The sequence below is a fragment of the Pseudomonas umsongensis genome, assembly GCF_002236105.1.
Lineage (GTDB): Bacteria > Pseudomonadota > Gammaproteobacteria > Pseudomonadales > Pseudomonadaceae > Aquipseudomonas > Aquipseudomonas umsongensis.
On the sequence record NZ_NIWU01000011.1, the window covers coordinates 1 to 55,895 of the forward strand.

The window sequence follows — 55,895 nt, forward strand, 5'->3', positions numbered from 1 at the left end:
TGACCTGATCCTGGTCGTCCGGCGCCACCAGTTGCGGCGGGCTCCAGAAGGCGGTTTCGCGCAGGCCGCCGCTTTCACCTTCCGGCAGCAGGCCCGGCGACCAGTGGGTCGCACCGGCAATCCGATGAAATGGCGCTACCGCCCCGCCATTGACGACAAAAATCTTGCCGCCGGCGAAACGAATATCTTCGGGACTGGCCTGCAATTGTTCGGCGGCAATCGCGGCGAGGCGATCGCGGATCTTCAGCGCGGCCTTGTAGACGGCACCGGCCACGGCGCCGGCGAAGCGGCTGGAATAGTTGCCCGAGGCAATCGACCAGGCGTCCTTCTGGGTATCGAGCTCGACGTTGACCACGATGGACTCCAGCGCAACCCCAAGCACTTCGGCGACGACCTGAGCGACGGTGGTTTGATGGCCCTGCCCTTGCGGTGCCGAGGACACGTGCACACTGACGTCACCCAATGGTCCGACGTTGATGGTGGCGGTGGCGACAGCGCCGTTTTTCGGACCGGCCTTGCGCCGCTCTTCGGGTGTCATCGCGGTGGTGATGTAGCCCATGTTGGAAATCGACGGTTCGATGACCGCGGCATAACCAATGCCATAGATCCGGCCTTCGGCACGCGCCTGATCACGACGTTTGAGCAACTCGTCGAGACCGCCATCAGCCGCCGCCAAGGCAATGCCTGCCTGGTAATTGCCGGAATCGAGCAACGCACCGGCCGCCGCACGATAAGGGAAGGCATCGGCCGGCACCAGGTTGCGGCGGATCACGTCCAACGGATCAAGCTTCAACTGCACGGCGATGTGTTGCAGCAGCCGTTCAAGGGCGAAATACACCTGCGGGCCACCGAAACCACGGTTCAGGCCGGACGGGTTTTGTTGGTCAGCACCACCCGGTTGCGCACTTGCAAATTGCGGATCGCGTAGGCACCCGTCAGGTTGCCGTGCATGCGGTAGAAAGTCGCCGGTTCCGGCGCTCTCAGGTAGGCACCACAATCGTCGATCTGGTCATAACGCAACGCGGTGATGCGGCCATCGGCTTCTACCGCCGCTTCAATTTCGGTGACCCGATTGGTCGCCGAAGAAGCCCCCTGAAGATGTTCCAGACGGTCCTCGACCCACTTCACCGGTGCACCGACCTTGCGTGACGCCAGGCCCATCATCACCACGTAAGGGAAAACCCCTTGCTTGATGCCAAAGCTGCCGCCGGAATCTTTCGGTGTGCGCAAACGCAAGCGGTTGCCGGGCACATTCAGTGCCCGGGCCATGACCGTGTGCAACGCATAGGGTCCCTGGAAATTGGCCAGCACGTCATAAATGCCGGTGGCGCGCTCGTACTGAGCCAGCACCACATAGCATTCAATGGGTGTGCAGGAACTGCGCGGAAACTTCACTTTGAGCGAGACCTTGTGCGGCGCCTGCTCGAAGGCCTGCTCCGGCTCGCCATATCGAAAGTGCCGTTCGTTGACCACGTTGCTGCCAACGGCTTCGTGCAGGATCGGCGCCTGTTCGGCGGTGGCCAGTTCGGGATCGATGATCGGGGGTAGCGGTTCGTATTCAACGCGCACACCTTCGATGGCGTCCTCGGCCAGATAGCGGCTCTCAGCGATCACCACGGCCACCGGCTCTCCAACGTAGCGCACCTTGTCGACGGCGACGCACCAGTGCTCCATCGGCTGACGCACACCCACCGGGAACGGCAGCGCCCAGCGTTTGACGTCTTCGCCGACCAGCACGCCGTGCACGCCTTTCATCAGTAGCGCTCTGGAAAAGTCCACCGAGGTGATCTGCGCATGAGCGTGGGGTGAACGGATGATCGCCGCATGCAACGTACCCGGCGGGATCGCAGCGTCATCGGCATAGCAGCCGAGGCCGCGCAACAATGCGGCGTCCTCGACACGGGTATGACGGGCGCCGATGTGGCCGGTCTGGCTTTCGGTAGCAGGTTGGAAACTAGTCATTTTTTTCGCGGCTCTTGTTGTTATGCAGCGCGATAGCGTTAGAGCCGAGTGTGTGAGAAAGGCGCAGGGAGCGCCTTGCCTGGGGAGAGGGAGTTCTGCGCTGGGGTCTGAAAATTTGCCTTAGCGTCTGATTTTCAGGACTGGGACCAGACAGCGTTGCCGATCAGGGATGAGACGCGGGATTGCCCTAGGCCCGTTCGCCGACGTTAGCTGCATACAACGCTTGCTCAATTAATGACCAGCTGTTGCAAGCCATGTATTCCGCATTGCCTGTGACATTATCCACAGATATACCCCCGCCTTTTGTGGATAGCTTTGACGCGTATACGCGCACCTAAGAAGAGCAGAGGCACTATGCGGCCTGCGCGGCTCCCAATGGTTATTCGATCCCGATATCGCCAAGAAGAACTACTGACCCGCGGGAAGGCTCCGTCAGCCTGACGAGTACAAATTGATGGGCAACCTGTCGATGGCTCTTAAGCGAAGAGCTCCTTAGATACCAAAAGCGCCAAGAAAGGGCGACAACGTCGCCCTAAAGACCGTGCTAGAGAGCACCAAATCTGGCTTCAGCCCAAAACGGAAGCGGTGAGGAATCCACCGAAAGCCAGCCGATTAGTGGGGGTAAAATCGACCGAAAATAAAAAGGGGTCGCAAGATAAAATCTCGCAACCCCTTGAATTATATGGTCGGGACGGAGTGATTCGAACACTCGACCCCTAGCACCCCATGCTAGTGCGCTACCGGACTGCGCTACGCCCCGACTAGGCGTGTAACCTGTTCCTCACCTCGAGGAACGCTCAAGAATATATCGCAAGCTTTTGAAAACTGGAAGTATTTAAAAGCAGAAATTTATTTCTTGAGGACAACCAGCACATCTTCGAGCTCGGCAATCATCTGCCGGATCATCTGTTTGTACTGGGTGGTGTCGTCTTTGGCTTCATCGCCGGACAGGCGCAGGCGTGCGCCGCCGATGGTGAAACCCTGATCGTACAACAGCGCGCGGATCTGCCGGATCATCAGCACGTCCTGGCGCTGATAATACCGGCGGTTTCCGCGGCGTTTGACGGGGTTGAGTTGAGGAAACTCCTGCTCCCAGTAGCGCAGCACGTGTGGTTTTACCGCACACAGCTCGCTGACTTCACCAATGGTGAAGTAGCGTTTGCCTGGGATGACGGGAAGTTCGTCGTTATGACTTGGTTCCAGCATAAGCCTCAACTCGGGCCTTCAACTTCTGCCCTGGACGAAAGGTGACCACACGGCGAGCCGTGATCGGGATTTCTTCCCCCGTTTTCGGGTTGCGGCCAGGCCGCTGGCGTTTGTCCCGAAGGTCGAAATTGCCGAAACCGGACAATTTGACCTGCTCGTTGTCTTCAAGAGCGTGCCTGATTTCCTCGAAAAACAGCTCTACCAATTCCTTGGCTTCCCGCTTGTTCAGGCCCAGCTCTTCATACAGACGTTCCGCCATCTCAGCTTTCGTCAAAGCCCCCATACGTCACTTCCTTAACGTGGCGTCCAACCTTTGTTCGAGCGAGGTGAGGATGTTTTGCGTCGTAGAATTCACCTCATCGTCATTAAGAGTGCGCGATGGATGCTGCCAGGTCAAGCCAACTGCGAGGCTTTTTCTATCAGGATCAATGCCTTTACCCTGATACACGTCAAATAGCCTGAGGTCTGTCAGCCATTCGCCTGCATTTTCACGGATTACGTCGAGTACTGCCGCGGCAGCGACGTCTTTGTGCGCAATCAGTGCAAGGTCACGACGCACTTCAGGAAAGCGCGACAACTCTTGGAATTTAGGCATTTTGCCCGAGGCCACTTCCGCCAGGACCAGCTCGAAAACGAAGACTGGACGATCCAGGCCCAAGGTTTTCGACAACTCTGGGTGGATGGCGCCAACGAAACCGACCAGACGACCTTCGCGCTCGATGCGCGCGGTTTGACCCGGGTGCAACGCAGGGTGTTTACCCGGCACGAAACTGAAGGCATCCAGAGCACCGGCAAAGCCCAACACCGCTTCCACGTCAGCCTTGACGTCGAAGAAGTCGACCGTATCGCGACCCTGCGCCCAGCCTTCCGGCAGACGGCTGCCGCACACGACACCGGCGAGCATCGGCTCTTGCTTGAGCCCTTCGAGCTGGCCGACGAAACGCAGGCCGCTCTCGAACAGACGAACGCGATCCTGCTGGCGGTTCAGGTTGTGCGACAGCGCCTTGACCAGGCCTGGCCACAAGGACGAGCGCATGGCGGCCATGTCGTTCGAGATCGGGTTGGCCAGTAGCAGCGGCTCGACACCTGGATTGAACAGCTCGAACTGTTTCGGATCGATGAAGCTGTAGGTGATCGCTTCCTGGTAACCACGGGCGACCAGCAGACGGCGCAGCTCAGGCAGGTCACTACGGGCTTCGGCCTTGGCTTGCGGTGCCAGGCGCGCCTGCGGGTAACGAACCGGCAGGCGGTTGTAGCCGTACAGGCGAGCCAGTTCTTCGATCAGGTCGACTTCCAGGCTGATATCGAAACGATGGCTTGGCACTTCTACGCGCCACTGCCCTGCCCCATCGGCAGTAACGGTCAGGCCCAAGGCGTTGAGCAGACGCTCGACTTCGGCCGGATCCATTTCCATGCCCAGCATCTGGGTGATGCGCTGGGCACGCAGGGTGACTGGGGCAATCTTCGGCAGATGCTGTTCGCTGACGGTTTCGATGATCGGGCCGGCTTCGCCACCGGTGATTTCCAGCAGCAGGCCAGTGGCGCGCTCCATGGCTTCACGGGCCAGCTGCCAGTCCACACCGCGTTCGTAGCGGTGCGATGCGTCGGTGTGCAGGCCATAGGAACGGGCCTTGCCAGCGACAGCGATCTGATCGAAGAACGCGCTTTCCAGGAAGATATCGCGAGTGGTCGCGGTGTTCACGCCACTGTGCTCGCCGCCCATGACGCCGGCGATTGCCAGGGCACGGGTGTGGTCGGCGATGACCAGCGTATCGCTACGCAGGCTGACTTCCTGGCCGTCGAGCAGAACCAGTTTCTCGCCTTCCTCGGCCATGCGCACGCGGATGCCGCCATTGATTTCGGCGAGATCGAAGGCGTGCAGCGGTTGACCCAGCTCCAGCATCACGTAGTTGGTGATATCGACGGCGGCGTCGATGCTGCGCACGTCGGCACGGCGCAGGCGCTCGACCATCCACAGCGGAGTTGCCTTGGACAGGTCGACGTTACGGATCACGCGACCCAGGTAACGCGGGCAGGCGTCAGGGGCCAGCACTTCCACCGAACGCACTTCATCGTGCACAGCCGCGACAGTGGCGACTACCGGACGAGTGACCGGCGTGGCATACAGCGCGCCGACTTCGCGGGCCAGGCCGGCCAGGGACAGGCAGTCACCACGGTTCGGCGTCAGGTCGACTTCGATGCTGGCATCGTCCAGGCCCAGGTATTCACGAATGTCCTGGCCTACCGGCGCATCGGCCGGCAGTTCCATCAGGCCGTCGTTGCCCTCGCCCACTTGCAGCTCGGCTTGCGAGCACAGCATGCCGTTGGATTCGACGCCACGCAGCTTGGCTTTCTTGATCTTGAAGTCGCCCGGCAGTTCGGCACCGAGGGTGGCGAACGGGATCTTCAGGCCCGGGCGCACGTTTGGCGCGCCGCAAACCACCTGGAAGGTCTGCGAGCCATTGCTGACCTGGCAAACGCGCAGCTTGTCGGCGTCCGGGTGCTGCTCGGTGCTCAGCACCTCGCCAACGATCACACCGGTGAATTCGCCGGCGGCCGGCGTCACGCTATCGACCTCAAGACCGGCCATCGACAGACGGGCAACCAGCTCGTCGCGACTTACCTGCGGGCTTACCCAGCCACGCAGCCATTGTTCACTGAATTTCATCCTGCTCTCCTAAGAATTCGTTACGACTAGCGAAATTGCGCGAGGAACCGCAAGTCGTTGTCGAAGAACAGACGCAAGTCGTTCACGCCGTAACGCAGCATGGCCAGACGCTCGACGCCCATGCCGAAGGCGAAGCCCGAAAATTCTTCCGGATCGATCCCGGACATGCGCAGCACGTTCGGGTGAACCATGCCGCAGCCCATCACTTCCAGCCAGCCGGTCTGCTTGCAGACGCGGCAGCCTTTACCGCTGCACATCACGCATTCCATGTCGACTTCGGCCGACGGCTCGGTGAACGGGAAGTAGGAAGGACGGAAACGCACGGCCAGTTCTTTCTCGAAGAACACCCGCAGGAATTCTTCGATGGTGCCTTTGAGGTCGGCGAAATTGATGTCGCGATCGACCAGCAGGCCTTCGACCTGGTGGAACATCGGCGAGTGGGTGATATCCGAGTCGCTACGGTACACACGGCCTGGGCAGACGATGCGGATCGGTGGCTGTTTCGACTCCATGGTGCGGACCTGTACCGGCGAGGTATGGGTGCGCAGCAACATGTTGGCATTGAAATAGAAGGTGTCATGCATCGACCGGGCCGGGTGATGGCCAGGGATGTTGAGCGCTTCGAAGTTGTGGTAGTCGTCTTCGACCTCAGGGCCCTCGGCAATGCCGTAGCCAATATGGGTGAAGAACTGTTCGATACGTTCCAGAGTGCGAGTAACCGGATGCAGACCACCCGAGGCCTGGCCACGGCCAGGCAGGGTCACGTCAATGGACTCGGCAGACAGTTTGGCGGCCATGTCGGCCTCTTCAAACAGTGCCTTGCGGGCATTGAGGACCTCTGTGACACGCTCCTTGGCAACGTTGATCAGGGCGCCGACTTGCGGACGCTCTTCTGCCGGCAAATTCCCCAGGGTCTTCATCACCTGAGTCAACTCGCCCTTCTTGCCAAGGTAGTGAACCCGGATTTGCTCCAGGGCATTGATATCTTCAGCGCTTTGCACAGCCTCTAGTGCTTGAGAGACGAGCGCATCCAGGTTTTCCATGTACAGACTCCAGATACAAAATAGGGGAAGAGCTTGAAGGCTCTTCCCCTATTTATGACGTTTAACACCTGGCCCCACAGAGGTGAGGCCCGGTGACTGTCGGGGGTACTTAAGCCAAGGTGGCTTTAGCTTTCTCGACAATCGCAGCAAACGCCGCTTTTTCGTTCACTGCCAGATCAGCCAGAACCTTACGGTCGATCTCGATGGACGCTTTTTTCAGGCCGGCGATGAAACGGCTGTAGGACAGACCGTTGATACGAGCACCAGCGTTGATACGAGCGATCCACAGAGCGCGGAACTGACGTTTTTTCTGACGACGGTCACGGTAGGCGTATTGGCCTGCCTTGATTACCGCTTGCTTGGCAACACGGAATACGCGGGAGCGTGCGCCGTAGTAGCCTTTAGCAAGTTTCAGAATTTTTTTGTGACGCTTACGGGCAATGACGCCACGCTTTACACGAGCCATGAGTTACTTCCTCTATTCTTGACTAAAATTAACGAAGGCGCAGCATGCGCTCGACTTTTGCCACGTCAGACGGATGCAGCAAGCTGCTACCGCGCAGTTGACGCTTACGCTTGGTCGACATTTTGGTCAGGATGTGGCTCTTGAAAGCGTGCTTGTGCTTGATACCGTTAGCAGTTTTCAGAAACCGCTTAGCAGCACCACTTTTGGTCTTCATTTTTGGCATGTTCGGATACTCCGCATTCAGTTGATAAACATAATCAGAAGGCCTGCCGTGCCCTGTTGATTACTTCTTCTTTTTCGGGGCGATGACCATGATCAGCTGGCGTCCTTCCATCTTAGGATGCTGTTCGACCGAACCGTACTCCAGCAAGTCACCTTCAACTCGCTTGAGCAGTTCCATCCCCAGCTCCTGGTGGGCCATCTCACGGCCGCGGAATCGCAAGGATACCTTGGCCCTGTCCCCATCACTCAGGAAACGTACCAGGTTGCGCAGTTTTACCTGGTAATCCCCTTCCTCCGTCCCTGGACGAAACTTGATTTCTTTAACCTGAATCTGCTTCTGGTTTTTCTTGGCCGCAGCAATCTGCTTCTTCTTCTCGAAGATCGATTTGCCGTAGTCCATCAGTTTGCAAACAGGTGGTACTGCATCGGCGGAAATCTCCACCAGATCCAGCTTGGCCTCTTCAGCCTTAAGAAGCGCGTCTTCAATTGACACAATCCCGAGCTGTTCACCTTCAGCCCCAATTAACCGAACCTCGCGTGCCGAGATATTCTCGTTGATCGGGGCTTTCGGTGCAGTTCGTTTATCTTGTCTCATTTCACGCTTAATAATAATTACTCCGAATCTTGGCGACCACGCCGGGAAACCGCTTGCGCGAGGAACTCAGCGAACTGGGCGACGGGCATAGAGCCCAGGTCAGCACCTTCACGAGTACGCACAGCGACAGTCTGCATCTCGACTTCCCGATCTCCGATAACCAAGAGATAGGGAACCTTGAGCAAGGTATGCTCGCGGATTTTAAAGCCGATCTTTTCATTTCTCAAGTCAGACTTGGCACGAAACCCGCTTTCGTTGAGAGTTTTTTCCACTTCAGCGGCAAAATCTGCCTGCTTATCAGTGATATTCATGATCACTGCCTGGGTCGGAGCAAGCCACGCAGGGAATGCTCCCTCGTAGTGCTCGATCAGGATTCCAACGAAACGTTCGAAGGAGCCCAGGATCGCCCGATGCAACATCACCGGATGCTTGCGGCTGTTGTCTTCGGAGACGAATTCGGCACCCAGACGCACAGGCAGGTTAAAATCGAGCTGCAGAGTACCACACTGCCAGACACGGCCAAGGCAATCTTTTAGCGAGAATTCGATCTTCGGACCGTAGAACGCTCCCTCACCCGGCTGCAGATCATACGGCAGGCCAGCACTATCAAGGGCTGCAGCCAAGGCCGCTTCGGCGCGATCCCACAGCTCGTCGGAACCCACGCGTTTTTCCGGACGAGTGGACAGCTTCATCTCGACATCTTTAAAGCCGAAATCGGCGTAGACATCCATGGTCAGCTTGATGAACGCAGCGGATTCAGCCTGCATCTGCTCTTCGGTGCAGAAGATGTGGGCGTCGTCCTGGGTGAATGCGCGCACGCGCATGATGCCGTGCAGCGCACCCGATGGCTCGTTACGGTGGCAGGCACCGAATTCGGCCAGGCGCATCGGCAGCTCGCGGTAGCTTTTCAGGCCCTGATTGAACACTTGCACGTGGCAAGGGCAGTTCATCGGCTTGATGGCGTAGTCGCGGTTTTCCGACTGGGTGGTGAACATGTTGTCGGCGTAGTTGGCCCAGTGCCCGGATTTCTCCCACAGGCTGCGGTCAACGACCTGGGGCGTCTTGATCTCCAGGTAGCCGTTGTCGCGCTGCACCTTGCGCATGTACTGCTCGAGCACCTGGTACAAGGTCCAGCCGTTCGGGTGCCAGAACACCATGCCCGGCGACTCTTCCTGGGTGTGGAACAGGCCCAGGCGCTTGCCGATCTTGCGGTGATCGCGCTTTTCAGCTTCTTCGATGCGCTGGATGTAGGCGGCCAACTGCTTCTTGTCGGCCCACGCGGTGCCGTAGACGCGCTGCAATTGCTCGTTCTTGGCATCGCCACGCCAGTAGGCGCCGGACAACTTGGTCAGTTTGAAGGATTTCAGGAAACGCGTGTTCGGCACGTGCGGACCGCGGCACATGTCGACGTATTCTTCGTGATAGTACAGGCCCATGGCCTGCTCGTTCGGCATGTCCTCGACCAGGCGCAGCTTGTAGTCTTCGCCGCGAGCCTTGAACACTTCGATCACTTCGGCGCGCGGAGTGACTTTCTTGATCACGTCGTAATCTTTTTCGATCAGCTGCTGCATGCGCTGTTCGATGGCGGCCAGGTCGTCCGGGGTGAAAGGACGCTCGAAGGCGATGTCGTAATAGAAGCCTTCGTCGATAACCGGACCAATGACCATCTTGGCCGTCGGGTACAGTTGCTTGACCGCATGACCGACCAGGTGGGCGCAAGAGTGGCGAATGATCTCCAGCCCCTCTTCATCCTTTGGCGTGATGATTTGCAGCGTGGCGTCGCTGCTGATGATGTCGCTGGCGTCGACCAGCTTGCCATCGACCTTGCCCGCTACCGTGGCCTTGGCCAGGCCGGCACCAATGGATGCGGCGACCTCGGCTACGGAAACCGGGTGATCGAATGAACGTTGACTGCCGTCGGGAAGAGTAATAGTTGGCATGGCGCCTCCTCTCCTAGTGGTGACCCCTACCAAAGGTCACGTGGGTTGGGATGAGCCAGTACAAGATCCGATCCAGGCCATTCAATGACGAACGCCTGCCTTACAGCGGCAGGAGCCTTGCGGCCAACCGGAAAATCGAACCAGAGTGACTGGGATTCAAATCAGGGTTATTCGGGCATCTGCCGCGGCCGGGACTGAAGGTCGACCGGCGCCTGCGAACGCCCGAGCGAGGCATGCTAGCACAGATGAACGGTCATGGCGGCGTCGAGGCCTTGCGTCGAGGCGAAACTGCGGTTTTTGTGCCAGAGTGCTGAACTTGAACCGCGTTTTACCCCTCAGATAACAAGACATTCCCCCATAAGGAGCATCCCGGCATGCGTCTGAATCGTTTATTCGCTGTAGTCGCACCCATCGTCCTGCTGCTTCCGCTGGCCGCCCACGCCGACTGGCCGAAGGGTGAGCGCGAGAAGTACATGGCCCAGTGCACCCAGGCCGCCACGCCACAGATCGGCGCCGCAGCGGCAAAATCCCACTGCGCCTGCGGCGCCGACGCTATCAAGTCGTACCCGGCCAAGGACCTGCAGGCACTGATGGACAACCAGGCCAGCGACACACTGAAACAAGAGGCCTTGGGCAAGATAGCCAAGTGCAAGGCCGCCCCTGCGGCGAAAAAATAAGCCTGAAAACGTGCTGTAAAAGCGTTTTCTGCCGGTGAAAACCCTCGGGGAAACGCTTTTTCCTACAAATTGTGCAGGTTTTACAGGTTTTTTTCTCACCTTTACTTTGGGCTAAAAGCCTTTAAATACGGGGCTTTCAGCCCAATCAGCGAACAAAGAATGTGCGACTGTAGGGCAAACAACCGCTGTGGGGGGCTCCCAAAGCGAACATTTCGACTATGATACTCGGGTGTGCCCAGTTGGCCTGAGCAGCACAGTACTACTGAAAATATATGTTTCTTGGAGATACACCATGTCTAATCGCCAAACCGGCACCGTTAAATGGTTCAACGATGAAAAAGGCTTCGGCTTCATCACTCCTCAAGGTGGCGGTGACGACCTGTTCGTACACTTCAAAGCTATCGAAAGCGACGGTTTCAAAAGCCTGAAAGAAGGCCAGACTGTTTCCTTCGTGGCTGAGAAAGGCCAAAAGGGTATGCAAGCTGCTCAAGTTCGCCCAGAGTAATTTCCAGGCGCACTAAAAAAACCCCGTCCATGTGACGGGGTTTTTTGTGGGCGCTATAAAGCGTGTTCGATCAGCCGCAGTTGACGCGGGTGACGACACGATTGGCATCGGTGTTGAGGTTCAGGCGGTCCGAGCGGTACTCCAGCGTCACCATGTCGTTTGGCTGCAGGAATCGCGCATTCTGCGCGCCTGCACGGGTGCGCGCCTGCTCCAGCAACTGGGGCGACGCCTGCTTACCGATGGCGAATTCGGCCGCCTTGGCCTCGCAGCGGCTATGACCAGACTCAGTGGTAGTGGCCGGGTCAGTCGGCTCGGTGGTTCCCGTGCTGCAACCGACCAGCATGGCAGCAGCCAGCACAGTACCCAATGACGCGAGCTTCCAAGGCATGACGCCTCCTTATTCGATGATTTAGCTGAATTCTTGCGACCGTCATTTCGGCGTTTGGTTTCACGGGGAGCCAGGCACCCCGCCCTTCACAACGGACAAACGGCAAGTTTGCCTGAGCAACGCCCTGCCCTTCATCATTCAATCGTGACTGAATATGAACGGCACTCAATAAACGTCAATGTAGTCAAAGGCCGGTTTTGGCCAGTTATCCTTCAACGCATTGTAGATTTGCATGACCCAGACTTCGTCACTGGCCGCCACCCGCCCGACATAGCCAGACCCTTTCGCCCAGGTTTCCAGGCGAAACAGCAAGCCGTCAATCTCGCTGCCACCCACGACACCCGAAGAAATATAGGCGATGCCGCCCTTGGTCACGCGCAATTGCGTGTGCTCATCGTCGCTGGCTGCGGCTAACATCTGGCGCACCGCTTCAAGGGTCAAGCCATCGGGAGTGTTCAAATCGATCTGCACAGCACAATCCTGGATTAGCCATCAAAGACCAAGTGTCGCATAGCCCTGCGCCCATGCCTAAGTCGCAGTGCCAAAAGCATCGCAAAGTGATTAACTCGACACTCACCATTCCCCCTGACTCCCGAGCCTTGTCATGACCACCGTGAGCATCGAAGCCGACATCAAGATCAAATGGCCAGACGGCCATATTTCCTACAGCCCGGGTAGCCCGGAAGAGCTGGCCATTATCGGCATCGACCTGCTGGTCAAGGATCTGGGCACCGAAGCGGCACGCTCTTTCATCGACCAGATCTTCGAAAAACACTCGCGCACCGGGCATTCGCGGTGAGAGAACGCCTTTGGGCGTTTTCGCGGATGCACTCGCTACCCTGTAGGAGCGAGCATGCTCGCGATGGTCGTCAACGATAACGTTGGCTGCCTGGATGAGCGCGTTGTCTGAACGTTCATCGCGAGCATGCTCGCTCCTACAGGCGCGCCAGGCGCTCGGTCAACAGATCGAAGAAGCCTTGGGCGTCACCGCTGTCAACCCAGAAGGCGTTCTTCGGCGCGTTGAGACTGTCATACCAGTCGACGATGGTCTGGCCAAACGTCGGACCTTCGCGGCTGTCGGCCACCACGTTGACCGAACGGCCACTGAACAGCGCCGGCTTAAGCAGGTAAGCGATGACCGTGGCGTCATGCACCGGGCCACCGGGAATGCCATAGCGCGCCATATCACCGCCAATACACGCTTGCAGGATATCGCCCACCAGCTTGCCGGCCTTGTTGTTCAACGCCGCTATCTGCTCGAGGCGCGCTTCACTGGTAAGAATCTTGTGGGTCACGTCCAGCGGCAGGTAGACCAGGTCTGCGCCACTCTTGAGCACCACCTCGGCCGCGTGCGGATCGGCAAACAGGTTGAATTCGGCCACCGGCGAGATGTTACCGCCGTTGAAGTGCGCACCGCCCATGACCACCACCTGCTTGATGCCCTGGACAATCTGCGGCTCGCGCAGCAGCGCCAGGGCAAGGTTGGTCTGCGGCCCCAGCATGGCGATGGTCATGCTATGGGGCCTGGCGGCCAGTAACGTGTCGATCAGGAAGTCGATCGCATTGCCCTCGGCCAGCCCCCTCTTCGGCTCATGGACCGCAACACCCGGCAAACCTTCCTCGCCGTGGACGTGCTCGGCATAGACAGGCTTGCGCACCAGCGGCTTGGATGCCCCGGCATACACCGGCACGTGCTCACACCCGGCCCACTCGAGGGCAAGCCGTGCATTGCGCGAGGTTTTGTCCAGGCGTACGTTGCCGGCGACGGTGGTCAATGCGCGCACGTTCAGTTCTTGCGGCGACGCCAGGGCAAACAGCAAGGCAATCACGTCGTCGGCACCGGGATCGGTATCGATAATCAAGTCGATCGGTTGTGCCGACTGGGAGCCGGTGGTGTTACTCATCAGAACGTTACCCCGGCCACCAGCACGATATTGCAGTAAGGCTGGCATTCTCCGGTGCGCACAATCGCCCGCGCCTGTTGAGTGAGAGCCTTGAATCGCTCATGGCTGAGCAGTTCGCGCCGTCCCAGCGCACCCTCGACCTCCAGTGCGTCCAGGGTCGCCAGTGCCGACGGCCGTTTCTCGAGGATTTCTTGCGCCAGCACATGGCTTTCGACCTGCATTTCGCTGAGCACGACTTTCAGGGTAGTGACGAAATCCGGAATGCCCTGGGTCAAGGCCAGGTCGATCAGTTCGACGCCTGGCGGTACGGGCAGACCCGCATCGCCGATCACCACCTTGTCGCCATGGCCCAGGGAAGCTATCAGCCGCGACAGCGCGACATTGAGTAGAGGGGTCTTTTTCATGGTGTTTTAAACGCCTGCACATCGGCCAGGGTGGGAATCGAGGGTTGCGCGCCAGCCCGGGTGACCGACAATGCGGCGGCGACCTGGCCGAAACGTATCGCTTGCGCTTCGCTCATCCCGGCCACCAACGCCGCGGCGAAGCCACCAACGAAGGTATCGCCGGCCGCCGTGGTGTCGAGCGCCTTCACGCTCGGCGCCGGGAAATGTTCGAAGCCTTTGCCATCGGCAAACAACGACCCCTGGGCGCCGAGGGTGATGATGACCTTGCCGGCGCCCATGTCGATCAGTCGAGTAGCCGCGATCTGCGCCGTTTGCAGAGAGTCCACCGGCAAGCCGCTGAGCGCTGCTGCTTCACTCTCGTTGGGAATCAGGTAGTCGATGGACGCATACCACTCCTGCGGCAGCGGTCGACTGGCCGGCGCAGGGTTGAGGATAACGGTCTTGCCCAGCTCACGACCGCGCTTGAGCGCATGGCCAACCGTTGCGTCCGGTATTTCCAGCTGACAGATGATCACATCCGCCTCCTGCAGCGCCGCATCGAAACAGCCGAGCACCGCTGGCGTCAGCGCGCCGTTGGCCCCGGCGACAATCACGATGGCGTTCTGGCTGTTGTCGTCGACCACGATCAAGGCCACGCCACTGGTACCTTCCACGGCGCTGACCGCCCGACAATCGATGCCCTCGTCCAGCAACGCCTGTCGCAATACCTGGCCGTAGGCATCGGTGCCCACGCAGCCCACCATCGACACCTGCGCACCGAGGCGCGCAGCCGCCACGGCCTGGTTCGCCCCCTTGCCGCCACAGACCGTCGCAAACGACTGGCCGATCAGTGTTTCTCCACCACGGGGCAAGCGCGACGCCCGAGTCACCAGGTCCATGTTCAAGCTGCCGACTACCACTACTTTTGCTGACATACATTACTACTCATCAAGACTGTTCCAGCGCTGCTCGGGATTTAGCGATGCTTTTCATTTAACGATACTGTGCGAACACCCCGGCCAACGGCGCGGTCGATTCGCGCAAGACGATGCTGGGGGTCACGATGCGTTGTTCGGTTGCCAGGTCCGGCTTGGCAATCCGGCGCAGCAGCACCCCGGCCGCCATTTCGCCCAGTTGCAGGATCGACTGGCCCACGGTGGTCAGTGCCGGATAGACATAGCGGCTCATCTGGATGTCGTCGAAGCCGATGACGGAAAGGTCCGTCGGCACGCGGATATTGCGCTCGGCGGCGGCACGCAGCACACCGATACCGATCATGTCGTTGGCGGCAAAGATCGCGCTGGGCGGATTGTTTTCCAGAAGCACAGCGGCGGCGCTGTAGCCACCGGTGCTGGTGAAATCGCTTTCGAGCATGCGCCCGCGCGCAACACGGATACCCGCCTCTTCAAGGGCCCGGCAAAAGCCGGCCAAGCGCATCTGCGCCACGCTGGTGGTTGCAGGGCCGCTGATGGTGGCGATATCCCGATGCCCCAACTCCAGCAGATGCCGCGTGGCCAGGTAGGCGCCGTACTCGTGATCGATGCGCACAAGGTCCGCGTCGACGCCTTCGAGCCCTCGGTCGACGATCACCATCGGCGTGCGCACGGCCGCCAGGCCCTGGGCCAACCCGCCGTCACCACCGGCCGAGGCGACGATCAGGCCGTCGATGCGTTTCTCCAGCAATACTCGCAGGTAACTACGCTGCTTGTCCGGGTTATCGTCCGAATTGCACAGGATCACACAGTAGCCATTACGCTCACAGTAGTCCTCGATACCCCTCGCCAGCTCGGCGAAATACGGGTTGAGGCTGTTGGGCACCAGCAGGCCGATGGTTGCCGTGGTCTTGGCCTTGAGGGACCGGGCGACGGCGCTGGGCACATAATCGAGGGTCTTGATTGCGGCCTCGACCTTGACCCGTACTTCTTCACTCACCGGCCGGGTCTTGTTCACCACATGGGAAACCGTGGTGTAGGAAATCCCCGCCAGTGCTGCTACATCCTTGATCGTTGCCATGACTCAGGTCCGCCGGCTTGCGCGCTGACTGCGATAAGTATCCAGCACTACCGCCACCACGATCACGGCGCCAGTGATGATGCGTTTGGTCGGCTCGGTGGCGCCGATCTGCGCCAGGCCGGCCGCCAATACCGAAATGATCAGCACGCCGAAGAAGGTGCTGATGACCGAGCCGCGCCCACCCATCAGACTGGTGCCGCCAATCACCACGGCAGCGATCACTTGCAACTCCAACCCGGAGCCGGCATTGGGGTCCGCCGCTTCCAGGCGAGAAATCTGGAACAGCGCGGCAATACCGGCCAGCAACCCCATCAGGCTGAACACCAGGATCTTGTAGGGCTTGGGGTTGATCCCCGCCAGGCGCACCGCCTCTTCGTTGGTGCCGATGCCGATCAGGTAGCGCCCGAATACGGTACGGGTCAACACGGCCTGGGCGATGAAAATGATCAGCAAGGCGATGATGAACGAGGGCGAAATTCCGAAGGCGATCGGATTGGACAGCCAGGCAAAGGCGTCGCCGATGTAGGCCGTGCGCGAACCGGTCATCTGGTACGCCACGCCGCGGGCCATTTCCAGCACACCCAGGGACACGATGAACGAGGGAATGCGCCAGGCCACGGTGATCGAACCGGTGACGGTCCCCGCCAGCGCGGCAGCCGCCATGCCGAGCAAAGCCGCTGGCAGCACGCTCCAGCCCCAACCGAGAATCGCCACGCTGACCGTCGACGCGGCCAGCGCCAGCACCGAACCCACCGACAGGTCGATACCGCCGATGATCAGCACGAAGGTCATACCGACCGCCAGGACCATCAAGTCCGGAATCTGGTTGGCCAGGGTGCTGAAAGTGTTGTAGGAGAGGAAATGGCTGCTCAGGACCGAGAACAGCACGACCATGGCCAGCAAGGCGCCGGCCAGCCCCAGGTAAGTGCCCAGCCCATAGAAATTGCCGCTGCGTGGGCCGGCCGAAGATACGGTTTTCATTGAAGATCCCTAGGCGCCGCTTCGTTGAGCAGCGCATCACGTTTTTGGTAGCCGGCGAACGCGGCGGCAAGCAAATCATCCTGGGTCCAGCTGTCGCGCTCGAAGGTGTCGATCAGACGCCCCGCCGAGAGCACACCGATGCGGTCGCAGATCAACATCAATTCGCGCAGGTCGCTGGACACCACCACCAAGGCCTTGCCCTGGCGGGTCAACTCGCCGAGCAGCGCGTAAATGTCGAACTTGGCGCCGACATCGATGCCCCGGGTCGGCTCGTCAAACAGCAGCACCGAGCAATCACGCTCCAGCCAGCGACCGATGACTACCTTCTGCTGGTTGCCCCCGGACAACTCGGACACCAACTGCGCCGGTCCGGAACTGCGAATGCGCATGGCGTCGATCTGCCGTTGGGCCAGCCCCGCTTCAGCGCCAGGATTGACCAGGCCACCGCTGGAAATAACCGGCATGTTACCCAGCGCAATGTTCGCGCCGATCGATTGCGTCAGCAGCAGGCCCTCGCCCTTGCGGTCTTCGGTGATCAGGGCAATGCCATGACTAACCGCGTCCACCGGCGAACGGATGCTCACGACTCGGGCGGGTGAGCCCAGCGCCACCGTGCCGCTGTCCGCGGTATCAGCCCCGAAAATCAAGCGCAGCAACTCGGTGCGCCCTGCCCCGATCAATCCGGAAATACCGAAGATCTCGCCAGCCCGCACTTCGAAGGACACGTCACGCACCTTGTCGGCACGACTCAGCCCCTTGACCGTCAATGCCGCAGCACCGATGTCACGTGACCCCATGTCGATGTGTTCGCCCAGTTCGCGCCCGACCATCAGCGTGACCAGTTGCTCACTGTTGTAGTTGGCCATCGGCTCGACACACACCAGGTGGCCGTCACGCAGGACCGCAATGCGCTGGGCCACCCGCGCAAGCTCTTCGAGGCGATGGGAGATATAGATGATCGACACGCCACGGGCCTGCAGGCGCGTGATCTGCTCGAAGAGCATTTCGACTTCACGGGCGGTGAGCATCGCGGTCGGCTCATCGAGGATCAGCACGTGGCAATCACCGATCAGGTTGCGCGCGATCTCGACCATCTGCTGATGACCAATGCCCAGCTCGCCCACCGGGGTGTCCGGGTCGATAGCGTCGAGCCCGACCTGAGCCATGGCCTCGATCGCAGCCAGGCGCAGTTGCTTGCGATTGATCCAGCCAGCAGTGCTGGGCAGCTTGTGCAGAAACAGGTTTTCCGCCACCGACAGGGTCGGCAACAGATTGAGCTCCTGCATGACCATGCGGATCCCCAGCTCTTCGGCCTGGGTGCGGCTGCCCGGGCGGTAATCGCGCCCCTGAAACTGCATCTGGCCAGTAGTCGGCGTGACCAGCCCGCCGATAATCTTCGACAGCGTACTTTTGCCGGCGCCATTCTCGCCGGTCAGTGCCAGCACCTCGCCGCGCATGAGCGTGAGGTTGATGCCGGCCAGGACCGGCTGCGCGTAAGTCTTGCCAATGTCGCTGACCGAGAGGACAGCGTGCGGGGCGCTAACAGACATAAGACTCTCCATGCGCTCGCAGGGATGGCGAGCGCCATTGCGTCGCCGGAAATTTACTGTGTAACCAGCTCTACCGGAGTTTCGATCACGCCGTTGGCGCCGCTGTCGACTTTCTCGCCCTTGATGATCTTCAACGCGGTCTCGATGCCGAACACCGCCTGCTTGGCGGCAAACTGATCGGCGGTGGCCAGGACGCGGCCATCCTTGAGCATCGGCTTGATGGCATTGATGTTGTCGTAACCGACCACCTGGACCTGGCCAGCCTTGCCCGCGGCACGCACGGCAGACACCACGCCCACCGCCATGCTGTCGTTGCCGGCGAGCAGGGCCTTGATGTTCGGGTATTCGCTGAGCATCGAGGACGCCACCTGGTTGCCCTTGTTGATTTCCCAGTCGCCCGATTGCACGGACACGACCTTGATCTGCGCCGCCTCCATCGCATCCTTGAAGCCTGCGGTGCGGGCCTGGGCATTGGTGGTGGTGGACACCCCCTCGATGATGCCTACTTCGTCACCGGCCTTGAGCTTCTTGGCCAGGTACTCACCCACCAGGCGCGCGCCCTTTCGGTTATCCGGGCCTACGAACGGCACACTGATGTTCTTGCTCTTGACCACGGCCGGGTCGAGCTGGTTGTCGATGTTGATCACGGTAATGCCGGCGTCGACGGCTTTTTTGATCACCGGCACCATGGCCTTGGAATCAGCGGGCGCGATCACCAGCGCATTGACCCTCGACACGATCATTTGCTCGACGATGCGGATCTGGTTGGCCGTATCCGTTTCGTCCTTGATGCCGTTGGAGATGAGCTCGAACTCGTCGGAGTGATCTTTCTGATACGCCTTGGCGCCGTCTTCCATGGTCAGGAAGAATTCGTTGGCCAGGGACTTCATCACCAGCGCGACTTTTGGCTTTTCAGGCGTTTGGGCGAACGCCGAAGAAACAGGCAGCGTGGCGGTTGCGCCAGCCAGTATTGCGACAGCAAGAAGACGTCCAGCGAATGGCAGCTTCATGGGTTCACTCCGATCTTATGATTATTGTGAGCAACGTCGGGGCGGCATATAGAGATGTCGCAAACGTTTGCGAACCATGACTATGCGAATCTTGCCGGAATTTGTCAACGGCCGTCATACCCCGTCCGCAGGTTGCGCGTATAGCCACCAGCACACAAGGTCACGCCGTAGTGCTGACAATACTGCCGGAACCAGTCAACTCTTTTGCCAGGCTGGCGGCCACCTGCATCAATGCCGACAACGTATCAGCAATCTGTGACTGGAGCGCCATCACGGCCACGGCCTTGGCCTCTTCAGACTGAAAACACGCGGCCTGGGCAGCCGCCAGTTGTTGCTGTTGCTCACGCAGTTGCTCTTGCAGTTCCTGCATGCGCTTGAGCAGCAATTGCGCCGCAACGCTTTGCTGGCTGCCAGCGCCTTCGGCGTCTTCACTCGCCTGCGCGCCCTGCTCCATTCGGACAGGCTTTTCATCCTGCACGGGCTCACCGGACTGCTGCACCGATGCCGTGTCACTCAAGGTGTCGACGGCAGCCGCTGATTTCCCGCCGATATTAACAACCGCTGAATGTGGCAAACCGACCGTCAACGACATGTGAACTCCCTGTAGATGATTCTTCACTGAAACATCGACCTGCCGACCGGTTTCTTTAACGCCGATATTTAAAGGGGAATCGAAATCCTTTTCGGAAAGCCGAATGAAAAATCCACGCACAGTCGGAAAGCCGGACAACACAGGAAGGTCGCCGCTCAACAACTCGTTTAAATTGACAAACAAATCAATAGGTTAGGATTTTTTTTTGATTCCAGTTGTAACTGGTACGGGACGTGCTCTTTCTTCAGCACCCCACGGGTTCAGATCCGTTTGGGGGCGCATCTAGATGAACCTGCATCAGCACCGTCACTACAAGAGAGAAAAATAATGACATCTGCTTTGAAAAACCTTATTCCGGGCACATTGGCCCTCTTGCTGCTCGTGCCCGCCGCCCTTCAGGCAAAAGAAGTCGAAACCCAACAGAAACTGGCGAATGTCGTGGTCCTGGCGACCGGCGGCACCATCGCCGGTGCAGGCGCCAGCGCCGCCAACAGCGCCACCTATCAAGCAGCGAAAGTCGGCATCGAGCAATTGATTGCCGCGGTACCGCAGCTCAGCGAACTGGCCAATGTCCGCGGCGAACAGGTCATGCAGATCGCCTCCGAAAGCATCACCAACGACAACCTGTTGCAACTGGGCCGTCGTGTTGCCGAATTGGCGGACAGCAAGGACGTCGATGGCATCGTGATCACCCACGGCACCGACACCCTGGAAGAAACCGCCTATTTCCTCAACCTGGTGGAAAAAACCGACAAGCCCATCATTGTCGTGGGCTCCATGCGCCCGGGTACCGCAATGTCCGCCGACGGCATGCTGAACCTGTACAACGCCGTCGCCGTGGCCAGCAGCAAGGACGCGCGTGGCAAGGGCGTGCTGGTGACCATGAACGACGAAATCCAGTCGGGTCGCGATGTCAGCAAAATGATCAACATCAAGACCGAAGCGTTTAAAAGCGCCTGGGGCCCCCTCGGGATGGTGGTCGAAGGCAAATCCTACTGGTTCCGCCTCCCGTCCAAGCGCCACACCATGGACTCGGAATTCGACATCAAGAACATCCAGAGCTTGCCTGACGTCGAAATTGCCTACTCCTACGGTAACGTCGGCGACACCGCCTACAAGGCACTGGCCCAGTCGGGTGCCAAGGCCATCATCCATGCCGGCACCGGCAATGGCTCGGTCTCTTCCCGGGTCGTGCCTGCCTTGCAAGCCCTGCGCAAGGACGGCGTGCAGATCATCCGCTCTTCCCACGTCAATGCCGGTGGGTTTGTCCTGCGTAACGCCGAACAGCCTGACGACAAATATGACTGGGTGGTGGCGCATGACCTGAACCCGCAGAAAGCCCGAATCCTGGCGATGGTCGCGCTGACCAAGACCAATGACAGCAAAGAGCTGCAACGGATGTTCTGGGAATATTGATTCGCCCCTCGCCCGACCGACTCCGGTCGGGCATCTCTCATCACTCCCGCCTGACAAAAAAACTCGTTTACCCCTACACCAATCGGTAAAAACCACTGTCAGAGGATTCTCTTGAATTTTAAGCAGTTGCGAAAATGCCTACAGTTAAATACTGTATGCATGTACAGCTTAATAAGGATAATCCTGTGGACACCACCTCCGCCTCACCAGACACCTATGTACGCATGGGCCTGCGCGTTCAGAAAATCATCAACGGCCCAACCGCTCAAAAAGCCAGGGCAGCCCTGATCTTCCGCCTTCCAGACGAGCCCGTGGATGAATGGGAACGCCTGCTCGAAGAAATCGACGAGAACGACAACGTCACCCTCGCCCACCGCGACGATGGTGGTGTGCAGATTTTCTGGGTAGTGCCGAAGGAAGACTGAGTCGATGAGTGTCCGTTGTTTTGCCCTGCTGCTCCTGTTGTTCGCGATGGGGGCCCAGGCTGATGCGCCACGCACGTTCAGCGAGGCCAAGAAAGTCGCCTGGAAGCTGTATGCACCGCAGTCCACCGAGTTTTATTGCGGCTGTAAATACACCGGTAACAAAGTGAACCTCGCGGCCTGCGGTTATGTGCCACGCAAAAACGCCAAGCGTGCCGCCCGCATCGAGTGGGAACACATTGTTCCGGCGTGGCAAATCGGACATCAGCGCCAGTGCTGGCAGGAGGGCGGGCGTAAAAACTGTACGCGATACGACCCGACCTACCAAAAGGCCGAAGCCGACCTGCACAACCTGGTGCCCAGCATTGGCGAGGTTAATGGTGACCGCAGCAACTTCAGTTTCGGCTGGCTACCGGAGCAATCGGGCCAATACGGTTCGTGCCTGACCCAGATCGACTTCAAGGCGAAGAAAGTCATGCCCCGCCCGTCCATTCGCGGCATGATCGCCCGAACCTATTTCTACATGAGCAAGCAATATGGTTTGCGCCTGTCGAAACAGGACCAGCAGTTGTACCAGGCGTGGGACAAGACCTACCCGGTGCAAGCCTGGGAACGCCAGCGCAACCAGAGCGTGGCGTGTGTCATGGGGCGCGGCAACGAGTTCGTCGGCCCGGTCGACATGAAAGCCTGCGGCTGAACGCTAGCGGTTAAAAAAAGGCCTGGGGGCTGAACACCCCAGGCCTTTTTTTCAGCCACCCGACTGGGCCCTTACTGAGCCGTCGGGCGCTCCAGCACCAGCACTTCGATGTTCTGTTTCTTCGCCTTGATGAGCGCGGCATTTACCTGCGCCTGCTTGGCATCGGCTTCTTCCCTGGAGCTGTAAGGCCCCATCAGGATGCGAGTCTTGCCATTTTCCCTGACCACGTTGGACATGAAGCTGTGCTCGATCAGCCAGCCGCTGAGATCGCTGACGGCCTGGGGCGTTTCGCCCCGTACTTCGAGATCCCACTGTGGCCCCGCCACCTGCGCCGACGTTGCCGCCGCCGCAGGCTGCGGCTTTGGTGCCTCCTCGCGCTTGCCATCACCGCATCCCGCCAGAGCCAATACCGCGATTGCCAAGACCATTTTGCGCACAGCGTTTCCCTCTGAATGCTTAAAGCGGGGGATTTTAGCATTCATGAATACTTCGCGAGCGCCGTAAAAATGGGCGCAAAACAACGAGAATCATGGTGGCGGCCTCTGTATAGTTACACCTTGGGAATTAATGCTGTATCTGCGCGTCAGAAAGAGGCACCCAAACCGTGAGACTTCGCACTAATCTATACATAACACCGACCTCTGCACTGTCCGAATCAGGTGCCCCACGAAGCAATCAAGGAGAAGACCATGCTGATACTCACCCGCAAAGTCGGTGAAAGCATAAACATTGGTGATGACATTACGATCACCATCCTGGGCGTAAGCGGCCAGCAAGTCCGGATTGGCATCAATGCCCCCAAAGACGTCGCAGTGCATCGCGAAGAAATTTACCAGCGCATTCAGGCCGGCCTGACCGCCCCGGAAAAGCCACAAACCTGAATCCTGTCGTAGTCAGTAGCCAGCCCGTTCGCCCCGCAACGACGGCTGGCTAAAGATTCCAGCGCAACACGCCTGCGCTTTCCCTTCACTTTCTGTCAGCCGAATGTGAAACCCCGCGCCATCCCGCTCGCCACCACCATCATCAGCAACACCAGCACCGCCTCGATATGACTGACTCGTGCAAATAGCGTTGCACGCCAGGTATCGATAGCCGCGCCACGCGACCGTGCAACCCGCCATTTGATCAACGTCACCATGGGCGCAATTTCCAGTAGCAGGATAACCACCAACAACGTCATCTTGAGATGGAACAACGGCTGGCTCAGGTAGTAATCCGTGCCTTTCTCGAAACCGCCAAAGGCCCGCATGCCGCCGGTAACCAGCAAGACAAGGGCAGAAATGCCCCACATGTTGTCTGCCATCAATACATCGCGAGCCTCGCCTGCGCCGACAGCCAGGCGCCGAAAAGCCGTGCCACGCGCCAGGACAGCCCAGAATCCAAGCGCAAACGCCAAAAGATGAATCGCTGCAAGCAACCAGTGAGCCAGCATCGGGAAACTCCTGTAGAGACGTAGTCGAATCAGCCTGTCAGTAGTAGTTCATGAAACGACTGTTTGCACCCGACAGACCATTTGCTTTTCGCCGCCAACGACTCGGCTGCCCCCGCTGGAGGCCGCGTAAAATATAACGTTACAGACCTACTAGACTCCAAGACTCCAGTGCCGAAGCTCTTCAGGCACAATCCCCGACAGCAGTCACTCCTCCTAATTGACCTGAGTACACAACATCATGTGCGAATCATGTGATTCAACCTCTGCAGCAAAGATCAATGAGCGTCGTCGCTTCCTTCGCCTTGCTGGATTGGGAGTGGGAGCCTTGCTAATGGCCGGCGCAATGCCGAGTCGAATAATCCAGGCAGCCGAGAAAACCACCGCGCCGCCAAAACCCAAAAACGTCATCAGCCCGGATGAAGCCCTGAAAAGGTTGATGGCGGGCAACGAACGCTATGTCAGCGGTAATTCCGAAACGCACGACTTCAAGGATGAACGAGAAGCATTGGTTTCCGGTCAGAATCCTTTCGTGGCGGTGCTGAGTTGCTCTGACTCGCGCATCGCCCCGGAATACGCATTCGATACCGCACGGGGCGATCTTTTCGCCGTACGCCTGGCCGGCAACTTCGTCACCGACGAAGGCCTTGCAAGCCTCGAATACGGCGTGGCCGTGCTCGGCGCACCGCTGATCCTGGTATTGGGCCATGAGCGCTGCGGCGCCATCGAGGCTGGCGTTAAAGCCGTCAAGGATCACACGGTGTTCCCCGGGAAGATCCCTGCACTGACGGATGCACTCAAATCCTCTGTCGAGCAGGTCAAAGGTCGTCCAGGTGACCTGGTGGAAAACGCGACCGTGCAAAACATCAAGAACTCGATCGAACGCCTCAAGCAAGCCACGCCCCTGCTGACTGATGCGCTCAGCAAGGGCCAGCTGAAAATAGTGGGGGGCATTTATCGCCTGGCGACAGGTAAAGTCGAACTGGTTGCCTGAATCGTCCAGCCATGATTGCCATGTAGCCGATGTGAAGAGCCCAGCGCGAAGGCTGGGCTCAGGTTATTTCCTGCATTCAATCATCTTGTCCGCGAGCGCCTTGGCCCTTTCAATCAACAGATTCTGCCGGTCTTCATGCGTGACCGCGCCGACGACGGGCGCCGTTAGATGGCTTTCGGCAATCAACGCGGCGCAGAAATATTGATCCCACACAGCCTTGTGATCGGACGCCTGTCTGTTCATTTGGTCGGAGATCATATGCGACTCCTTCAGATGAGATAACACTGCCTATATTACGCCTGAATCGCAGTAGCAAGGGACGGCCGTCACTTGCAGATGGGCCACTACAAAATCCACCGCAGCAGCACGTGGCTGGCTATCCAGGAAGACGCTTCGACCATCGTCCATTGCAGCAAGAGGCAAATGGACAGGTAAGCCGCAAAGAACTTGATCATTGCCCGCCTCCCCATCATTACCCTCCCGCCTCAGTGAACCCACGAATAGTCCGGTTGCCTGTCCTGCTTTGATGCAATTGGTTGCAGGCAGTTCAATGCGAGACGAATTGGTTTTCATTTGGGCTTGGCGGGGCTGAAGCAGTTCAGTAATGCCTGGCGCTTTGGCGCTTTGGCGCTTTGGGTGCGAGTTTTGAAACCACAGCTCAAATCCCGGACAACAAAAAAGGGCCCACCTTTCGGTGAGCCCTTCTAGACCGCCCAGCAGAGCGGATTTTGTTTGGTAGGCGCGATTGGACTCGAACCAACGACCCCCACCATGTCAATGTCTGCTTGAGCAAGCTGCAAGCCCTGCTGCTCTTGGTTTTCACAGAACGCCCATTCACATCATGAGGCGTCAACAATGGCCAATATTCGCTCCCTTCCGTCCGGCAACTGGAACGCTCAGGTACGGGTAAAAGGTAAATCTCCACAGTCGAAAACCTTCAGCACCAAGGCTGAAGCACAGTCATGGGCGAAGCAGATCGAAGCCGTGACGATGGATCGCAAGCATCACACCATTTATACGTTGGGCATGACCTACTGTGAAACGATGCTCAAGGGAAAAGGCAGCTACGACCACGCACTGAAAATCGTGGAGCATCTGGGCAGGCACTTCACTCAGCCCATTCATGAAATCACGCCGCAGATGATCAATGACTTCAAGATCATGCGATTGAAGAAGGTCAAGCCGTCTACGTGCAGAACGCAACTCGCATTCATGTCGCGGTTCTACCGGTTCGCCAAACGTGGGTTGTTGATCGACATTCATAACCCTGTCAGTGACATTGCACTTCCCAAACCTGATCGCTCTTCAGACAAGGTAATCCGTGCACGTGAGCTTGAGCGACTGCTAGCGAAACTGTCTCCCACCATGCAACTCATTGTGGAACTGGCATACGAAACTGCGATGCGGCGATCCGAAATCCTGAAGCTGACCAAAGACTGCCTGCACCTTAATGACCGCATTGCCGATGTGATCGACGGGAAGAACGGCACACGGTCCGTCCCCCTCACCCACCGTGCTGTTGAAATTCTCCAACTTGCCCAACTGTGGGCCACTGTGGGACGCCACCCGAACGGCCAAGTGTTTACGGTTACACCGCACGCCGTAACTCAGGCTGTGCGTTTGGCACGCGTGAAGGCTGGCTTAGACAGCAGCGTTCGACTTCACCAACTCAGGCACACACTTTTCTTTATGCCCGCGTCTCGACTTCAGATCAGTCCGCTGAGAAACAAGTACAAGAGGTAAGGACCGCTGGCTTTGATGTGCACGCAAGTCGAGTGGTTGAAGAGGTCATCTCAGGTAGCGTGACAGCGATCGAACGCCCCGGTTTCCAGAAGCTGCTTGAGTGTATGGAAACTGGGGACATGCTGATAGTCACCAAGCTGGATAGGTTGGGTCGCAACGTCATGGATGTCCGCCAGACCGTTGAGCATCTTTGTGCTGAAGGCATCGGAGTTCACTGCTTAGTTTTGGGTGATGTAGACCTCACCTCTGCCGCTGGCAAGATGACTATGAAAGTGTTGGATGCGGTGGCTGAGTTTGAGCGGGACCTGTTGATTGAGCGTACGCAGCAAGGACTTAACCGTGCCAAGAAAGAGGGGAAAAGGTTGGGAAGGCCCGAAGCGCTAGACACGACTCGCTCGGTTCTCACACTGAAAGGCCAGGGCTGCACACAATCTGAAGCAGCAGAGAAACTCGGTATTGGCATCGCTACAGTGAAACGGCATTGGAACAAGGTAATGGTTGTGAGTGTGCCCGGAGGAAAGGCTTACACACTTGGTCAACCAAAGGCTTAGGGGGCCAGTACTCATAGTTAAGAGAGCGACCCAGCCTGACCATCCTCATAGACACCGGGCGCACAATAAATAATGAAACACAGATATTCAGACCAGATTAACGCAAGGTTTTTCCCTGCATGGAAATTGGGTATACCGCTCTTTAACAACTTAACGTTTTTAGGAATACAGCAGTCGCAGCGGCGCCTTCCGTCATCACCATGCGTTCAATTCGAACGTAACACTGGTGCGTAATGTGTTGCCGCATGAACATTGGCTGACCACCACTGACGGTCGAACCAGCATTGTGAGATTAACTATGAATCAATCACATCTGAACAAACTCATAAACGAGACCATGCACCGACGATAGCAGAGTTCATTACTTCCTTGAAGGTAGAACACTGCCGTCGATGCCGACCTGAAGTCGGTTTTAATCGGCAATAACTACTAGGAGGAACTTATGAAACAAAGCGCTGAACAGTTCAACATCAGAACAATTTACGTATACCCGGAATTTTTCGGTTTCCATCTTGACTATGTGCTGGGCCAGGAGGCGCCACTCTTCGCTCCGCCGCGAGACAGCAAGTTACTCTGTGGAGTTGGCTATGACTCATCGGAGAGACGCAAAGCCTTGGGTATGCCGCATCACGAGAAGACATGCCGTTCGTATCGCAAATGGCTCGACATGATTAATCGATGCTACAACTCCAAAGCTACTGCATATGCGAACTGTACGGTTTGCCCTATGTGGCAAGACTTCCAAGAGTTTGCAGATTGGTTTGTGAGTCAGCCTTATAAATCTGAGGCAGACATGGAGCTGGATAAGGATATTCTTGATCCGCTCAACACCATGTACTCACCGGAATTCTGCTCACTGGTTCCGAGGGTGATCAATCAGATGTTTCGAGACACCCGGAGTCAGCGAGGAGGATTGCCGATCGGAGTAACCATTGGGCCGAGAGGAAAAGACTTTGTTTCTCGTATTTCGAAACACGGCAAGCAATTTTATCTGGGAAAGTTTCGTGACATCATTGCAGCATTCGACGCGTACAAGACAGCTCATCGGGATTACTGTTACGAGCTTGCAGAGAAGTATGAAGACTTGATTGACGCTCGAGTTATTGAGCGCCTTCGTGCCTACTCTCGTCACGTTCGAGATTAAGCTGCCGTACCAAACACCGCCGCAGGCACCTGCCTGCGGTTAACACCACTCAATGAGGCTCGTGCCTATGAACTGAAACTTGAACAAGGAGAACCAACAATGCAGCACTCACTCGCTTTGAATTTGAATACGAGCACAACCAGCAGCACTGCACCTATTCACTCTTCGGGGCTGCTATCTCCGGCAGAGCTCGAAGAGCTGGATGCACGAATAGCCTCTAATGCTGACAAGTGGTTGGTCGACAATGCTCCGAAGTTGAAAGAAAGAGCCAAGATTGACCGAGAGCCCAAGAGGGCCACTGGGCGGAAACCCAAGTCCATTGATAATCCATTCTTTGGATTTTTCGGATGTACTACGGACTGGGGTCGATATCCTGCCTTTGCATTGGACACAATTGAAGGTATTGCACGGTTAGACTGGCATGACCGGGTTATCGGTGTTGGTGGCAAGTCTATGCCATTGTCCGTACGCAACCTTGTCGTGATTCTGGAAAGCCTCCCAGTTGTCACCAACGAAGCAGTAGAGGATTTGCTGCAACTCGGTGACAGACATGCCAGGCGTTATGTAAAGGCGATTGAACTGATCATTCCATGGATGATGAGTGAACGACCCCGCTCACTTTACAGAGAGATGGAAGGCATAGAGTCTGAGCCTAAGCCCTGTACATGGGACGATCAGGAGGATCTGGCCAAGCCAAGTGTTGAAGAGCTGGCTAAGTTGCATTACGACTTACGCACGCTGACGCAGTACAAGAGTGCTGAAGAGTACGACGCCGAAGAGGAAATGGGTAGTGTGTCCGCTGGCAATGTCATAGCCATAAAGGCACGACAGCAGCACCCCAAGAAACATGAAGTACTGTCACTGCTGGCGAAGAATACTCCGGTGAAGGCTATTGAGCGGGAAACAAATGTACCGCCGAAGACCATTAGGAAGTGGCGAGATGAGGTGTTCGCACTGGCAGCATAGGGGGGGGGGTACAGTTTCGGCCGCATGTATCTTAAGAGCAATCTCTCTGCGGAAGCGGAGAGATGGACTACCTCTCCGAGGGAGTCTTGCCTTTGATTAGATGTTACTTTGGAGTGAGTGCACAGTGAAGGGACTTCACGACTGTATACCCTGTAGAGAGGCGACAGCCTGAAAGTGTAGCTGGGATATTGATACATACGTATCCCCAGCAAGTGAGAATGTAAGCTTCCGCTTGAGTGGTACTATCGTCAGCGTCGCTGACAGGGGATCACCCTGAATGCTCCCGCATTCGTCTTGCACTGTAAAGTAGATCAAGGGCAACAGCGAAGCTGGATTGTGGTTATGTTTTATTGTGTATGTGCAAGACCGGAAGGTCTACGGTGTTCCCTGCGATGAACGGCAGTTCATGAGTGTAGGCGGATTGATGTATATCAATTCATCCGCCAATCTCTTTCGTGTGTAACTTCAAGGCTGCCGCCTACCATGGGATAACGTTTGAAGGGATATGCTGTTTAGAGCTCCGCTCTGTGCAACTTCACTATACGGTATTCTTCAGTGCAGAAGCGCTGACTAACCCCACAGCGGACGCTGTGAAGAGGACAAGGGCGAGGGAGCAGAGTTCCAAGGGCGAAGCACTCGTGTTAATCCCGCCATAAAGGCGAGTTCCTACAGTGTGGTAAACTATTCCCGAATTCGAAAAATCGTATTCACTCAATCTCTGACACAACTCACTCTCTGTATGAGGAAACACCCATGCTTGCGTTAAACGCTGCCTGTCACAAACTCCTGGTTGACATTCACGCTATGGAGTCCGGCCCAATTCCGCCCCATCACAACATCTCGGTTGACGGTGATGACTTCGACAACTTCAAACATCTAATGTTGGCTGGGTATGCAACTGGAGCACATTCCAGTGATGACAGAAGTGTAATTGGTTCTTACCACGGAATTCGGACAACCACAGATGGTCGTGAGTATCTGAGTCTCCACGCCTAACCATCCCGAACAGGACACAGCCGATGACTGACAATCAAAGGCTGTTCATAGGCCGTGAACGGACGTTCACAACAGTGGCGATAAACAGTGGTTAAGCCTCCTTGGGGCGGAAGCCCCGGACAACCCACCTGAAAACCAACCCGATTGTGTAGAGCATCCCGCAAGCGAGAAGCCAGAGGCATGTCGAAGTTAGCCCTAATGCCAACTGTCTCGATAACAGCGTGGATGGTTTGAGTCTGTAGTCCTCCTCTTCCTGAGCGATTGCGAGTATCGCTTTGTCGAGCGTATTGTTCTCATTGATAACGCCCGGTGAAGAGTCCGGGTATTCGGTGGCGGTCTGCATTATCTGAAGTTGCAGTTCATTCGACCTGACTTTGAACTTATGAAACTCATCGTCTCTTGCAGTCGTTGGCCATGCATCCATGGTCATCACAAACACCGCTATTCCAATGGCAACACAAGCAAGTACCCATATCCTTTGCCAACCATTCATACCGTTCTCCTTGTCCATGTAGTTCAAGCCATAATCTATGATGGCACCCCATCCCGACAGTGATAACGGAAACCTTGAGGCCCCCCCCTGTTTAATGACCCTACAGGGTGCAACCGATGACTAACAATCAAGGATTGTTACGGGACTTCAGCACATCGCCAATATCGGTGGGTGGATGTGTGGGTTCTGTGGGTTCTCGTGCAAGCCACGCCGATACGCCCCAGACGACAGCGATCCAGATCAGGCCGACTACGACTATGAGTGCGATGAGTCGCTTGAGTCTCATGAGGGGTCGCTACTTACCGGGAGCGCCGGAATGTGAGTGGTCAGAATCGGAGGTCCAACTTTGAGGATAGTTCTGTCCTGTCAGCGGGGCTCAGGGAAACCCTGAAAAAACTAGGGTAATACCCTGTTGAAACTATCGGTTTTGTCACTCGGTTGACCTGGCCACGCGTAGCAATACTCGCTACAGCCCGCATTCCATAGGGGGTTGGTTGTAATTTGCGAAGCATGGTGCGTTGTTAGCGTTGAATCTTGAGTTTTTGCACGAAATCGCCATATTTCACCCATAATCAACGAATTCGTGCAAGGTGCGAGCGGTTCATGACCGTGTACCGAAGTCAACAGCCGAATGTCCGCAAGTGTCCAACTGGTCTCAGGTTGAACTCTCCTGTTGGGCCTAGGTCATCCGACATGCAGGGCAACGCTGTTCATGGAGCACTTGGGGAGGCATTTAACGTGGACGATCAGGAGAAGCGTCATTACGCGTTGCTGAAGAAGATTTCAGCAGGAGCCGTCACGGTTGCAAGAGCTGATGATGTTGTCTTGATGGATGAGTTGATTCGTTGCGGTTACGTCACGGCGCTGGAAAGCACCTCCCTTGGTGAGCGTCATTTCTTGGATGTGCAGATCATGCCGTCCGGTGAAGACCGACTGCGGCGCCTTTCCGCAAGGTAAATCCTCTATCAAAGTAGTCTACTTGTCTGGTAGTTCGATAACGGCCAACAAGTCGCTATCAAATAACTATTGCAGATAGCTTTATGATCGTATTATCATTGTTCTATCGAAACAAACAACAAAAGATAGTCAGCCATGAACGCCCACCTTTACCTGAGAGCCAGCACCAAGGATCAAGATGCACTGCGTGCCAAGGCATCGCTTGAGGCATTCGCGGCTGACAAGAACCTGGCCCTCGCTGGCATCTACAGCGAGAACATCAGCGGCACCAAGCTCAACCGTCCAGAGTTGCTACGTCTTTTGAACACTGCCGAGAAGGGTGAAGTGTTGCTGGTCGAATCCGTAGACCGTCTGAGTCGTCTGTCGCAGGCCGATTGGGACACCCTCAAGGCCACGATCAAGGCCAAGGGTCTACGTCTGGTGATTGCCGACCTGCCCACTAGTCACATGATGGTTGAGGACAAGGGCATCACAGGCCAGATCATGGAAGTGATCAACAACATGTTGCTCGACCTGATGGCGACCATGGCAAGGCTAGACCAAGTGAAGCGCGTGGAACGCATCAAGGAGGGTCTGAAGAACAAGAGGCTCGATGACCCTGAGTGGAAGCCAGTGGGGAAGGGCAAGAACACAGCGATGTGGGATAACGTCGTGCGCTTGATGGCGAAGCACCCGGACATGTCTGCCGATGATGTGGCTAAGCTCGCTGAGTGCGGTGTTGCCACTGTCTACCGGATCAAGCGTGAGATGAAGGGATGAGACTGATACGCCTTCTACAGTGTCCACAGGGTTATTCTAGTGACGTGTCGTCACAGCTTTGACCCAGAGGAAGCACCGTTGTAGGCCGTCTATAGTGGTGCTGTAGAGCCTTGCAGCAACACCCTCAAATGAGAGTTGTTCTTATTTTGATATTCCTTAGCTTTTCAGTGACGCCGTGTGCACTTGGTTGAGCAGTTCGGGTAGAACCAAGTGTTTCCGTGCACAAGTGCCTAGGGTTATTTTCGCCGCCGAAATCTGGATCGAACCAAGAGTTGCACTGCTCTCGCGGCGCGGGGCCAAAATCCTGTGGAAAACGTCTTGGTCAGCTCCTGCATGGGAACGCTTGTTGGGTTGCCAAGATGGTTAGGGTCGTGGCGTTGATGTGGAGTTTTTCCGGGTTCGCTTCCAGATACTTCACCAGTAACCGCACCATTTGCCCATTGCTCACTCCGCTGGGAACACAGATTTGGAGTTTTGGCCCGAGGTCGTGGTTAATGCTTTTTACCAGATCGCCAACAGTCACTACGACTGCGGTGCAGTACCCGGCAGTGTAACTGGAGGATTCCGCCTCGTTGTCCGATAACACCTTCTTGCACCATTGGAGCAGCTCATTCCCTGTTGCCACTGGCGCCGCTGTTGCTGAGCCGCTTGCCAGAGTCCCCACCAGTGCAACCGCCCCAATCCATGCCTTCATGTTGAGCTCCCTCTGAGTGATCGGTGCATGCTACCGACTGCTGTGGCTGCCTGCCATCACGTCACTGGTTTGACCTAGGATGCTTCCTGAGGGATTTGAATAGGACTGACGGGGCATGGATCCTGTAGGGAGCGGTCTTGACTGGTAACATCGTCAGTTCTGTAACGAGACAAGGAGTGGTGATGACGACGCCTCACACATGGAAGCACGGTTGGGCTGATGCCTACGCCTATCGAAACGGTGCCATTGCCGAAGAGTTCCTTGATCTTGTGGTGAAGCCGTCGCTGTCAGCTCTGCGTCAAAAACACCTAGAGCTGGCGAGCAGTGATGATCTGGTGATTTCCGGTTTCATGGCTCATGACCACCGGGACCTGATCAACAAGACGAACATGGCTTTCTGTCTGTCAATCCAATCTCTCTGGGAGCAACAGCTTCGCCGCTATCTTGGTGACTGTGTTGGCTCCTTGGGAATCGAGGGTGTGACAGCCGACGAACTGGAGCATGTGCCTTGGGGTGAAAGGATCAACAAGCTGTTTCAGTACGTCCGTGGCACTGACCTCACCACCTTCGATTCGTACGCCACCCTGAACAAGCTACAACTCTTGGGCAATGCCTGCCGTCACGGCGATGGTAAGTCTTCGAGGAAGCTGTTCAAGCTGCACCCTGAATTGTGCCCTGAGCAATACCCGTCGGTTCAGTCCGTTCAATGGCGCGTTGAACTGTTGGCAGAATTTGTTGATGCCATTGTCTTGTTCTGGGTGGACTTGGAGATTCTGGGCCTGGAGAGTTTCGCCAATGAAGATACCCGCGTAGTCACTCGCATTGCCAACCTACGCAACAGTCGGGAGTCAAGGCTTGCAAGAATCACAGTTTCGTCCTAAAGCTAGGCGTCCCGTACTTAGCGTGACTGCGAGAGAGAAGAGATCGACCCCACCCCATTCAATCCTGCCAGCGGCAGGAGGCACGAAATCAGTGGAAACCCAGCCACGATCACTCCTTGGTGCTATCAATTGCGAAGTTGATAAACGCCGAACAGCAAATGAGCATTAGACGCGCATCTGCATGCGTCAAATTCGAAACATCCATGAGCGCGTGACGGATGCCATCCGCATTCGAAGTCCATCCGTAGAGAGACGAAAACGCGCTTTTCAACGCTGGATGCAGGTTATGGTGCTTTTCAAGCTCGCTCAGTGCAGAGCCGAGGGTGGCGTTCGCATTGCCAGTCAACTGCTTAGCCAACGACTCTACAGCACAAATGCTTTCCTTGATGGAGTTGCGGTAGTCCGGACTTTGTATGTCGCTTAGCATCCTGGTCGCAGAGTTTAGGTGCTCGCCAATACCCGGAAATCTGCCCCCCCTCAACATCGCTTCCTCCACAGCGCCAATTTCCAATGGCGAAGTGATCGCAGTGACGAAGCCTCCCACCACTCTGTACCCACTACCCTCACGCTCCATTGCACGGTTGAATCCGTCTAGGAGTGCAGACTTATATCGGTCCTCTACATTGGCGAGAACAAACTCCATCAAGCTATACACCCGGTGCCAGTTAAGCCCGAAGAAATCGCGCCGGAAATGTGCAAGGAATTCAGACCAATTAGTCGGGATCTCATCAATTGCTTGCTTCTTGAAGCGACCAACGTAACTCATCGCAAACGAGTGCCGGTTAGATCCTTTCACGTAGCGATAGGAGCTACCCGCCCTCGGGGAGTACCCGTTGAGATACCCAAGCAATAAGACGTTCCAGATAGCAATGCGGAGGTTGTCGCTGATCGAGTCCAGCTGTATTTGCGGCTTGAGAGGGTGGAAGCCCATTCGCTGTGAAAAATCAACATCCATGCTAGGTCTCACACTTTTATAAAGGATGGCAGTTTAGCGCCACCGAGCCGCTATCGAAACTCCCCGACACCTTGATACCTAGCGCGAGCTCGCCTCATTTGCCTAAGCACATCAGACACCTATTGGAGGAAGAATCCCGCCCTACCTCACCTATAGAATGAGCTGATATCGGCGTTCACATTGCCCAGTGTGAACGAAGCCTATATTTTGTGAACGTTCTGAAGAAATCCCGGACAACAAAAAAGGGCCCACCTTTCGGTGAGCCCTTCCAGACCGCCCAGCAGAGCGGATTTTGTTTGGTAGGCGCGATTGGACTCGAACCAACGACCCCCACCATGTCAAGGTGGTGCTCTAACCAACTGAGCTACGTGCCTGCTGTGAGGCGGCATTCTACGGAATTCCGGGAGGGTGTCAACACCTTTTTTCGAGCTAACCCTATGAATATGCAAAATATTTAATTTTGCTGCGGCGAAGAAGATTTTCCGGTGGCTGGCGGCGGTTTTTCAACTCGGGTAGGATCGACGCAATCGTTAAATTTATTAAACAGAGGCTGCAGGATGGCGAACACCCCTTACACAGAGTCCTATTACGCCGCATCGGCCAATGCGGTCCCGCCGCGTCCGTCTTTGCAAGGCGAGGTCGAGACTGATGTCTGCGTGATCGGCGCCGGTTATACCGGACTGTCCTCGGCGTTGTTCCTGCTGGAGCACGGCTTTCGGGTGACGGTGCTGGAAGCGGCCAGGGTGGGTTTCGGTGCGTCGGGGCGCAACGGTGGGCAAATCGTTAACAGCTACAGCCGCGATATCGATGTGATCGAGCGCAGTGTCGGCCCCCGGCAGGCCCAGATGCTGGGGCAGATGGCGTTCGAAGGTGGGCGGATCATTCGTGATCGGGTGGCCAGGTACAACATCCAATGCGATTTGAAGGACGGCGGCGTGTTTGCCGCCATCACCCCCAAACAGATGGGCCACCTGGAATCCCAGAAGCGCTTGTGGGAGCGATTCGGGCACACGCAGCTGGAGTTGCTCGACCAGCGCCGCATTCGCGAGGTCGTGGCGTGCGATCAATACATCGGTGGCATGCTCGACATGAGTGGCGGGCACATCCATCCGCTCAACCTGGCGCTGGGCGAAGCGGCGGCCGTGGAGTCGTTGGGCGGCACCATTCATGAACAGTCGCCGGCAGTACGCATCGAACGCGGCGCCAGCCCGGTCGTCCACACGCCACAGGGCAAAGTCAGGGCCAAGTTCATTATCGTGGCGGGCAACGCCTACCTGGGCAACCTGGTTCCGGAGCTGGCGGCCAAATCGATGCCTTGCGGTACGCAGGTGATTACCACCGAACCCTTGGGCGATGAGTTGGCGAAAAGCCTGCTGCCCCAGGACTATTGCGTGGAAGACTGCAACTACCTGCTCGACTATTACCGCCTGAGCGGCGACAAGCGCCTGATTTTCGGCGGCGGCGTGGTGTATGGCGCACGAGACCCGGCGAACATCGAAGCGATCATACGTCCGAAGATGCTCAAGGCGTTCCCGCAGCTCAAGGATGTGAAAATCGACTACGCCTGGACCGGTAATTTCCTCCTGACCCTGTCACGTCTTCCTCAGGTCGGAAGACTGGGCGACAACATTTATTACTCCCAGGGCTGCAGCGGCCATGGCGTTACCTACACGCACCTGGCGGGCAAGGTCCTGGCCGAGGCATTGCGCGGTCAGGCAGAACGTTTCGACGCCTTTGCCGACCTGCCCCACTACCCGTTCCCGGGTGGGCAACTGTTGCGCACCCCGTTTGCTGCGCTGGGTGCGTGGTACTACGGATTGCGCGACAAACTCGGGTTCTAATGCGCTAAAAAAATGCCCGTATCTGCTGATACGGGCATTTTTTATTTGCTCACAAAGCCTTTACCCAGCGATGGCGCGGTCCGCCGACAGTTTGCCAGCCCCTTCGATCAGCACCGCAATGCTGCCACCGAGCAACGCCAGGGCGAATTCATAGCCGTTGTTGGCCATGAACAGGCCGTTGCTGATATGAACCGTAAAGATCGCCACCAGTGAAAGGAAGGTCAGGCCCAATGCTGCCGGACGTACCAGCAAGCCGATGATCAATGCCAGGCCGCCGAAGAACTCGGTACCGCCCGCCAGCGTCGCCATCAGGTAGCCCGGTGTCAGGCCGATGCTTTCCATGTACTGCGCGGTGCCCGCCAGGCCATAGCCACCCAATGCCCCGAAGAGTTTTTGCGAACCGTGGGCGGCGAAGATGATGCCGACGACAATCCGCAAAACGGTCAGGCCGTAGCCAGCGCGGGTAAACAGTACCTTGTTGATCAGTGTGCTCATGCTGTGTCATCCCTAAAAGAGTGTGTGTTGGTTGGCCGCTATATTAATCAGTAAATCTCATGTTAAAAGCGTAAAAAATCCGCCATAACAATCAGTTTATTCGATCATTTACGAAGGGCAACTTTTTGCCCCTGGGGCTCCAACGACTCCCGCTCCCGATCGAACGCCAGGTAATACTTGTTCACGCTATTAACATAGCTGACAGGTCCCATTCCCACCTGCTCCATGGCGATGCGCTCCACCTGGAAAAACCACTGGTTGGGGTTCAACCCGCGACGCCTGGCTTCCGCGCGCATCCCTTGCACCCGCTCCGGGCCGATGTTGTAGGCCGCCAGCACAAAGGCCATGCGCTCGCGCTCATTGAGCTTGGGGCTGGCAAAGAACTTGCGGCGGATCATCGCCAGGTACTTGGCCCCGGCCTGCACATTGGCATCGAGCTCATGAATGTTGCTGACGCCCACCCGCTGCGCCGCTGACGGTGTGATCTGCATCAGGCCGGTTGGCGCACCGCCACTGCGTGCCGAGGGCTGCAGGCCGGACTCCTTGAACGCCAGCGCCGCCAGGTTCAGCCAGTCCATGTCCTGGGCACTTGCATGTTTCTGCAGCACCGGCCGCAGCTTTTCCAGGCGCTGGCGGTCAGCCTTGGCCAGGGGATAGTGGACCTGGTACTGGCGTCGATAGATCCGCAGGAACGCAGCATCCTGGTCCGACGGCTTTTTATAGCCTGCCAGGAAACGATCGATGCTGGCGCGCAGCATTGACGCATCGCGGCGCACGAACCAGAACTCTTCGCCTGGCTCGCTGATGAGCACCTGGCGATCGACTCGTAATTTCGGCAGGATCTTGCCCCAGCGCTCGGCGATCGGTTGCTCGACGATGGTCAGGTGAAATATCCCGCCCTGGACCATCTCCAGCACATCCTCGACCGCCAGGCTCGGGTCGACCCACTCGATCTTGACCGGCGGCAATTTGTGCAGCGCCAGCTTCTGATTGATCTGGCTGATGGCGTCACCGGCGGCGCTGCCGTTGGGCAACGCCAGGGTTTTACCCGACAGTTGTTCAAGACGGGTATAGCGACGTTCGCCCTTGATCCCCACCAGCACCAACGGGATGTTACTGGCAACGGGCTCACTGCTGCTGACGGCGAAGCCTGGCTGCAAATCCAGCAACTCGCCGGGAGCCACAAGGTCGCCCTCCCCACGCTGCAATGCGCCGAGCAGTTGATCCTTGGCTCTGGGAATGATCTTGAGGGTAATTTCCTGGCCGTCGCGGGCATGGCCGTTGAGGTATTGCTCGAAAGCACGCAAGCGATGGTATTCGACGCCGATGGCCTGGCCCTGGACTTCGCCGGAGCTGTTACGGCTCTGATTGACCAGCACGCGCAGCACGCGGCTGCTGCGGATGTCCGTCAGGTCACGCACCTTGGTCGCCGGTACGGCTTGCAGCGGCCCGGGCAGACGCGCAACCGCCGACATCGGCAGCAGCAGCGAGCAACACAGCAGTAGCAAAATCGAGGGACGAATCATCCACTCTCCGCAAAGAATTCAGGTCGACTGCATGAATGGCTTCACGCAATCAAGCGACAGAAACAGAGCGCCCTGAAGCGCTGGCAATGCGCGAAAGACTGGCACAATGATGGCAGCGTCACCACCCAGACTTCTTCGCGGCATTAAGAGACAGCGATAACCTGTTGTAGTTCTTGGCTTTTCTTATAAATCCTGGGCTCTGGTATGCTTTGCGGCCCTGGGCCCGAGGTAGCACCATGCAACTCATCGATATCGGCGTCAACCTGACCAACCCCAGTTTTGCCGACAAGCACCAGGCTGTACTGGACCGCGCCTATGCCGCCGGGGTCTGCCAATTGGTGCTCACTGGCACCAGTGTCGAGGGCAGTGAGCAGGCACTGGAGTTGTGCCAGCAACTGGACGAAACAGCGCAACGGCTGTTCGCCACCGCCGGCGTTCATCCCCACGCGGCCAGCGACTGGAATGCCGACAGCGCGCGTCGCCTGCGCAGCCTGCTGAAGGAAGCGAACATCGTCGCGATTGGTGAATGCGGCCTGGATTTCAACCGCGATTTTTCACCGCGCGCACAACAGGAGAAAGTCCTCGAAGAACACCTGGCGCTGGCGGTAGAACTGCAAATGCCAGTGTTCCTGCACGAACGCGATGCGAGCCAGCGCCTGCTGGAAATCCTGCGCGACTACCGCGATCAATTGCCGGCCGCCGTGGTGCATTGCTTCACCGGCGAAAAGAAAGCCCTGTTCAGTTACCTGGACATGGATTTGCACATCGGCATCACCGGCTGGATTTGCGATGAGCGCCGAGGCACGCATTTGCACCCGCTGGTCAAGGAGATCAAGCGTGGGCGGTTGATGCTGGAGAGCGATGCGCCATACCTGTTACCGCGCAGCCTTCGGCCCAAACCGAAAAACGGTCGCAACGAGCCGGCGTATCTGACGGAAGTCTTACGTGAGGTGGCCTTGCACCGCGGGGAAAGCCAGGAAGACCTGGCCGCCCACAGTACGGCGTGCGCGCGGGCGTTCTACGGGCTGCCCAGCGTGGATTGAACGCGGGCCCGGATCGGGCCCACGCTACGACTGCGGTCTTAGTGACTGCTGCGCAACATTTCCTTGGGCACGTATTTGCCGATCTCGAACTTGCCGATCGCCGCGCGGTGCACTTCATCCGGGCCGTCAGCCAGGCGCAGGGTGCGTTGCATGGCATACATATAGGCCAGCGGGAAATCGTTGGACACCCCTGCCCCGCCATGGATCTGGATCGCCCGGTCGATTACGCGCAAGGCCACGTTTGGCGCCACCACTTTGATCTGCGAAATTTCACTCTTCGCCACTTTGTTTCCGACGGTGTCCATCATGTACGCCGCCTTGAGCGTCAGCAGGCGAGCCATGTCGATCTCCATCCGCGAATCGGCGATCTTGTCGATGTTGCCGCCCAGACGCGCCAGGGGTTTGCCGAACGCGGTACGGTTCACCGAGCGTTTACACATCAGTTCCAGCGCACGTTCCGCCATGCCGATCGAACGCATGCAGTGGTGAATCCGGCCCGGGCCAAGACGACCCTGGGCAATTTCGAAGCCGCGCCCTTCACCCAACAGGACGTTTTCGTACGGCACCCGGACATTTTCAAACAGCACTTCAGCATGGCCGTGAGGTGCATCGTCATAGCCGAACACGGGCAACGGACGCACGATCTTCACGCCGGGGGTGTCCACCGGAACCAGAATCATCGAGTGCTGCGCATGGCGCGGCGCGTCGGGATTGCTCAGGCCCATGAAGATCAGGATCTTGCAACGCGGATCGCACGCGCCGGAGGTCCACCATTTCTTGCCGTTGATCACCCACTCGTCACCCTGGCGCTCGGCACGGGCGGCCATGTTGGTGGCGTCGGAGGACGCAACGTCTGGTTCGGTCATGGCGAACGCTGAGCGAATCTCGCCGCGCAACAAGGGTTCGAGCCAGCGTTGTTTCTGTTCTGCGTTGGCGTAGCGCACCAGTACTTCCATGTTGCCAGTGTCTGGCGCCGAACAGTTGAACGGCTCAGGCCCCAGCAGCGAACGCCCCATGATCTCCGCCAGCGGAGCGTATTCAAGGTTGGTCAGGCCAGCGCCGAGCTCGGACTCAGGCAGAAACAAATTCCACAGGCCTTGAGCCTTGGCCTTGAGTTTGAGTTCTTCCATGATCGCGGTCGGCTGCCAGCGGTCGCCCTCGGCGACCTGGCGCTCGAATACCGCTTCGGCGGGATAGACATAGGTGTCCATGAACGCGGTCACGCGCTCACGCAGTTCTTGCACCTTGGGCGAATAAGCGAAATCCATGGGCAGCTACCTTCTTGCGGGAGGTTGTTTAGGTCATGCAATCGATGCTAGAACAGCCATGAAAATTTACCTAGCCTATTCTTGGCGTGTATAAACATTCATCACCGATATATGATCGACTGATAGCCAAGGCTACCGTCCACACAATAAGAGAGCCGCGTAAATGAATCTGAGCAAGGTCGACCTCAACCTTTTCATCGTCTTCGACGCGATCTACACCGAAGCCAACCTGACCCGTGCTGGCCAGATCGTCGGGATTACCCAACCTGCGGTGTCCAACGCGCTGGCCCGCCTGCGCGAGACCTTCAACGATCCATTGTTCGTGCGCACCGCCCAAGGCATGGTGCCAACACCCATGGCGCAAAACATTATCGGCCCGGTGCGCAACGCGCTGTCACTGCTGCGCGTTTCGGTACAGGAAAGCCGCATCTTCAATCCATTGCAGGCAGTCAAGACCTACCGCATCAGCATGACCGACCTCACTGAAGCCGTGATCCTGCCACCGCTGTTCCAGCGCTTGCGCCGCCTTGCGCCGACGGTCATCATCGAAAGCTTTTTGTCCAAGCGCCGCGAGACCACCAAGGAACTGGCCGCGGGCCGACTCGACTTCGCCGTGGATGCACCACTCAACACCGACCCGCAGGTGCGTCACGTCAAGTTGATGGAGGATCGCTACGTGTGCGCCATGCGCAAAGGGCACCCGCTGGCGGGCAAGGAAAAATTCACCCTCGATGATTACCTGGGACTGACCCACATCCACATTTCCAGCCGTCGCAGCGGCCTGGGTTATGTCGACCTGGCCCTCGGCAAAATGGGCATCCAGCGCAAGATCGCCCTGCGCTCCCAGCATTACCTGATGGCCTCGCAGGTGCTTCAGCAGACCGATATGGTCATGACCGTGCCGGAACGCTTCGCGCGCCGCAACGATTTGCACGCCTTTTATCTGCCGGTCAACGATGTGCCCCCGGTGGAAACCCACCTTTACTGGCACGAAAGCACTGACCAGGACCCGGCGAACCGCTGGATGCGCGAGCAGATGATCGAGTTGTGCCAGCAGGTGACGGCGCAGGAGAAGAAGCTGGAGAAGGTGTAGGACGCTGGACCGCAGCGCCTTCTTCGCGAGCAGGCTCGCTCCCACATGGGTCTCCAGTGAACACAATATTTGTGTCAGACAGAGATCCCCTGTGGGAGCGAGCCTGCTCGCGATGGGGCCAGCGAGGTTACTGAAAAACCCTGCCCCTTGACGTAAACGTCAACCTGCCATTAGCTTAGCGCCATGACCTTTTGCGAGCGCGCCCATGAGCAGCCAGACCTACAGCATTTCCGACCTCGCCCGTGAGCTCGACATCACCACCCGGGCCATTCGCTTCTATGAAGAACAAGGTTTGCTCAGCCCCGAGCGACGTGGCCAGGAACGCATCTACTCACCCCGCGACAAGGTCAGCCTGAAGTTGATCCTGCGGGGCAAGCGTATCGGTTTTTCCCTGGCCGAGTGCCGCGAGCTGATCGAGCTCTACGATCCTTCCAGCGGTAACACCAAGCAACTGCACAGCATGCTGGCGAAAATCAGCGAGCGTCGGGAACAACTGGAACAGCAGATGCTGGATATCGAGCAGATGAAACTGGAGCTTGATACGGCTGAAGAGCGCTGTGTGCAGGCGCTGGAACAAACCCTCAAGAATCAGGAATCGGTTCAATAGATCCACACAAATCGAATGTGGGAGCGGGCTTGCTCGCGAATGCGATTTGTCATTCAACATTGATGTGGGCTGAACTGGCGTATTCGCGAGCAAGCCCGCTCCCACATTAGATCACCGCTCACCCAATACTTCAGGTGATTCTTATGTCCCTACCAACCCACGTACGCATTGTCGAAGTCGGCCCTCGCGACGGTTTGCAAAACGAAGCCCAACCCATCAGCGTTGCCGACAAGGTGCAGTTGGTCGACGCACTGACGGCGGCGGGCCTTGGCTATATAGAAGTCGGCAGTTTCGTCTCGCCCAAGTGGGTACCGCAGATGGCGGGTTCCGCCGAGGTGTTTGCGCAGATCCAGCGTAAACCCGGCGTGACCTATGGCGCTCTCGCCCCCAACCTGCGCGGCTTTGAAGATGCCCTTGCCTGCGGGGTCAAGGAAGTCGCGGTGTTCGCCGCGGCGTCCGAAGCGTTTTCCCAGCGCAACATCAACTGCTCGATCAGTGAAAGCCTGGAGCGATTCGCCCCCATCATGGAGGCCGCCAAGCAGCATGGCGTCAGCGTGCGCGGTTACGTGTCCTGCGTGCTGGGCTGCCCCTATGAGGGTGACGTCGCACCCGAGCAAGTTGCACGGGTCGCACGGGAACTCTATGCCATGGGCTGCTACGAGGTGTCGCTGGGCGACACCATCGGCACCGGCACCGCGGGCGCCACACGCAAGATGTTCGACGTGGTGTCGGCCGATGTGCCCCGGGAAAAACTCGCCGGGCACTTCCACGACACCTACGGCCAGGCCATGGCCAATATCTACGCCAGCCTGCTGGAAGGTATCTCGGTGTTCGACAGCTCCATCGCCGGCCTTGGTGGCTGCCCCTATGCCAAGGGCGCCAGCGGCAACGTCGCCACCGAGGACGTGGTTTACCTGCTCAACGGCCTCGGGATCGAAACCGGAATCAACCTGGATGCACTGATCCTGGCCGGCCAGCAAATTTGTACCGTGCTGGGGCGCCCCACCGGTTCCCGTGTAGCGAAGGCGCGCAGCGCACACTGAGTGTGCGGGCGTGTCGGGGTGTTACCGCAGACACAAAAGCGTGGGCACAAACGAGTAACACGGAAACAAAACGTAGGGTTTTCCCTGATGCCGAAAACCCTACAAAACACCAAGTGCTTGTTTTTAAAGGTTTTTTAAAAGTTGGCACGGCTTCTGCTATATCTATCGCATAACAAGAATAAAAAAATTGCGGCAAACCCAATAAAAACAAGACGTAACGACTCTGACATAACAAAAACAACACGGCAGAGACGCAGCTAACAGATTTTTTTGGAGAAGATGTGCTTTTCAGGGTGCTTTTCGGAGTTACCCGCAACCGGGCAGAGAACAATAAAACTACCTTCAGGTAGCTCCCGAACTGGTTGGATCGCTAAGCGAAAAAGTAGATCAGCGCTCAAAAAAATACGTTTGCTCTTGATTCCGGATGGGGATCGACAAAAACAGCGGTAAAGGGCCACGGTTACCAAAAACAAAAACAAACCGCCCCTCAATAATAAAAAAAGAGCACGCGCAACGAAAATTAAAGGGGAGCTTCGGCTCCCCTTTGTGCTGTCTGCGATTTGGATTATTCAGTGCCACCCCTGTGGGAGCGAGCCTGCTCGCGAAAGCGGTGGTTCAGCCGACATCCATTTTGGATGTGTTATCGCCTTCGCGAGCAGGCTCGCTCCCACAAGGGGATGAGTCAGGCTTTATTGATGCGCAACTCCTCGATACTGATCTCGCGCATCCTGAATTTCTGGATCTTGCCCGTCACGGTCATTGGAAACTCATCCACGAACTTGAAGTAGCGCGGCGTCTTGAAGTGCGCGATGCGCTCCTTGCACCAGGCTTGCAGCTCCTGCTCGGTGGCGCTATGGCCGGGGTGGAACTTGATCCAGGCAACGATCTCTTCACCATAACGCGAGCACGGAATGCCGATCACCTGCACATCGGCCACCGCCGGGTGGGTGAAGAAGAACTCTTCCAGCTCGCGCGGATAAATATTCTCGCCACCACGAATGATCATGTCCTTGTTGCGCCCGGCAATGCACACGTAGCCCTCCTCATTCATGCTGGCCAGGTCACCGGTGTGCATCCAGCCGGCCTGGTCGATGGCTTCCGCCGTACCTTGCGGGTTGTTCCAGTAGCCGAGCATCACACTGTAGCCGCGAGTACAGAGCTCACCGATGGTGCCACGGGGCACCAGATTGCCCGCTTCGTCGATGATTTTGCTTTCCAGCTGTGGCTGGGTACGGCCGACAGTGGTCACGCGCAACTCGAGGTCGTCCGAGGGACCTGTCTGCAACGACACCGGGCTGGTTTCCGTCATGCCATAGGCAATCTGCACTTCGTTCATGTGCATTTCATTGATGACCCGGCGCATGACCTCGATCGGGCAAGTCGCCCCGGCCATGATCCCGGTGCGCAGGCTCGACAGGTCGAACTCGGCGCGTTGTGGCTGATCGAGCATGGCGATGAACATGGTCGGCACACCGTAGAGCGCGGTGGCTTTTTCTTCGGCGACAGTGCGCAGGGTCAGCAGCGGATCGAACGCGTCGCTGGGGTAGATCATGGTGCTGCCGTGGGTGATGCAACCGAGGTTACCCATGACCATGCCGAAGCAGTGGTACAACGGCACCGGGATCACCAGACGGTCGACGGCGCTCAGGCCCAGGCTCTCGCCGACCATGTAGCCATTATTGAGAATGTTGTAGTGGCTGAGGGTCGCGCCCTTGGGGAAGCCGGTCGTGCCGGAGGTGTACTGGATGTTCACCGCCTGATCGAAGTGCAGGCTGTCCTGGCGTTCATGCAATTGCTCGACCGATACGCTGCCCGCCAGCCCGGTCAATTGCGACCAGGGCAGGAAACCCTGCGGCGGCTGCGCGTCGAGGCTGATCACGCCGCGCAGTTCCGGCAGGCGCTCGCTGTGCAATTTGCCGATGGCTTGCCCTGCCAGCTCCGGCACCAGGCCCTGCAGCATGGCGTGATAATCGGAGGTCTTGAAAGACCCGGCGCTGACCAGCCATTGGCAGCCGGACTGCTTCAACACGTATTCGAGTTCGGAACTGCGATAGGCCGGGTTGATGTTGACCAGGATCACGCCAATCTTCGCGGTGGCGACCTGTGTAATGCACCACTGGGCACAGTTAGGCGCCCAGATGCCAAGGCGGTCGCCGGCCTGCAGGCCCAGCGCCAATAACGCCCGGGCATGCAGGTCTACCGCATCGGCCAATTGTCGCCAGGTGTAGCGCAGCTGTTGATGGCGCACGACCAGCGCTTCCCCGTTCGGGTACTTTGCCACGGTATTGTCGAACGCCTGGCCGATGGTCATCGCCAGCAAGGCTTTGTCCTGGGAACCACGGGTGTAACTGCGTTGCGGGCTTGCACTGGGTTGATCCATGACGACCCCTATTGTCTTTATTGATGGGCTACCGACGGATACCTGTAGGAGCAGCCGGTCGACGCTCGAATGCTCGCGAAAGTCGTCAACAATAACGCGTGTTTTCTGAATAAACGCTTCAGCCTTGCGTTCATCGCGAGCATTCGAGCGTCGACCGGCTGCTCCTACAGGAACCTGCCTCTACTCTCGCTCAAGTTGACGTTAACGTAAAGGGCGATTGACAGCCATTCGTCACAGGTTTACGTTAACGTAAAGGTGAGAGCCAAAACACTGCCCTCCCCGCCCAACAAAAAAGCCAAAAGGTGACCCATGAGCTACCCATCCCTGAACTTTGCCCTCGGTGAAACCATCGACATGCTGCGCGATCAGGTCCAGTCCTTCGTCGCCAAGGAGATCGCCCCGCGCGCCGCTCAGATCGACATCGACAACCTGTTCCCCGCTGACCTGTGGCGTAAATTCGGCGACATGGGCCTGCTGGGCATCACCGTGCCGGAAGAGTACGGCGGCGCCGGCCTGGGCTACCTGGCGCACGTGGTTGCGATGGAAGAAATCAGCCGTGGCTCGGCTTCTGTAGCCCTGTCCTACGGCGCGCACTCCAATCTCTGCGTCAACCAGATCAACCGCAATGGCAACCACGAACAGAAATCCAAGTACCTGCCCAAGCTGATCAGCGGCGAGCACATCGGCGCCCTGGCCATGAGTGAGCCTAATGCCGGTTCCGACGTGGTTTCGATGAAGTTGCGCGCCGACAAACGCGGCGACCACTACGTGCTCAATGGCAGCAAGACCTGGATCACCAACGGCCCGGACGCCAACACCTACGTGATCTACGCCAAGACCGACCTGGAAAAAGGCCCTCACGGCATCACCGCCTTCATCGTCGAGCGCGACTGGAAAGGCTTCAGCCGCAGCAACAAGTTTGACAAGCTCGGCATGCGCGGCTCGAACACTTGCGAGCTGTTCTTCGATGACGTCGAAGTGCCGGAAGAAAACATCCTCGGCGCGCTTAACGGCGGCGTGAAGGTGCTGATGAGCGGACTCGACTACGAACGCGTCGTGCTTTCAGGCGGCCCGACCGGGATCATGCAGGCCTGCATGGACCTGATCGTGCCCTACATCCACGACCGCAAGCAGTTCGGCCAGAGCATCGGCGAGTTCCAGCTGATCCAGGGCAAGGTTGCCGACATGTACACCCAGCTCAACGCCAGCCGCGCCTACCTGTACGCCGTGGCCCAGGCCTGCGAGCGCGGCGAAACCACGCGCAAGGACGCTGCCGGCGTGATCCTCTACAGCGCCGAACGCGCCACGCAAATGGCCCTCGACGCGATCCAGATTCTCGGTGGCAACGGCTACATCAACGAATTCCCGGCCGGGCGCCTGCTGCGTGACGCCAAGCTGTACGAAATCGGCGCGGGTACCAGTGAGATCCGTCGCATGCTGATCGGTCGCGAACTGTTCAACGAAACCCGCTAAACGGAGCTGTCCATGGCTATCCTGCATACCCAGCTCAACCCCCGTTCGGCGGAGTTCGCGACCAACAGCGCGGCGATGCTCAAACAGGTCGATGCCCTGCACACCCTGCTTGCCCAGGTGGCACAAGGTGGCGGCCCGAAAGCGCAAGAACGCCACACCTCCCGGGGCAAGCTGCTGCCGCGCGAGCGCATCAACCGCCTGCTCGACCCGGGTTCGCCATTTCTGGAGATCAGCCAGTTGGCCGCCTACGAGGTGTACGGCGAAGACGTTCCCGCCGCTGGCGTGATTGCCGGGATCGGCCGCGTGGAAGGCGTCGAATGCATGATCGTCGCCAACGATGCCACGGTAAAAGGTGGCTCGTACTACCCGCTGACAGTGAAAAAGCACCTGCGCGCCCAGACGATCGCCCAGCAGAATCGCCTGCCGTGCATCTACCTGGTGGATTCCGGCGGCGCCAACCTGCCGCGCCAGGATGAAGTGTTTCCGGACCGTGAGCACTTCGGGCGGATCTTCTTCAACCAGGCCAACATGAGCGCCCAGGGCATCCCGCAGATTGCCGTGGTCATGGGCTCCTGCACCGCGGGCGGTGCCTATGTACCGGCCATGGCCGACGAGGCAATCATGGTGCGCGAGCAAGCGACCATCTTCCTCGCCGGCCCACCGCTGGTGAAAGCCGCGACGGGCGAAGTGGTCATCGCCGAAGACCTGGGCGGGGCCGATGTGCACTGCAAGATCTCCGGTGTGGCCGACCATTACGCCGAAAGCGACGAACATGCCCTGGCCATCGCCCGCCGCAGCGTTGCCAACCTCAACTGGCGCAAGCTGGGTGAAGTGCAGCAACGCGCACCGATCGCCCCGCTCTACGCCAGCGACGAGCTGTACGGCATCGTGCCGGCCGATGCCAAGCAACCGTTCGACGTGCGTGAAGTAATTGCACGGCTGGTGGACGGCTCGGTGTTCGACGAATTCAAAGCGCTGTTCGGAACCACGCTGGTGTGCGGTTTTGCCTACCTGCACGGTTACCCGATCGCGATCCTGGCCAACAACGGCATTCTCTTTGCCGAAGCTGCACAGAAAGGTGCGCACTTCATCGAGCTGGCTTGCCAGCGCGGCATCCCGCTGCTGTTCCTGCAGAACATCACCGGGTTCATGGTCGGGCAAAAATACGAAGCCGGCGGCATCGCCAAGCACGGGGCGAAACTGGTGACCGCCGTGGCCTGCGCCAAGGTGCCGAAGTTCACCGTGATCATCGGCGGCAGCTTCGGCGCCGGTAACTACGGCATGTGTGGTCGGGCCTACGATCCACGTTTCCTGTGGATGTGGCCGAACGCGCGCATCGGCGTGATGGGTGCCGAACAGGCAGCCGGCGTGTTGGTGCAGGTCAAGCGCGAGCAGGCCGAGCGTGGTGGTCATGGTTTCAGTGCCGAGCAGGAAGCCGAGATCAAGCAACCGATCCTCGACCAGTACGAAGAACAGGGCCACCCCTACTATTCCAGCGCTCGCCTGTGGGATGACGGCGTCATCGACCCGGCCCAGACCCGCGATGTCCTGGCACTGGCCTTGTCCGCGTCGTTGAACGCACCCATCGAACCGAGCCGCTTCGGCGTGTTCCGGATGTGATTTTTTTGTAGGAACGGGCTTTTGTGGCGAGGGGATTTATCCCCGTTCGATTGCGCAGCAATCGCCACCAATCGTGAGCGAGCCAGTTCCCACAAAGACCGTGGAGAAGGATGAATATGAGCGACTTCAACACCCTCGAACTGCTGACCGACCCGCGTGGCTTTGCCACGCTGTGGCTCAGCCGTGAAGAAAAGAACAACGCCTTCAACGCCCAGATGATCCGCGAACTGATCCTCGCCCTGGACAAGGTGGCCAGCGATGCCAACCTGCGTTTCCTGCTGGTGCGTGGTCGCGGCAAACACTTCAGCGCCGGCGCCGACCTGGCCTGGATGCAGCAATCGGCTGAACTCGATTACGCCACCAACCTCGACGACGCCCGAGAACTGGCAGAGTTGATGTACAACCTCGCCAAGCTGAAAATCCCGACCCTGGCCGTGGTGCAAGGCGCGGCGTTCGGCGGCGCCCTGGGCCTGATCAGTTGCTGTGACATGGCCATCGGCGCCGATGACGCGCAGTTCTGTCTGTCGGAAGTGCGTATCGGCCTGGCACCGGCCGTGATCAGCCCGTTCGTGGTACAAGCCATGGGCGAGCGCGCCACCCGACGCTATGCCTTGACCGCTGAGCGCTTCGGCGGGCAACGGGCACGGGAGCTCGGCCTGTTGTCGGAGAGTTACCCGACGGCCGAGCTGGAACAGAAAATCGAACAGTGGATCGACAACCTGCTGCTCAACAGCCCGGCGGCCATGCGCGCCAGCAAGGACCTGCTGCGTGAAGTCGGCGACGGCACGCTGACCCCGTCCCTGCGTCGCTACACCGAGAACGCCATTGCCCGCATCCGCGTCAGCCCGGAAGGCCAGGAAGGCCTGCGCGCCTTCCTGCAAAAACGTCCGCCGAGCTGGCAAGCCGCAACCACCACCAAGGAGCCGCGTTGATGAGCGCACCTGTCCTCACTACCCTGTTGGTGGCCAACCGCGGCGAAATCGCCTGTCGGGTAATGCGCACCGCCAAAGCCCTGGGCCTGACCACCGTGGCTGTACACAGCGCCACCGACCGCGATGCCCGACACAGCCGTGAAGCCGATATCCGTGTCGACCTCGGCGGCAGCAAGGCCGCCGACAGTTACCTGCAAATCGACAAGTTGATTGCCGCCGCCAAGGCCAGCGGTGCCCAGGCGATCCATCCCGGCTACGGTTTCCTCTCCGAGAATGCCGGGTTCGCCCGCGCCATCGAAGCCGCTGGCCTGATCTTCCTCGGCCCGCCCGCCTCGGCCATCGACGCCATGGGCAGTAAATCCGCGGCCAAGGCCTTGATGGAAACCGCTGGCGTGCCGTTGGTACCGGGCTATCACGGTGAAGCCCAGGACCTCGAGACCTTCCGCGACGCCTGCGAACGCATCGGCTACCCGGTGCTGCTCAAGGCCACGGCCGGTGGCGGCGGCAAGGGCATGAAAGTGGTCGAGGACGTCAGCCAATTGGCCGAAGCCCTGGCCTCGGCGCAACGTGAAGCTCAATCGTCGTTCGGCGATTCGCGGATGCTGGTGGAGAAGTACCTGCTCAAACCCCGCCACGTGGAGATCCAGGTGTTCGCCGATCAACACGGCAACTGCCTGTACCTCAACGAACGCGACTGCTCGATTCAGCGTCGGCACCAGAAAGTCGTCGAAGAAGCGCCGGCGCCCGGCCTGAGCCCTGAACTGCGCCGCGCCATGGGCGAAGCGGCCGTGCGTTCGGCTCAGGCCATCGGTTACGTCGGTGCTGGCACCGTGGAATTCCTGCTGGATGCCCGCGGCGAATTTTTCTTCATGGAGATGAACACCCGCCTGCAGGTCGAACACCCGGTAACCGAAGCCATTACCGGCCTCGACCTGGTGGCCTGGCAGATTCGTGTGGCCCGCGGCGAAGCCTTGCCGATGACCCAGGACCAGGTGCCGCTGAACGGTCACGCGATTGAAGTGCGCTTATACGCTGAAGATCCGGCCAATGACTTTTTGCCCGCTACCGGTCGCCTGGAACTGTATCGCGAATCCGCGCCGGGTGCGGGTCGCCGGGTGGACAGCGGCGTTGAAGAAGGCGATGAGATTTCGCCGTTCTACGACCCGATGCTCGGCAAGCTGATTGCCTGGGGTGAGGACCGTGAGCAGGCGCGCTTGCGACTGCTGGCCATGCTCGACGAATTCGCGATTGGCGGGCTCAAGACCAACATCAACTTCCTGCGGCGAATCATCGGTCATCCGGCGTTTGCCCAGGCCGAACTCGATACCGGGTTCATCCCCCGTTACCAGGAACAGCTTTTGCCACAACCTGCGGCACTCAGCGACGCGTTCTGGCAAGCCGCCGCCCAGGCATTCGCCCAGAGCCTGCACAGCCCATCGCGCAGCGATGACCCAAGCTCGCCGTGGGCTATCGGCAACGGTATGCGCGCCGGTTTGCCCGCGCAAATCACCCTGCACCTGAGTTGCGAGGGCCAGGACCGCGCGTTGACGCTGGGCAACCCCCAATCCCAAAGCGCCCGACTCAAGGGCGAGCAGTTGCTGACCGAGCACGAAGGCGTGCGTCGCCAGCACCGGGCGATCCGCCGTGGCGACTGTGTCTACCTGCAATGGGAAGGCGAACTGCGCCGCATCGAGACCTACGACCCGATCACCGCCGTAGAAGCCAGTCACGCCCATCACGGCGGGCTCACCGCCCCCATGAATGGCAGCATCGTGCGCGTGCTGGTGGAGGCCGGGCAAACGGTCGAGGCCGGGGCGCAACTGGTGGTGCTGGAGGCCATGAAGATGGAGCACAGCATCCGCGCACCCCACGCCGGTGTGATCAAGGCGCTGTATTGCCAGGAAGGCGAGATGGTCAGCGAAGGCAGTGCCCTGGTCGAACTGGAAGAAGCCTGACAGGCAGGCCGGCCCCGCGCATGACGCGGGCCGGCCTGGCTAGAATTTCACGGTTGCCTGGACCACCACGCCGATAATTCGGCACTCGTCGGTGAACAGGCTTTTCGGGTAGGTCGGATTGAGCGGGACCAGGTAACGCTGCCCGCCCTCCTCACTCAACTTGCGAAAAATCGCCTCGCTGCTGTCCGGCCATTGCGCGATCACCAGCTTGCCCGGCACCGCGTCCACATCCGGGTCCACCAGGATCAACATGCCCTCGGCAACGCTGGGACCGCTGGGAGCGGTCATGGCATCGCCAACCACCGTCAGCCAGAACGCCGCGCCTCGAGCGTGGTAGTCAGACAGTTCGAAACGGTACGGCGCCCGCTCGCCATCGCGCACCTGCACGGTGTCCCGCCAGTCACTGACCGGGTAGCGAAAGTACGGGTTGTACTTTTGCGTCAGGCAGACCTCATCGTCCTGTTCCTGCCCATGTTCGCGAATCACCAGCGCCACTTCGAGAAAATCCAGGCCCAGGGCCTGCAGCACGCGATTCATGTCGTCGATGCCAGGCTGACGGCGTTTTGTCAGCCAATGCCCGATGCCACCCTGGGACATCCCGAGGCGGTCGGCGAGTATTTCCTGAGTGATCTTGAGTTCACTCATCTTGGCCTTGACCAATGCTATCCATTTATCCATGTGCGGCACGATACGTGGGGGACCTCGGTCGACAAAACACAAAATGTAGTATTAATAGAATTGTCATAAATACGTAACGTATTAGGATGGGTAAACGGATCTGAATTTATCACGGAGTTCGCCTTGACCATGAATCCACCCAGCAACGACTTGCCCGACATGCAAATCGACACGTCCCTCAACTCACCCCAGGGCTCCGCCGCCGCACAGCGAGCATTGGATTATTACTTGAAACCAGCTATTGCAGAGGAAGCAGCGCCGGAGCGCCTCTTTGACGTAAACCGAAATATCAGCATCGAAGAAGCCCTGGTGCATGCTTCAGGGCTGCTACGTTGTGCGGCCGCCACTGCCTACGAGTCAGCCAGTCATTTGCACGGGGCACATCGGGACCTGGCGCTCTCGACCGTGCATATGATCGACATGGCAAAGGCAATGGTGAACCGCTCCCTGGAGGGCGGCCAGAAAGGCTAGTTGGAGGAGTACCGGGACAGAAGGACAGGAAAGAATTTTCCCGACGCGCAGCCAAAATCGTTTGACTTGCAAACGAGAATGATTATTATTGCATCAGCTGATCGCGAGATCAGTCGATGGACCAGGGACCTTAGGTCGGTCGCCTGGACTATCTCCTCATCAGGCTAATCACGGTTTTTGACCCGGCTTTTTGCCGGGTCTTTTTTTGCCAGTTTTCTGGCTTATGGCTTCAGGCTAATGAAGTCTTGATGTGTCGCAAATTCGATGGCGCGGATCATATCAAAACAACATTAGTTGGCAAGAGAAGCCTTCTGTCGAGGGGGCAAACTAATGGCAAATAGCACTTGAGAATCAATCGCATACTCTCTAAGCTGCGACGGCGTCAAGGAAGACGCCCCCTCAGCCTATCAATACACGGCTATATGCGAGTCCGCTCGCGGCTCGGTCCCGCCACACAGTACACCGGTGTCAGGATCGCGCAGGATGATCTGGCCCCGCCCGTAACTCGTGCGATCGCACACCACCTCGACTTCGTGCCCGCGCCGTGCCAGTGCCGCCGCCATGTCTCGCGAGGCGTCCTGCTCGATGCCAACCTTCAGTTCGCCCAACCATTGCCAGCGCGGTGCGTCCAGGGCCGCTTGTGGATTGAGCCCGAAATCCACCAGGTTCATGACCATCTGCACATGCCCCTGGGGCTGCATGTAGCCGCCCATCACGCCGAAAGGTCCCAGCGCTTCACCGTCCTTGCTGAGAAACCCGGGAATGATGGTATGGAAGGTCTTTTTCCCAGGTGCCAGGCAATTCGCATGGCTGGGATCAAGGCTGAATTCTTCGCCACGGTTTTGCAGGGCGATACCGCTGTCGGGCAGCACCACGCCGGAACCGAACCCGTGATAATTGCTCTGGATGAATGACACCATGTTGCCGTCGGCATCGGCGGTGGCCAGGTAGACGGTGCCACTGGCATGGGGATCGCCCGGCTTCGGTGCCGCCGCGCGTTCGCCGATCTGTGCCCGCCGGTGGGTGGCATAGGCGTCGCTGAGCAAATCGTCCACGGCAACCCGCATGTGCTGCGGGTCTGTGATGTAGTGCAGCCCATCGCTGTAGGCGAGCTTCATGGCTTCAAGTTGACGGTGCCAGGTCTGTTGGCTGTCACGGTGGTCGAATGCGAATCCTTCGAGAATCTTCAGCGTCATCAAGGCCACCAGTCCCTGGCCGCTCGGCGGAATCTCCCAGACGTCGACACCGCGGTAGTTAACCTTGATCGGCTCGACCCACTGGGCGCGGTAGTCTTGCAGATCACTGGCACGCAGGTAGCCGCCGGTGGCGCGCGAATGAGCGTCCAGGCGTTGCGCCAATGCGCCGCGATAGAAGCTTTCGCAACCGCTGGCCGCCAGCTCGCTCAAAGTGCGTGCCTGGGCCGGGTTGCGAAACAGTTCGCCTGCGCGCGGTGCACGGCCGTCAATCAGAAAGGTTTCGAACCAGCTGTCGAGCACGTCGCTACGATCAGGAGTGAAATCTTCCAGTGCGGTTTGCCACTGCAAGGCAACCACCGGCGATACCGGAAATCCATCCCGCGCCAGGCTGATCGCCGGCTGCAACAGATCGGCAAAGGGCAGGCGACCAAACCGCGTGGACAGCTCAGCCCAGGCGGATGGACAGCCCGGCACCGTTACAGGCGTCCAGCCATGCAGCGGCATTTTTTCATGACCGGCCGCCCTCACCGCCTCGATGCTCAAGGCTTGCGGGGCTGCACCGTTGCCATTCAGGCCGTGCAGTTTGTCCTGGGTCCAGACCAACGCAAAGGCGTCGCCGCCAATGCCGCAACCGGTGGGTTCGACCACCGTCAGGGCCGCAGCCGTGGCAATCGCCGCATCGATGGCATTGCCTCCGCGCCGCATCATTTCAATTCCGGCTTCGGCGGCCAGTGGCTGGGAGGCGGCGACCATGCCGCGCTTGGCGAAGACACTTTGACGTTGCGACGCGTAGGGATACTCATGGGCAGAAAACTTGAACATGGCAGGACTCACACAAATGGGTTGGACAGACTCAAAGCACGCGACTGAGAAACGCTCGGGTACGGGCATGCTTCGGCTGGCTGAAGATCTGTTCGGGCGGCCCCTGCTCGATCAGTTCACCTTGATCGAGCACCACCACGCGGTCGGCCACCTCGCGGGCAAAACCCATCTCGTGGGTGACCACGACCATGGTCATGCCCTCCTCGGCCAGCTCCTTCATCACTTGCAGTACTTCGCCAACCGTCTCCGG

General features: G+C 58.2%; 55 protein-coding genes, 2 tRNA genes and 2 pseudogenes (1 of these 59 running past the window's edge). 25 read left to right on the plus strand and 34 right to left on the minus strand.

What is annotated here, in order from left to right:
• The 10 genes and pseudogenes from PSUM_RS32520 to thrS form a co-directional block, all read right to left on the minus strand.
• Window positions 1-1,962, minus strand: a pseudogene (locus tag PSUM_RS32520) (xanthine dehydrogenase family protein molybdopterin-binding subunit); the annotation flags it as partial.
• 683 nt (window positions 1,963-2,645) lie between these two features.
• Window positions 2,646-2,722 (minus strand) — tRNA-Pro (locus PSUM_RS30125).
• Window positions 2,723-2,811: 89 nt separating this feature from the next.
• Window positions 2,812-3,168 carry a MerR family transcriptional regulator gene (locus tag PSUM_RS30130; protein WP_003179985.1) on the minus strand — a complete coding sequence of 119 codons (357 nt, stop codon included), beginning with the start codon at window positions 3,166-3,168 and terminating at the stop codon, window positions 2,812-2,814.
• Entirely contained in the window at window positions 3,149-3,451 is a 303-nt protein-coding gene (ihfA, locus tag PSUM_RS30135) for an integration host factor subunit alpha (protein ID WP_002553164.1), read from the minus strand. Before ihfA ends, PSUM_RS30130 begins: the two co-directional genes overlap by 20 nt.
• Before the next feature lie 3 nt (window positions 3,452-3,454).
• Window positions 3,455-5,836, minus strand: coding sequence for a phenylalanine--tRNA ligase subunit beta (gene pheT / locus PSUM_RS30140; RefSeq protein WP_083348731.1), 2,382 nt, complete (start codon window positions 5,834-5,836; stop codon window positions 3,455-3,457).
• 26 nt (window positions 5,837-5,862) lie between these two features.
• Window positions 5,863-6,879 carry a phenylalanine--tRNA ligase subunit alpha gene (pheS, locus tag PSUM_RS30145; RefSeq protein WP_020799067.1) on the minus strand — a complete coding sequence of 339 codons (1,017 nt, stop codon included), beginning with the start codon at window positions 6,877-6,879 and terminating at the stop codon, window positions 5,863-5,865.
• A 109-nt stretch (window positions 6,880-6,988) separates the two neighbouring features.
• Complete coding sequence (gene rplT / locus PSUM_RS30150) at window positions 6,989-7,345, minus strand: 50S ribosomal protein L20 (protein WP_007905879.1); 357 nt, start codon at window positions 7,343-7,345, stop codon at window positions 6,989-6,991.
• A gap of 28 nt (window positions 7,346-7,373) precedes the next feature.
• Window positions 7,374-7,568, minus strand: a complete 195-nt coding sequence (rpmI, locus tag PSUM_RS30155; RefSeq protein WP_002553160.1) for a 50S ribosomal protein L35 — start codon at window positions 7,566-7,568, stop codon at window positions 7,374-7,376.
• A 60-nt stretch (window positions 7,569-7,628) separates the two neighbouring features.
• Window positions 7,629-8,180: a translation initiation factor IF-3 gene (gene infC / locus PSUM_RS30160; RefSeq protein WP_172435703.1), complete on the minus strand. Its 552-nt coding sequence runs from the start codon at window positions 8,178-8,180 to the stop codon at window positions 7,629-7,631.
• Window positions 8,180-10,102, minus strand: coding sequence for a threonine--tRNA ligase (gene thrS, locus PSUM_RS30165; protein ID WP_008066670.1), 1,923 nt, complete (start codon window positions 10,100-10,102; stop codon window positions 8,180-8,182). Before thrS ends, infC begins: the two co-directional genes overlap by 1 nt.
• Before the next feature lie 374 nt (window positions 10,103-10,476).
• On the opposite strand from thrS, the gene PSUM_RS30170 reads away from it, so the two are divergent.
• Together PSUM_RS30170 and PSUM_RS30175 are read left to right on the plus strand one after the other, a co-directional pair.
• Entirely contained in the window at window positions 10,477-10,779 is a 303-nt protein-coding gene (locus PSUM_RS30170) for a hypothetical protein (protein ID WP_020799069.1), read from the plus strand.
• 292 nt (window positions 10,780-11,071) lie between these two features.
• A complete protein-coding gene (locus PSUM_RS30175; protein WP_003179963.1) occupies window positions 11,072-11,284 on the plus strand; it encodes a cold-shock protein in 213 nt (70 codons plus the stop codon).
• A gap of 70 nt (window positions 11,285-11,354) precedes the next feature.
• Here PSUM_RS30175 and PSUM_RS30180 read toward each other — a convergent pair whose 3' ends face one another.
• Both PSUM_RS30180 and PSUM_RS30185 read right to left on the minus strand, forming a co-directional pair.
• Window positions 11,355-11,672: an I78 family peptidase inhibitor gene (locus PSUM_RS30180; RefSeq protein WP_020799070.1), complete on the minus strand. Its 318-nt coding sequence runs from the start codon at window positions 11,670-11,672 to the stop codon at window positions 11,355-11,357.
• Window positions 11,673-11,837: 165 nt separating this feature from the next.
• Window positions 11,838-12,143, minus strand: coding sequence for a hypothetical protein (locus PSUM_RS30185; protein ID WP_083348730.1), 306 nt, complete (start codon window positions 12,141-12,143; stop codon window positions 11,838-11,840).
• Between the two features lie 133 nt (window positions 12,144-12,276).
• On the opposite strand from PSUM_RS30185, the gene PSUM_RS30190 reads away from it, so the two are divergent.
• Window positions 12,277-12,471: a hypothetical protein gene (locus PSUM_RS30190; protein ID WP_083348729.1), complete on the plus strand. Its 195-nt coding sequence runs from the start codon at window positions 12,277-12,279 to the stop codon at window positions 12,469-12,471.
• Between the two features lie 136 nt (window positions 12,472-12,607).
• Here the strand turns inward: PSUM_RS30190 and PSUM_RS30195 are convergent, their stop codons facing one another.
• From PSUM_RS30195 to PSUM_RS30230, 8 genes are all read right to left on the minus strand, one after another.
• Window positions 12,608-13,576: a nucleoside hydrolase gene (locus tag PSUM_RS30195; RefSeq protein ID WP_225441898.1), complete on the minus strand. Its 969-nt coding sequence runs from the start codon at window positions 13,574-13,576 to the stop codon at window positions 12,608-12,610.
• Window positions 13,576-13,980, minus strand: a complete 405-nt coding sequence (rbsD, locus tag PSUM_RS30200) for a D-ribose pyranase (protein WP_020799074.1) — start codon at window positions 13,978-13,980, stop codon at window positions 13,576-13,578. The genes PSUM_RS30195 and rbsD overlap by 1 nt, the downstream gene beginning before the upstream one ends.
• Entirely contained in the window at window positions 13,977-14,894 is a 918-nt protein-coding gene (gene rbsK / locus PSUM_RS30205; RefSeq protein WP_020799075.1) for a ribokinase, read from the minus strand. The genes rbsD and rbsK overlap by 4 nt, the downstream gene beginning before the upstream one ends.
• A gap of 58 nt (window positions 14,895-14,952) precedes the next feature.
• Window positions 14,953-15,972 carry a LacI family DNA-binding transcriptional regulator gene (locus tag PSUM_RS30210; protein WP_033040065.1) on the minus strand — a complete coding sequence of 340 codons (1,020 nt, stop codon included), beginning with the start codon at window positions 15,970-15,972 and terminating at the stop codon, window positions 14,953-14,955.
• A gap of 3 nt (window positions 15,973-15,975) precedes the next feature.
• The gene (locus PSUM_RS30215) at window positions 15,976-16,953 is read right to left on the minus strand and encodes an ABC transporter permease (RefSeq protein WP_020799077.1); all 978 of its coding nucleotides are present in this window, start codon (window positions 16,951-16,953) and stop codon (window positions 15,976-15,978) included.
• On the minus strand, window positions 16,950-18,503 hold the full coding sequence (locus tag PSUM_RS30220; protein ID WP_083348727.1) for a sugar ABC transporter ATP-binding protein: 1,554 nt from the start codon (window positions 18,501-18,503) through the stop codon (window positions 16,950-16,952). Before PSUM_RS30220 ends, PSUM_RS30215 begins: the two co-directional genes overlap by 4 nt.
• Before the next feature lie 53 nt (window positions 18,504-18,556).
• Window positions 18,557-19,513, minus strand: coding sequence for a sugar ABC transporter substrate-binding protein (locus PSUM_RS30225; RefSeq protein WP_020799079.1), 957 nt, complete (start codon window positions 19,511-19,513; stop codon window positions 18,557-18,559).
• Between the two features lie 160 nt (window positions 19,514-19,673).
• Window positions 19,674-20,105, minus strand: a complete 432-nt coding sequence (locus PSUM_RS30230) for a hypothetical protein (protein ID WP_083348726.1) — start codon at window positions 20,103-20,105, stop codon at window positions 19,674-19,676.
• Between the two features lie 327 nt (window positions 20,106-20,432).
• Between PSUM_RS30230 and PSUM_RS30235 the strand changes: the two genes are divergently transcribed.
• From PSUM_RS30235 to PSUM_RS30245, 3 genes are all read left to right on the plus strand, one after another.
• On the plus strand, window positions 20,433-21,521 hold the full coding sequence (locus PSUM_RS30235) for an asparaginase (RefSeq protein WP_020799081.1): 1,089 nt from the start codon (window positions 20,433-20,435) through the stop codon (window positions 21,519-21,521).
• Window positions 21,522-21,655: 134 nt separating this feature from the next.
• Window positions 21,656-21,946, plus strand: a complete 291-nt coding sequence (locus PSUM_RS30240) for a DUF1654 domain-containing protein (RefSeq protein ID WP_033041211.1) — start codon at window positions 21,656-21,658, stop codon at window positions 21,944-21,946.
• Window positions 21,947-21,950: 4 nt separating this feature from the next.
• Window positions 21,951-22,640: an endonuclease gene (locus PSUM_RS30245; RefSeq protein ID WP_083348725.1), complete on the plus strand. Its 690-nt coding sequence runs from the start codon at window positions 21,951-21,953 to the stop codon at window positions 22,638-22,640.
• Between the two features lie 71 nt (window positions 22,641-22,711).
• Here the strand turns inward: PSUM_RS30245 and PSUM_RS30250 are convergent, their stop codons facing one another.
• Window positions 22,712-23,077 (minus strand): SPOR domain-containing protein, encoded by a 366-nt coding sequence (locus PSUM_RS30250; RefSeq protein ID WP_083348724.1) that lies wholly within the window; start codon window positions 23,075-23,077, stop codon window positions 22,712-22,714.
• Between the two features lie 252 nt (window positions 23,078-23,329).
• Here PSUM_RS30250 and csrA point away from each other — a divergent pair, with 252 nt between their 5' ends.
• On the plus strand, window positions 23,330-23,521 hold the full coding sequence (csrA, locus tag PSUM_RS30255) for a carbon storage regulator CsrA (protein WP_008057174.1): 192 nt from the start codon (window positions 23,330-23,332) through the stop codon (window positions 23,519-23,521).
• 95 nt (window positions 23,522-23,616) lie between these two features.
• On the opposite strand, the gene PSUM_RS30260 is transcribed toward csrA, so the two are convergent.
• Window positions 23,617-24,072, minus strand: coding sequence for a DUF2214 family protein (locus PSUM_RS30260; RefSeq protein ID WP_020799085.1), 456 nt, complete (start codon window positions 24,070-24,072; stop codon window positions 23,617-23,619).
• A 238-nt stretch (window positions 24,073-24,310) separates the two neighbouring features.
• On the opposite strand from PSUM_RS30260, the gene PSUM_RS30265 reads away from it, so the two are divergent.
• A complete protein-coding gene (locus PSUM_RS30265; RefSeq protein WP_083348723.1) occupies window positions 24,311-25,063 on the plus strand; it encodes a carbonic anhydrase in 753 nt (250 codons plus the stop codon).
• A 63-nt stretch (window positions 25,064-25,126) separates the two neighbouring features.
• Here PSUM_RS30265 and PSUM_RS30270 read toward each other — a convergent pair whose 3' ends face one another.
• Window positions 25,127-25,321, minus strand: a complete 195-nt coding sequence (locus PSUM_RS30270; RefSeq protein WP_020799087.1) for a hypothetical protein — start codon at window positions 25,319-25,321, stop codon at window positions 25,127-25,129.
• Window positions 25,322-25,918: 597 nt separating this feature from the next.
• Between PSUM_RS30270 and PSUM_RS30275 the strand changes: the two genes are divergently transcribed.
• The 4 genes and pseudogenes from PSUM_RS30275 (at window position 25,919) to PSUM_RS30290 (ending at window position 29,467) form a co-directional block, all read left to right on the plus strand.
• Window positions 25,919-26,806 carry a tyrosine-type recombinase/integrase gene (locus PSUM_RS30275; protein ID WP_225441897.1) on the plus strand — a complete coding sequence of 296 codons (888 nt, stop codon included), beginning with the start codon at window positions 25,919-25,921 and terminating at the stop codon, window positions 26,804-26,806.
• Window positions 26,737-27,357, plus strand: a pseudogene (locus PSUM_RS30280) (recombinase family protein); the annotation flags it as partial. The gene PSUM_RS30275 and the pseudogene PSUM_RS30280, both read left to right, overlap by 70 nt.
• A gap of 442 nt (window positions 27,358-27,799) precedes the next feature.
• Window positions 27,800-28,501 (plus strand): hypothetical protein, encoded by a 702-nt coding sequence (locus PSUM_RS30285; protein ID WP_083348722.1) that lies wholly within the window; start codon window positions 27,800-27,802, stop codon window positions 28,499-28,501.
• A 99-nt stretch (window positions 28,502-28,600) separates the two neighbouring features.
• A complete protein-coding gene (locus tag PSUM_RS30290) occupies window positions 28,601-29,467 on the plus strand; it encodes a hypothetical protein (protein ID WP_083348721.1) in 867 nt (288 codons plus the stop codon).
• 1,087 nt (window positions 29,468-30,554) lie between these two features.
• Here PSUM_RS30290 and PSUM_RS30295 read toward each other — a convergent pair.
• Entirely contained in the window at window positions 30,555-30,956 is a 402-nt protein-coding gene (locus PSUM_RS30295) for a hypothetical protein (RefSeq protein WP_083348720.1), read from the minus strand.
• A 693-nt stretch (window positions 30,957-31,649) separates the two neighbouring features.
• Here PSUM_RS30295 and PSUM_RS30300 point away from each other — a divergent pair.
• Both PSUM_RS30300 and PSUM_RS30305 read left to right on the plus strand, forming a co-directional pair.
• Window positions 31,650-31,913, plus strand: coding sequence for a hypothetical protein (locus tag PSUM_RS30300; protein ID WP_083348719.1), 264 nt, complete (start codon window positions 31,650-31,652; stop codon window positions 31,911-31,913).
• A gap of 135 nt (window positions 31,914-32,048) precedes the next feature.
• Window positions 32,049-32,672: a recombinase family protein gene (locus PSUM_RS30305; protein ID WP_083348718.1), complete on the plus strand. Its 624-nt coding sequence runs from the start codon at window positions 32,049-32,051 to the stop codon at window positions 32,670-32,672.
• Window positions 32,673-32,994: 322 nt separating this feature from the next.
• On the opposite strand, the gene PSUM_RS30310 is transcribed toward PSUM_RS30305, so the two are convergent.
• On the minus strand, window positions 32,995-33,366 hold the full coding sequence (locus PSUM_RS30310) for a Rap1a/Tai family immunity protein (protein ID WP_083348717.1): 372 nt from the start codon (window positions 33,364-33,366) through the stop codon (window positions 32,995-32,997).
• Between the two features lie 182 nt (window positions 33,367-33,548).
• Between PSUM_RS30310 and PSUM_RS30315 the strand changes: the two genes are divergently transcribed.
• Window positions 33,549-34,247: a hypothetical protein gene (locus tag PSUM_RS30315; RefSeq protein WP_083348716.1), complete on the plus strand. Its 699-nt coding sequence runs from the start codon at window positions 33,549-33,551 to the stop codon at window positions 34,245-34,247.
• A gap of 109 nt (window positions 34,248-34,356) precedes the next feature.
• Here PSUM_RS30315 and PSUM_RS30320 read toward each other — a convergent pair whose 3' ends face one another.
• Together PSUM_RS30320 and PSUM_RS30325 are read right to left on the minus strand one after the other, a co-directional pair.
• Window positions 34,357-35,202 (minus strand): AbiJ-NTD4 domain-containing protein, encoded by an 846-nt coding sequence (locus PSUM_RS30320; RefSeq protein ID WP_093935848.1) that lies wholly within the window; start codon window positions 35,200-35,202, stop codon window positions 34,357-34,359.
• Window positions 35,203-35,499: 297 nt separating this feature from the next.
• Window positions 35,500-35,576, minus strand: a tRNA-Val gene (locus tag PSUM_RS30325).
• A 183-nt stretch (window positions 35,577-35,759) separates the two neighbouring features.
• Between PSUM_RS30325 and PSUM_RS30330 the strand changes: the two genes are divergently transcribed.
• The gene (locus PSUM_RS30330) at window positions 35,760-37,043 is read left to right on the plus strand and encodes an NAD(P)/FAD-dependent oxidoreductase (protein ID WP_083348714.1); all 1,284 of its coding nucleotides are present in this window, start codon (window positions 35,760-35,762) and stop codon (window positions 37,041-37,043) included.
• 60 nt (window positions 37,044-37,103) lie between these two features.
• Here PSUM_RS30330 and PSUM_RS30335 read toward each other — a convergent pair whose 3' ends face one another.
• Together PSUM_RS30335 and PSUM_RS30340 are read right to left on the minus strand one after the other, a co-directional pair.
• On the minus strand, window positions 37,104-37,538 hold the full coding sequence (locus PSUM_RS30335; protein WP_020800379.1) for a DoxX family protein: 435 nt from the start codon (window positions 37,536-37,538) through the stop codon (window positions 37,104-37,106).
• 104 nt (window positions 37,539-37,642) lie between these two features.
• Window positions 37,643-39,064, minus strand: coding sequence for an MltF family protein (locus PSUM_RS30340; RefSeq protein ID WP_020800378.1), 1,422 nt, complete (start codon window positions 39,062-39,064; stop codon window positions 37,643-37,645).
• A 236-nt stretch (window positions 39,065-39,300) separates the two neighbouring features.
• Here PSUM_RS30340 and PSUM_RS30345 point away from each other — a divergent pair, with 236 nt between their 5' ends.
• Window positions 39,301-40,107, plus strand: coding sequence for a TatD family hydrolase (locus tag PSUM_RS30345; protein WP_020800377.1), 807 nt, complete (start codon window positions 39,301-39,303; stop codon window positions 40,105-40,107).
• A gap of 38 nt (window positions 40,108-40,145) precedes the next feature.
• Here the strand turns inward: PSUM_RS30345 and PSUM_RS30350 are convergent, their stop codons facing one another.
• The gene (locus tag PSUM_RS30350) at window positions 40,146-41,375 is read right to left on the minus strand and encodes an acyl-CoA dehydrogenase (protein WP_083348713.1); all 1,230 of its coding nucleotides are present in this window, start codon (window positions 41,373-41,375) and stop codon (window positions 40,146-40,148) included.
• 163 nt (window positions 41,376-41,538) lie between these two features.
• Between PSUM_RS30350 and PSUM_RS30355 the strand changes: the two genes are divergently transcribed.
• From PSUM_RS30355 to PSUM_RS30365, 3 genes are all read left to right on the plus strand, one after another.
• On the plus strand, window positions 41,539-42,468 hold the full coding sequence (locus PSUM_RS30355; RefSeq protein WP_020800375.1) for a LysR family transcriptional regulator: 930 nt from the start codon (window positions 41,539-41,541) through the stop codon (window positions 42,466-42,468).
• Between the two features lie 205 nt (window positions 42,469-42,673).
• Window positions 42,674-43,075 carry a MerR family transcriptional regulator gene (locus PSUM_RS30360; RefSeq protein ID WP_020800374.1) on the plus strand — a complete coding sequence of 134 codons (402 nt, stop codon included), beginning with the start codon at window positions 42,674-42,676 and terminating at the stop codon, window positions 43,073-43,075.
• A gap of 143 nt (window positions 43,076-43,218) precedes the next feature.
• The gene (locus PSUM_RS30365; RefSeq protein WP_033041305.1) at window positions 43,219-44,118 is read left to right on the plus strand and encodes a hydroxymethylglutaryl-CoA lyase; all 900 of its coding nucleotides are present in this window, start codon (window positions 43,219-43,221) and stop codon (window positions 44,116-44,118) included.
• 682 nt (window positions 44,119-44,800) lie between these two features.
• Here the strand turns inward: PSUM_RS30365 and PSUM_RS30375 are convergent.
• Window positions 44,801-46,498: an AMP-binding protein gene (locus PSUM_RS30375; protein WP_083348712.1), complete on the minus strand. Its 1,698-nt coding sequence runs from the start codon at window positions 46,496-46,498 to the stop codon at window positions 44,801-44,803.
• Window positions 46,499-46,807: 309 nt separating this feature from the next.
• Between PSUM_RS30375 and PSUM_RS30380 the strand changes: the two genes are divergently transcribed.
• The 4 genes from PSUM_RS30380 to PSUM_RS30395 all read left to right on the plus strand — a co-directional run bounded on the left by PSUM_RS30380 (window position 46,808) and on the right by PSUM_RS30395 (window position 52,478).
• Window positions 46,808-47,971 carry an isovaleryl-CoA dehydrogenase gene (locus PSUM_RS30380; protein WP_020800371.1) on the plus strand — a complete coding sequence of 388 codons (1,164 nt, stop codon included), beginning with the start codon at window positions 46,808-46,810 and terminating at the stop codon, window positions 47,969-47,971.
• A gap of 12 nt (window positions 47,972-47,983) precedes the next feature.
• Entirely contained in the window at window positions 47,984-49,591 is a 1,608-nt protein-coding gene (locus PSUM_RS30385; RefSeq protein ID WP_083348711.1) for a carboxyl transferase domain-containing protein, read from the plus strand.
• A 116-nt stretch (window positions 49,592-49,707) separates the two neighbouring features.
• Window positions 49,708-50,523 (plus strand): gamma-carboxygeranoyl-CoA hydratase, encoded by an 816-nt coding sequence (locus PSUM_RS30390; protein ID WP_008057202.1) that lies wholly within the window; start codon window positions 49,708-49,710, stop codon window positions 50,521-50,523.
• Window positions 50,523-52,478 carry an acetyl/propionyl/methylcrotonyl-CoA carboxylase subunit alpha gene (locus PSUM_RS30395; protein WP_083348710.1) on the plus strand — a complete coding sequence of 652 codons (1,956 nt, stop codon included), beginning with the start codon at window positions 50,523-50,525 and terminating at the stop codon, window positions 52,476-52,478. Before PSUM_RS30390 ends, PSUM_RS30395 begins: the two co-directional genes overlap by 1 nt.
• Before the next feature lie 39 nt (window positions 52,479-52,517).
• Here PSUM_RS30395 and PSUM_RS30400 read toward each other — a convergent pair whose 3' ends face one another.
• On the minus strand, window positions 52,518-53,156 hold the full coding sequence (locus tag PSUM_RS30400; RefSeq protein WP_033039783.1) for a LexA family protein: 639 nt from the start codon (window positions 53,154-53,156) through the stop codon (window positions 52,518-52,520).
• Between the two features lie 129 nt (window positions 53,157-53,285).
• Between PSUM_RS30400 and PSUM_RS30405 the strand changes: the two genes are divergently transcribed.
• A complete protein-coding gene (locus PSUM_RS30405) occupies window positions 53,286-53,627 on the plus strand; it encodes a DUF6124 family protein (protein WP_042955801.1) in 342 nt (113 codons plus the stop codon).
• 407 nt (window positions 53,628-54,034) lie between these two features.
• Here PSUM_RS30405 and PSUM_RS30410 read toward each other — a convergent pair whose 3' ends face one another.
• Both PSUM_RS30410 and PSUM_RS30415 read right to left on the minus strand, forming a co-directional pair.
• Window positions 54,035-55,645: a gamma-glutamyltransferase family protein gene (locus tag PSUM_RS30410; RefSeq protein WP_020800366.1), complete on the minus strand. Its 1,611-nt coding sequence runs from the start codon at window positions 55,643-55,645 to the stop codon at window positions 54,035-54,037.
• A 31-nt stretch (window positions 55,646-55,676) separates the two neighbouring features.
• A protein-coding gene (locus PSUM_RS30415) for an amino acid ABC transporter ATP-binding protein (protein ID WP_042955799.1) crosses the window boundary here: on the minus strand, window positions 55,677-55,895 show its 3' end. Its footprint extends 561 nt past the window's final position; 219 of the gene's 780 nt are visible here — the last part of the coding sequence; its start codon lies off the right edge, out of view; its stop codon occupies window positions 55,677-55,679.

Bases quoted from the DNA above. Each gene is read 5' to 3' on its own strand.
- PSUM_RS30130 (WP_003179985.1), bottom strand. From the start codon at position 3,168: ATGCTGGAACCAAGTCATAACGACGAACTTCCCGTCATCCCAGGCAAA.
- ihfA (WP_002553164.1), bottom strand. From the start codon at position 3,451: ATGGGGGCTTTGACGAAAGCTGAGATGGCGGAACGTCTGTATGAAGAG.
- pheT (WP_083348731.1), bottom strand. From the start codon at position 5,836: ATGAAATTCAGTGAACAATGGCTGCGTGGCTGGGTAAGCCCGCAGGTA.
- pheS (WP_020799067.1), bottom strand. From the start codon at position 6,879: ATGGAAAACCTGGATGCGCTCGTCTCTCAAGCACTAGAGGCTGTGCAA.
- rplT (WP_007905879.1), bottom strand. From the start codon at position 7,345: ATGGCTCGTGTAAAGCGTGGCGTCATTGCCCGTAAGCGTCACAAAAAA.
- rpmI (WP_002553160.1), bottom strand. From the start codon at position 7,568: ATGCCAAAAATGAAGACCAAAAGTGGTGCTGCTAAGCGGTTTCTGAAA.
- thrS (WP_008066670.1), bottom strand. From the start codon at position 10,102: ATGCCAACTATTACTCTTCCCGACGGCAGTCAACGTTCATTCGATCAC.
- PSUM_RS30170 (WP_020799069.1), top strand. From the start codon at position 10,477: ATGCGTCTGAATCGTTTATTCGCTGTAGTCGCACCCATCGTCCTGCTG.
- PSUM_RS30175 (WP_003179963.1), top strand. From the start codon at position 11,072: ATGTCTAATCGCCAAACCGGCACCGTTAAATGGTTCAACGATGAAAAA.
- PSUM_RS30180 (WP_020799070.1), bottom strand. From the start codon at position 11,672: ATGCCTTGGAAGCTCGCGTCATTGGGTACTGTGCTGGCTGCTGCCATG.
- PSUM_RS30190 (WP_083348729.1), top strand. From the start codon at position 12,277: ATGACCACCGTGAGCATCGAAGCCGACATCAAGATCAAATGGCCAGAC.
- PSUM_RS30195 (WP_225441898.1), bottom strand. From the start codon at position 13,576: ATGAGTAACACCACCGGCTCCCAGTCGGCACAACCGATCGACTTGATT.
- rbsD (WP_020799074.1), bottom strand. From the start codon at position 13,980: ATGAAAAAGACCCCTCTACTCAATGTCGCGCTGTCGCGGCTGATAGCT.
- rbsK (WP_020799075.1), bottom strand. From the start codon at position 14,894: ATGTCAGCAAAAGTAGTGGTAGTCGGCAGCTTGAACATGGACCTGGTG.
- PSUM_RS30210 (WP_033040065.1), bottom strand. From the start codon at position 15,972: ATGGCAACGATCAAGGATGTAGCAGCACTGGCGGGGATTTCCTACACC.
- PSUM_RS30215 (WP_020799077.1), bottom strand. From the start codon at position 16,953: ATGAAAACCGTATCTTCGGCCGGCCCACGCAGCGGCAATTTCTATGGG.
- PSUM_RS30220 (WP_083348727.1), bottom strand. From the start codon at position 18,503: ATGTCTGTTAGCGCCCCGCACGCTGTCCTCTCGGTCAGCGACATTGGC.
- PSUM_RS30225 (WP_020799079.1), bottom strand. From the start codon at position 19,513: ATGAAGCTGCCATTCGCTGGACGTCTTCTTGCTGTCGCAATACTGGCT.
- PSUM_RS30230 (WP_083348726.1), bottom strand. From the start codon at position 20,105: ATGTCGTTGACGGTCGGTTTGCCACATTCAGCGGTTGTTAATATCGGC.
- PSUM_RS30235 (WP_020799081.1), top strand. From the start codon at position 20,433: ATGACATCTGCTTTGAAAAACCTTATTCCGGGCACATTGGCCCTCTTG.
- PSUM_RS30240 (WP_033041211.1), top strand. From the start codon at position 21,656: ATGCCTACAGTTAAATACTGTATGCATGTACAGCTTAATAAGGATAAT.
- PSUM_RS30245 (WP_083348725.1), top strand. From the start codon at position 21,951: ATGAGTGTCCGTTGTTTTGCCCTGCTGCTCCTGTTGTTCGCGATGGGG.
- csrA (WP_008057174.1), top strand. From the start codon at position 23,330: ATGCTGATACTCACCCGCAAAGTCGGTGAAAGCATAAACATTGGTGAT.
- PSUM_RS30260 (WP_020799085.1), bottom strand. From the start codon at position 24,072: ATGCTGGCTCACTGGTTGCTTGCAGCGATTCATCTTTTGGCGTTTGCG.
- PSUM_RS30265 (WP_083348723.1), top strand. From the start codon at position 24,311: ATGTGCGAATCATGTGATTCAACCTCTGCAGCAAAGATCAATGAGCGT.
- PSUM_RS30270 (WP_020799087.1), bottom strand. From the start codon at position 25,321: ATGATCTCCGACCAAATGAACAGACAGGCGTCCGATCACAAGGCTGTG.
- PSUM_RS30275 (WP_225441897.1), top strand. From the start codon at position 25,919: ATGGCCAATATTCGCTCCCTTCCGTCCGGCAACTGGAACGCTCAGGTA.
- PSUM_RS30285 (WP_083348722.1), top strand. From the start codon at position 27,800: ATGAAACAAAGCGCTGAACAGTTCAACATCAGAACAATTTACGTATAC.
- PSUM_RS30290 (WP_083348721.1), top strand. From the start codon at position 28,601: ATGCAGCACTCACTCGCTTTGAATTTGAATACGAGCACAACCAGCAGC.
- PSUM_RS30295 (WP_083348720.1), bottom strand. From the start codon at position 30,956: ATGAATGGTTGGCAAAGGATATGGGTACTTGCTTGTGTTGCCATTGGA.
- PSUM_RS30300 (WP_083348719.1), top strand. From the start codon at position 31,650: ATGCAGGGCAACGCTGTTCATGGAGCACTTGGGGAGGCATTTAACGTG.
- PSUM_RS30305 (WP_083348718.1), top strand. From the start codon at position 32,049: ATGAACGCCCACCTTTACCTGAGAGCCAGCACCAAGGATCAAGATGCA.
- PSUM_RS30310 (WP_083348717.1), bottom strand. From the start codon at position 33,366: ATGAAGGCATGGATTGGGGCGGTTGCACTGGTGGGGACTCTGGCAAGC.
- PSUM_RS30315 (WP_083348716.1), top strand. From the start codon at position 33,549: ATGACGACGCCTCACACATGGAAGCACGGTTGGGCTGATGCCTACGCC.
- PSUM_RS30320 (WP_093935848.1), bottom strand. From the start codon at position 35,202: ATGGATGTTGATTTTTCACAGCGAATGGGCTTCCACCCTCTCAAGCCG.
- PSUM_RS30330 (WP_083348714.1), top strand. From the start codon at position 35,760: ATGGCGAACACCCCTTACACAGAGTCCTATTACGCCGCATCGGCCAAT.
- PSUM_RS30335 (WP_020800379.1), bottom strand. From the start codon at position 37,538: ATGAGCACACTGATCAACAAGGTACTGTTTACCCGCGCTGGCTACGGC.
- PSUM_RS30340 (WP_020800378.1), bottom strand. From the start codon at position 39,064: ATGATTCGTCCCTCGATTTTGCTACTGCTGTGTTGCTCGCTGCTGCTG.
- PSUM_RS30345 (WP_020800377.1), top strand. From the start codon at position 39,301: ATGCAACTCATCGATATCGGCGTCAACCTGACCAACCCCAGTTTTGCC.
- PSUM_RS30350 (WP_083348713.1), bottom strand. From the start codon at position 41,375: ATGGATTTCGCTTATTCGCCCAAGGTGCAAGAACTGCGTGAGCGCGTG.
- PSUM_RS30355 (WP_020800375.1), top strand. From the start codon at position 41,539: ATGAATCTGAGCAAGGTCGACCTCAACCTTTTCATCGTCTTCGACGCG.
- PSUM_RS30360 (WP_020800374.1), top strand. From the start codon at position 42,674: ATGAGCAGCCAGACCTACAGCATTTCCGACCTCGCCCGTGAGCTCGAC.
- PSUM_RS30365 (WP_033041305.1), top strand. From the start codon at position 43,219: ATGTCCCTACCAACCCACGTACGCATTGTCGAAGTCGGCCCTCGCGAC.
- PSUM_RS30375 (WP_083348712.1), bottom strand. From the start codon at position 46,498: ATGGATCAACCCAGTGCAAGCCCGCAACGCAGTTACACCCGTGGTTCC.
- PSUM_RS30380 (WP_020800371.1), top strand. From the start codon at position 46,808: ATGAGCTACCCATCCCTGAACTTTGCCCTCGGTGAAACCATCGACATG.
- PSUM_RS30385 (WP_083348711.1), top strand. From the start codon at position 47,984: ATGGCTATCCTGCATACCCAGCTCAACCCCCGTTCGGCGGAGTTCGCG.
- PSUM_RS30390 (WP_008057202.1), top strand. From the start codon at position 49,708: ATGAGCGACTTCAACACCCTCGAACTGCTGACCGACCCGCGTGGCTTT.
- PSUM_RS30395 (WP_083348710.1), top strand. From the start codon at position 50,523: ATGAGCGCACCTGTCCTCACTACCCTGTTGGTGGCCAACCGCGGCGAA.
- PSUM_RS30400 (WP_033039783.1), bottom strand. From the start codon at position 53,156: ATGGATAAATGGATAGCATTGGTCAAGGCCAAGATGAGTGAACTCAAG.
- PSUM_RS30405 (WP_042955801.1), top strand. From the start codon at position 53,286: ATGAATCCACCCAGCAACGACTTGCCCGACATGCAAATCGACACGTCC.
- PSUM_RS30410 (WP_020800366.1), bottom strand. From the start codon at position 55,645: ATGTTCAAGTTTTCTGCCCATGAGTATCCCTACGCGTCGCAACGTCAA.